This is a genomic window from Pseudomonas sp. GW822-FHT03F04 (assembly GCF_058801405.1).
Map to the genome: position 1 here is coordinate 227,153 of NZ_JBXANF010000010.1, position 57,069 is coordinate 284,221.

At 62.0% G+C, this 57,069-nt stretch carries 49 protein-coding genes (1 of these 49 running past the window's edge); 20 read left to right on the forward strand and 29 right to left on the reverse strand.

Features of this window, described 5'->3' with window-relative positions; all coding sequences use genetic code 11:
* The first annotated feature begins 139 nt into the window (after positions 1 to 139).
* Together AC1RMX_RS23520 and AC1RMX_RS23525 are read left to right on the forward strand one after the other, a co-directional pair.
* The gene (locus AC1RMX_RS23520; RefSeq protein WP_085730606.1) at positions 140 to 457 is read left to right on the forward strand and encodes a transcriptional regulator; all 318 of its coding nucleotides are present in this window, start codon (positions 140 to 142) and stop codon (positions 455 to 457) included.
* Positions 458 to 526: 69 nt separating this feature from the next.
* Complete coding sequence (locus AC1RMX_RS23525) at positions 527 to 1,420, forward strand: pseudouridine synthase (RefSeq protein ID WP_096821092.1); 894 nt, start codon at positions 527 to 529, stop codon at positions 1,418 to 1,420.
* A gap of 74 nt (positions 1,421 to 1,494) precedes the next feature.
* Here AC1RMX_RS23525 and AC1RMX_RS23530 read toward each other — a convergent pair whose 3' ends face one another.
* Together AC1RMX_RS23530 and mobA are read right to left on the reverse strand one after the other, a co-directional pair.
* Positions 1,495 to 1,716: a YgdI/YgdR family lipoprotein gene (locus AC1RMX_RS23530; protein WP_085710733.1), complete on the reverse strand. Its 222-nt coding sequence runs from the start codon at positions 1,714 to 1,716 to the stop codon at positions 1,495 to 1,497.
* A gap of 78 nt (positions 1,717 to 1,794) precedes the next feature.
* Positions 1,795 to 2,397, reverse strand: coding sequence for a molybdenum cofactor guanylyltransferase MobA (gene mobA / locus AC1RMX_RS23535; protein ID WP_102620434.1), 603 nt, complete (start codon positions 2,395 to 2,397; stop codon positions 1,795 to 1,797).
* Positions 2,398 to 2,478: 81 nt separating this feature from the next.
* Here mobA and moaB point away from each other — a divergent pair, with 81 nt between their 5' ends.
* Complete coding sequence (gene moaB / locus AC1RMX_RS23540) at positions 2,479 to 3,018, forward strand: molybdenum cofactor biosynthesis protein B (RefSeq protein WP_096821094.1); 540 nt, start codon at positions 2,479 to 2,481, stop codon at positions 3,016 to 3,018.
* On the forward strand, positions 3,002 to 4,228 hold the full coding sequence (locus tag AC1RMX_RS23545; protein WP_493073135.1) for a molybdopterin molybdotransferase MoeA: 1,227 nt from the start codon (positions 3,002 to 3,004) through the stop codon (positions 4,226 to 4,228). The genes moaB and AC1RMX_RS23545 overlap by 17 nt, the downstream gene beginning before the upstream one ends.
* Positions 4,229 to 4,269: 41 nt before the next feature.
* Here the strand turns inward: AC1RMX_RS23545 and AC1RMX_RS23550 are convergent, their stop codons facing one another.
* Positions 4,270 to 4,578, reverse strand: a complete 309-nt coding sequence (locus tag AC1RMX_RS23550; protein ID WP_176504857.1) for a hypothetical protein — start codon at positions 4,576 to 4,578, stop codon at positions 4,270 to 4,272.
* Between the two features lie 315 nt (positions 4,579 to 4,893).
* On the opposite strand from AC1RMX_RS23550, the gene yegS reads away from it, so the two are divergent.
* On the forward strand, positions 4,894 to 5,811 hold the full coding sequence (gene yegS / locus AC1RMX_RS23555; RefSeq protein ID WP_096821097.1) for a lipid kinase YegS: 918 nt from the start codon (positions 4,894 to 4,896) through the stop codon (positions 5,809 to 5,811).
* Here the strand turns inward: yegS and AC1RMX_RS23560 are convergent.
* The 3 genes from AC1RMX_RS23560 to AC1RMX_RS23570 form a co-directional block, all read right to left on the reverse strand.
* A complete protein-coding gene (locus AC1RMX_RS23560; protein WP_096821098.1) occupies positions 5,795 to 6,454 on the reverse strand; it encodes a response regulator in 660 nt (219 codons plus the stop codon). The genes yegS and AC1RMX_RS23560 overlap by 17 nt on opposite strands.
* A complete protein-coding gene (locus AC1RMX_RS23565; protein WP_096821099.1) occupies positions 6,451 to 7,344 on the reverse strand; it encodes a sensor histidine kinase in 894 nt (297 codons plus the stop codon). Before AC1RMX_RS23565 ends, AC1RMX_RS23560 begins: the two co-directional genes overlap by 4 nt.
* A 490-nt stretch (positions 7,345 to 7,834) precedes the next feature.
* Complete coding sequence (locus AC1RMX_RS23570; protein WP_096821100.1) at positions 7,835 to 8,305, reverse strand: hypothetical protein; 471 nt, start codon at positions 8,303 to 8,305, stop codon at positions 7,835 to 7,837.
* A gap of 455 nt (positions 8,306 to 8,760) precedes the next feature.
* On the opposite strand from AC1RMX_RS23570, the gene AC1RMX_RS23575 reads away from it, so the two are divergent.
* Both AC1RMX_RS23575 and AC1RMX_RS23580 read left to right on the forward strand, forming a co-directional pair.
* Complete coding sequence (locus AC1RMX_RS23575) at positions 8,761 to 9,696, forward strand: chemotaxis protein CheV (protein ID WP_034155209.1); 936 nt, start codon at positions 8,761 to 8,763, stop codon at positions 9,694 to 9,696.
* 112 nt (positions 9,697 to 9,808) lie between these two features.
* Entirely contained in the window at positions 9,809 to 10,615 is an 807-nt protein-coding gene (locus AC1RMX_RS23580; RefSeq protein WP_096821101.1) for an MOSC domain-containing protein, read from the forward strand.
* 71 nt (positions 10,616 to 10,686) lie between these two features.
* Here AC1RMX_RS23580 and ppnP read toward each other — a convergent pair whose 3' ends face one another.
* The 8 genes from ppnP to AC1RMX_RS23620 all read right to left on the reverse strand — a co-directional run bounded on the left by ppnP (position 10,687) and on the right by AC1RMX_RS23620 (position 19,962).
* A complete protein-coding gene (gene ppnP / locus AC1RMX_RS23585; protein ID WP_007940055.1) occupies positions 10,687 to 10,971 on the reverse strand; it encodes a pyrimidine/purine nucleoside phosphorylase in 285 nt (94 codons plus the stop codon).
* A gap of 81 nt (positions 10,972 to 11,052) precedes the next feature.
* Positions 11,053 to 11,595 carry a 3'-5' exonuclease gene (locus tag AC1RMX_RS23590; RefSeq protein ID WP_096821102.1) on the reverse strand — a complete coding sequence of 181 codons (543 nt, stop codon included), beginning with the start codon at positions 11,593 to 11,595 and terminating at the stop codon, positions 11,053 to 11,055.
* A gap of 69 nt (positions 11,596 to 11,664) precedes the next feature.
* On the reverse strand, positions 11,665 to 13,626 hold the full coding sequence (locus AC1RMX_RS23595; protein ID WP_493073136.1) for an acetyl/propionyl/methylcrotonyl-CoA carboxylase subunit alpha: 1,962 nt from the start codon (positions 13,624 to 13,626) through the stop codon (positions 11,665 to 11,667).
* A gap of 64 nt (positions 13,627 to 13,690) precedes the next feature.
* Complete coding sequence (locus AC1RMX_RS23600) at positions 13,691 to 14,488, reverse strand: enoyl-CoA hydratase/isomerase family protein (RefSeq protein WP_493073137.1); 798 nt, start codon at positions 14,486 to 14,488, stop codon at positions 13,691 to 13,693.
* Complete coding sequence (gene atuD / locus AC1RMX_RS23605; protein WP_493073139.1) at positions 14,485 to 15,642, reverse strand: citronellyl-CoA dehydrogenase; 1,158 nt, start codon at positions 15,640 to 15,642, stop codon at positions 14,485 to 14,487. Before atuD ends, AC1RMX_RS23600 begins: the two co-directional genes overlap by 4 nt.
* 29 nt (positions 15,643 to 15,671) lie before the next feature.
* Positions 15,672 to 17,288, reverse strand: coding sequence for a geranyl-CoA carboxylase subunit beta (gene atuC, locus AC1RMX_RS23610; RefSeq protein ID WP_096821106.1), 1,617 nt, complete (start codon positions 17,286 to 17,288; stop codon positions 15,672 to 15,674).
* Between the two features lie 3 nt (positions 17,289 to 17,291).
* Positions 17,292 to 18,161, reverse strand: a complete 870-nt coding sequence (locus tag AC1RMX_RS23615; RefSeq protein ID WP_493073140.1) for an SDR family oxidoreductase — start codon at positions 18,159 to 18,161, stop codon at positions 17,292 to 17,294.
* A 10-nt stretch (positions 18,162 to 18,171) separates the two neighbouring features.
* On the reverse strand, positions 18,172 to 19,962 hold the full coding sequence (locus tag AC1RMX_RS23620; protein WP_493073141.1) for an acyclic terpene utilization AtuA family protein: 1,791 nt from the start codon (positions 19,960 to 19,962) through the stop codon (positions 18,172 to 18,174).
* A 187-nt stretch (positions 19,963 to 20,149) separates the two neighbouring features.
* Here AC1RMX_RS23620 and AC1RMX_RS23625 point away from each other — a divergent pair, with 187 nt between their 5' ends.
* The 3 genes from AC1RMX_RS23625 (at position 20,150) to AC1RMX_RS23635 (ending at position 22,763) form a co-directional block, all read left to right on the forward strand.
* Positions 20,150 to 20,773 carry a TetR/AcrR family transcriptional regulator gene (locus AC1RMX_RS23625; RefSeq protein ID WP_096821109.1) on the forward strand — a complete coding sequence of 208 codons (624 nt, stop codon included), beginning with the start codon at positions 20,150 to 20,152 and terminating at the stop codon, positions 20,771 to 20,773.
* A gap of 91 nt (positions 20,774 to 20,864) precedes the next feature.
* Positions 20,865 to 21,662, forward strand: a complete 798-nt coding sequence (locus AC1RMX_RS23630) for a substrate-binding periplasmic protein (protein WP_096821110.1) — start codon at positions 20,865 to 20,867, stop codon at positions 21,660 to 21,662.
* 87 nt (positions 21,663 to 21,749) lie between these two features.
* A complete protein-coding gene (locus AC1RMX_RS23635; protein WP_493073142.1) occupies positions 21,750 to 22,763 on the forward strand; it encodes a GNAT family N-acetyltransferase in 1,014 nt (337 codons plus the stop codon).
* A 71-nt stretch (positions 22,764 to 22,834) separates the two neighbouring features.
* On the opposite strand, the gene AC1RMX_RS23640 is transcribed toward AC1RMX_RS23635, so the two are convergent.
* Positions 22,835 to 23,389 (reverse strand): RNA polymerase factor sigma-70, encoded by a 555-nt coding sequence (locus AC1RMX_RS23640; RefSeq protein ID WP_096821112.1) that lies wholly within the window; start codon positions 23,387 to 23,389, stop codon positions 22,835 to 22,837.
* Between the two features lie 380 nt (positions 23,390 to 23,769).
* Here AC1RMX_RS23640 and AC1RMX_RS23645 point away from each other — a divergent pair, with 380 nt between their 5' ends.
* Both AC1RMX_RS23645 and AC1RMX_RS23650 read left to right on the forward strand, forming a co-directional pair.
* Positions 23,770 to 36,768, forward strand: coding sequence for a non-ribosomal peptide synthetase (locus AC1RMX_RS23645; protein ID WP_493073144.1), 12,999 nt, complete (start codon positions 23,770 to 23,772; stop codon positions 36,766 to 36,768).
* A 122-nt stretch (positions 36,769 to 36,890) separates the two neighbouring features.
* Positions 36,891 to 37,703: an alpha/beta fold hydrolase gene (locus AC1RMX_RS23650; RefSeq protein ID WP_096821114.1), complete on the forward strand. Its 813-nt coding sequence runs from the start codon at positions 36,891 to 36,893 to the stop codon at positions 37,701 to 37,703.
* Positions 37,704 to 37,783: 80 nt separating this feature from the next.
* Here AC1RMX_RS23650 and dsbG read toward each other — a convergent pair whose 3' ends face one another.
* From dsbG to dsbD, 3 genes are read right to left on the reverse strand one after another with little or no spacing between them, the layout of a single operon-like run.
* Positions 37,784 to 38,554, reverse strand: coding sequence for a thiol:disulfide interchange protein DsbG (gene dsbG / locus AC1RMX_RS23655; RefSeq protein ID WP_096821115.1), 771 nt, complete (start codon positions 38,552 to 38,554; stop codon positions 37,784 to 37,786).
* Positions 38,530 to 39,405, reverse strand: a complete 876-nt coding sequence (locus AC1RMX_RS23660) for a TlpA family protein disulfide reductase (RefSeq protein ID WP_493073145.1) — start codon at positions 39,403 to 39,405, stop codon at positions 38,530 to 38,532. Before AC1RMX_RS23660 ends, dsbG begins: the two co-directional genes overlap by 25 nt.
* Positions 39,405 to 41,138, reverse strand: coding sequence for a protein-disulfide reductase DsbD (gene dsbD / locus AC1RMX_RS23665; protein ID WP_493073146.1), 1,734 nt, complete (start codon positions 41,136 to 41,138; stop codon positions 39,405 to 39,407). The genes AC1RMX_RS23660 and dsbD overlap by 1 nt, the downstream gene beginning before the upstream one ends.
* Positions 41,139 to 41,291: 153 nt before the next feature.
* Between dsbD and AC1RMX_RS23670 the strand changes: the two genes are divergently transcribed.
* The 5 genes from AC1RMX_RS23670 (at position 41,292) to AC1RMX_RS23690 (ending at position 45,745) form a co-directional block, all read left to right on the forward strand.
* Complete coding sequence (locus tag AC1RMX_RS23670) at positions 41,292 to 41,972, forward strand: response regulator (RefSeq protein ID WP_085607085.1); 681 nt, start codon at positions 41,292 to 41,294, stop codon at positions 41,970 to 41,972.
* The gene (locus AC1RMX_RS23675) at positions 41,972 to 43,294 is read left to right on the forward strand and encodes an ATP-binding protein (RefSeq protein ID WP_096821118.1); all 1,323 of its coding nucleotides are present in this window, start codon (positions 41,972 to 41,974) and stop codon (positions 43,292 to 43,294) included. The genes AC1RMX_RS23670 and AC1RMX_RS23675 overlap by 1 nt, the downstream gene beginning before the upstream one ends.
* 101 nt (positions 43,295 to 43,395) lie before the next feature.
* A complete protein-coding gene (locus AC1RMX_RS23680; RefSeq protein ID WP_096821119.1) occupies positions 43,396 to 43,881 on the forward strand; it encodes a GNAT family N-acetyltransferase in 486 nt (161 codons plus the stop codon).
* 143 nt (positions 43,882 to 44,024) lie between these two features.
* The gene (locus AC1RMX_RS23685; protein ID WP_192552118.1) at positions 44,025 to 45,437 is read left to right on the forward strand and encodes an aspartate aminotransferase family protein; all 1,413 of its coding nucleotides are present in this window, start codon (positions 44,025 to 44,027) and stop codon (positions 45,435 to 45,437) included.
* An 83-nt stretch (positions 45,438 to 45,520) separates the two neighbouring features.
* A complete protein-coding gene (locus AC1RMX_RS23690; RefSeq protein ID WP_096821121.1) occupies positions 45,521 to 45,745 on the forward strand; it encodes an MbtH family protein in 225 nt (74 codons plus the stop codon).
* Positions 45,746 to 45,816: 71 nt separating this feature from the next.
* Here AC1RMX_RS23690 and AC1RMX_RS23695 read toward each other — a convergent pair whose 3' ends face one another.
* The 10 genes from AC1RMX_RS23695 to AC1RMX_RS23740 form a co-directional block, all read right to left on the reverse strand.
* Positions 45,817 to 46,716, reverse strand: a complete 900-nt coding sequence (locus AC1RMX_RS23695) for a metal ABC transporter substrate-binding protein (protein ID WP_096821122.1) — start codon at positions 46,714 to 46,716, stop codon at positions 45,817 to 45,819.
* The gene (locus AC1RMX_RS23700) at positions 46,717 to 47,616 is read right to left on the reverse strand and encodes a metal ABC transporter permease (RefSeq protein WP_096821123.1); all 900 of its coding nucleotides are present in this window, start codon (positions 47,614 to 47,616) and stop codon (positions 46,717 to 46,719) included.
* Positions 47,616 to 48,359 carry a metal ABC transporter ATP-binding protein gene (locus AC1RMX_RS23705; RefSeq protein WP_192558605.1) on the reverse strand — a complete coding sequence of 248 codons (744 nt, stop codon included), beginning with the start codon at positions 48,357 to 48,359 and terminating at the stop codon, positions 47,616 to 47,618. Before AC1RMX_RS23705 ends, AC1RMX_RS23700 begins: the two co-directional genes overlap by 1 nt.
* Positions 48,356 to 49,285 (reverse strand): metal ABC transporter substrate-binding protein, encoded by a 930-nt coding sequence (locus AC1RMX_RS23710; RefSeq protein ID WP_102620413.1) that lies wholly within the window; start codon positions 49,283 to 49,285, stop codon positions 48,356 to 48,358. The genes AC1RMX_RS23705 and AC1RMX_RS23710 overlap by 4 nt, the downstream gene beginning before the upstream one ends.
* Positions 49,286 to 49,320: 35 nt before the next feature.
* Complete coding sequence (locus AC1RMX_RS23715; protein WP_493073148.1) at positions 49,321 to 49,887, reverse strand: DUF6162 family protein; 567 nt, start codon at positions 49,885 to 49,887, stop codon at positions 49,321 to 49,323.
* Positions 49,884 to 50,216, reverse strand: a complete 333-nt coding sequence (locus tag AC1RMX_RS23720) for a hypothetical protein (RefSeq protein ID WP_096821127.1) — start codon at positions 50,214 to 50,216, stop codon at positions 49,884 to 49,886. Before AC1RMX_RS23720 ends, AC1RMX_RS23715 begins: the two co-directional genes overlap by 4 nt.
* Positions 50,213 to 50,737 (reverse strand): PA2404 family protein, encoded by a 525-nt coding sequence (locus AC1RMX_RS23725; RefSeq protein WP_493073162.1) that lies wholly within the window; start codon positions 50,735 to 50,737, stop codon positions 50,213 to 50,215. The genes AC1RMX_RS23720 and AC1RMX_RS23725 overlap by 4 nt, the downstream gene beginning before the upstream one ends.
* 14 nt (positions 50,738 to 50,751) lie before the next feature.
* The gene (locus AC1RMX_RS23730; RefSeq protein WP_493073149.1) at positions 50,752 to 51,951 is read right to left on the reverse strand and encodes a PepSY-associated TM helix domain-containing protein; all 1,200 of its coding nucleotides are present in this window, start codon (positions 51,949 to 51,951) and stop codon (positions 50,752 to 50,754) included.
* Between the two features lie 224 nt (positions 51,952 to 52,175).
* Positions 52,176 to 53,051, reverse strand: coding sequence for an alpha/beta fold hydrolase (locus AC1RMX_RS23735; RefSeq protein ID WP_493073150.1), 876 nt, complete (start codon positions 53,049 to 53,051; stop codon positions 52,176 to 52,178).
* A 143-nt stretch (positions 53,052 to 53,194) separates the two neighbouring features.
* Positions 53,195 to 53,653, reverse strand: coding sequence for a VOC family protein (locus AC1RMX_RS23740; protein WP_096821131.1), 459 nt, complete (start codon positions 53,651 to 53,653; stop codon positions 53,195 to 53,197).
* Positions 53,654 to 53,925: 272 nt separating this feature from the next.
* On the opposite strand from AC1RMX_RS23740, the gene AC1RMX_RS23745 reads away from it, so the two are divergent.
* From AC1RMX_RS23745 to AC1RMX_RS23755, 3 genes are all read left to right on the forward strand, one after another.
* Positions 53,926 to 55,140, forward strand: a complete 1,215-nt coding sequence (locus AC1RMX_RS23745) for an SfnB family sulfur acquisition oxidoreductase (protein WP_192558601.1) — start codon at positions 53,926 to 53,928, stop codon at positions 55,138 to 55,140.
* 2 nt (positions 55,141 to 55,142) lie between these two features.
* Positions 55,143 to 55,808 carry a methionine ABC transporter permease gene (locus tag AC1RMX_RS23750; protein WP_102620407.1) on the forward strand — a complete coding sequence of 222 codons (666 nt, stop codon included), beginning with the start codon at positions 55,143 to 55,145 and terminating at the stop codon, positions 55,806 to 55,808.
* 75 nt (positions 55,809 to 55,883) lie between these two features.
* Positions 55,884 to 56,654, forward strand: coding sequence for a MetQ/NlpA family ABC transporter substrate-binding protein (locus AC1RMX_RS23755; RefSeq protein ID WP_085710692.1), 771 nt, complete (start codon positions 55,884 to 55,886; stop codon positions 56,652 to 56,654).
* 36 nt (positions 56,655 to 56,690) lie between these two features.
* Here AC1RMX_RS23755 and soxR read toward each other — a convergent pair whose 3' ends face one another.
* Positions 56,691 to 57,069, reverse strand: the 3' portion of a protein-coding gene (gene soxR, locus AC1RMX_RS23760) for a redox-sensitive transcriptional activator SoxR (protein ID WP_493073152.1). 80 nt of this gene lie beyond the right edge of the window; only the last 379 of its 459 coding nucleotides appear in the window; its start codon lies off the right edge, out of view; it ends in the stop codon at positions 56,691 to 56,693.

The following is a 57,069-nucleotide window of genomic DNA, read 5'->3' on the forward strand; positions in this document are numbered from 1 at the left end:
TCATCGCGACGGTCATCGATCCTTGGCACTCTCGGGTTTATTCGGTTACTGTATGTTCATACAGTAATTGAGTGGGCTCGTCGTGCTGTGTCCTTTTGGGGCATCAGGCAGGGCAGCCAGGACGTCAGAGGGATGAACCGTGGTCAATGTCGAACAGTTGAAAAGCAGCGTGAACCGGATGTCGGTTGACGTGGTGCGCGAAGCCGTCCACGAATTGCGCCTGGACGGTCTGGTCACGGAAGGCAAGACGCCGTTCAACAAGCTGCATTTCAATACCTGTTTTGCCGAGATCGAGGCGTTGTTCCAGCGCGCCGGATATCACAAGCAACTGGATGTGGTGGGTTATCAGGGCTTGTTGTACGCCTTGTACGATCCGGGCCGCTGGGAGGCCGTCGATGTATTGCGCTGGCTGAAGGAATTCACTGAGGCGGCGGCCCTCAAATCGATTCCCGCCTGATTCTGCGCTAGGTCTGCTGCGTCCCGTGTTGGATAATGCCGCTCTGCCTTGAGGGTTCGAGTTCTCCGTATGTCCAGCACATCTACATTTTCCGCCGCACAGAATCAGGCCAGCACGCTTTATCTGCCTCCCGGCGACTGGCGGACAGTGTTCGACTGTCTGTGTGATCACTTCAGTGCCATCGGACGCGATCAATGGCTGGACCGGATTGCCCGAGGCCGGGTGCTGGATGGTGAAGGCCAGCCGATTGCGCTGGACTTGCCGTATAAGGAAGGCCTGCGCATCCATTACTTTCGCGAAGTGCCGGATGAAAAGCCGATTCCGGTGTTCGAGTCGATTCTCTATGCGGACGAGCACCTGGTTGTCGCGGACAAACCCCATTTCCTGCCGGTGACGCCAGCGGGGGAGTACGTGGAGCAAACGCTGCTGCGCCGGTTGATTCGCCGACTGGACAACCCGCACCTGGTGCCGCTGCACCGGATTGACCGGCACACCGCCGGGTTGGTGATTTTTTCGGCCAATCCGCAGACGCGCTCGGCGTATCAGTCATTGTTCCCGACACGGCAAATCGAAAAACGCTACGAAGCCATCGCTGCTGCATTGCCGGGGCTGGATTTCCCATTGGTGCACAAGAGCCGCATGGTCGATGGCGAGCCGTTTTTCCGTATGCAGGAAGGCCCAGGTGTCAGCAACACCGAAACGGCAGTGGAAGTGCGGGAAAAGAACGGTGACCTCTGGCGCTACGGCCTGTATCCGGTGACCGGCAAGAAACACCAGTTGCGGGTGCATATGACGTCGCTGGGCGCCAGCATCTGCAACGATCCGTTCTATCCCGAGGTGCTGAAGGACGTTGAGGATGATTACGCCAAACCGCTCAAGCTTCTGGCGCAGGGTTTGCGGTTCATCGATCCGGTCACGGGTCAGGCGCGTGAATTTGAAAGCCGGATCACGCTGGACTGGTGATCCATAGCGCAATCCACTTTCTACCGCCCACGAAAAAGCCCGCATCATGCGGGCTTTTTTGTATCTGGCGTCGCTTACAGCTCTTTAACGGTGCGAACCTGATCTTTGTTGATGCGAGTCTGCTTGCCGTCCAGTTGTTCGAATTCGTAGAAGCCCGAATCCTTGTCGTATTTAGGCGAGTCGACGGCCTGGATTTCGCGACCGTCATTCAAGGTGATCACAGTTGGCGAAGCGCAACCGGCGAGGGTGGCCAGGCCCAGTGCGAGCATGAAAGTGGCGAGAGTCCGTTGAGTCATGTGTTTGTCTCCGAAGGGAATTCTTTTGGTTACTGAGCTTGTAGACGTATACAAGGCGTGAGAGTTCCTTGAACGCGGTCAGTCTGACACAGTGTTATGAGAGCTTAACAGTTCCGGGGTATTGAGATTGGCCAGCCGTGGGTCGTTGTCCGGGCAAATCAGGGCCTGGGCGCCAAGGCTGCGCATGAGCCGGCCAGGGCTGCGCTCCCCCTCGTGCCAAGCCTCTTCGAATGCGGGCAGAAGCGCCACGGGAATCACGCAAAGCAGCGGTTCCCAGTGCTCGTCGTGACGCAGCATCAGAGGATTTTCAGGGTGCAGGCTGGCGGCCTCGCGCATGCTCTGCAACAAGGGAAGGTCGATTCGCGGTACGTCGCATGGCAACACCAGCAGATGCGTATGGCGGGCAGCTCGCAAACCTGCACGAATACCGGCCAATGGTCCGGGAAAATCTTCCTCGTCATCCGAGACCAATTGATCGGCAAAGGGTGCATAGCGTTCGCGATTGCGGTTGCAGGAAATGATCAGGTCGTCGGTCAGTGGACGAACCTTGCGCTGCAAATGAGCGATCAGTGGTTCCCCGTGCCATTCGATCAGCCCCTTGTCCTGACCGCCCATGCGCTGGCCTCGTCCACCGGCCAGCAACAGGACGGAACAGGGCGGCAATCGGGTATTGGAAGTCATGGCAACTCTCCGCAGGTTCGGCGAAAAAATGAGGCGCTGTGATATAACACCGGGCTGTTTCTCCTACAACTGGATGAGCCTATGAAAGCCAAGGCTGATGTACCTTTCGCACCGCTCAATATCGCGGTACTGACGGTCAGCGACACCCGCACTCTGGAAACCGATACCTCCGGCCAGGTCTTCGTCGACCGTTTGACCGCAGCCGGTCACAACCTGGCGGAGCGGGTATTGCTCAAAGATGACCTGTACAAAATCCGTGCGCAAGTCGCCCACTGGATTGCCGAAGACGTCGTGCAAGTGGTGCTGATCACCGGGGGCACTGGCTTCACCGGGCGCGACAGCACGCCGGAAGCCGTTGGGTGCCTGCTGGACAAACAAGTCGATGGTTTTGGTGAGCTGTTCCGCCAGATTTCGGTTGCCGACATCGGCACCTCCACTGTGCAGTCCCGTGCCCTGGCAGGGTTGGCCAACGGTACGCTGGTCTGCTGTCTGCCGGGTTCGACCAACGCGGTACGTACCGGTTGGGATGGCATCCTGGCTGAACAACTGGATTCGCGGCACCGCCCGTGCAATTTCGTCCCTCATCTGAAACAGGCGGCTCCCTGTGAATCCCGCGGGTAAGCCTGGCAAGACCGGCAGCCTGATGCCGGTCGAGGTGGCCCTGGCGCGTCTGCTGGAAATGGCTGACGCCTCGCGGATTGTCGAATCCGAATATCTGTCACTGGCGCAGGTCGAGGGGCGCGTGTTGGCGCAGGATCTGGTTTCGACACTGGATCTGCCGCCATGGCCCAACAGTGCCATGGACGGTTATGCCTTGAACCTGGCCGACTGGACAGGTGAGCCAATGCCGGTCAGCCAGAAGATTTTTGCCGGCCAGTCGCCTGAACCGCTGGAGCCGGGCACCTGCGCCCGCATCTTTACGGGCGCACCCGTTCCGCCGGGCGCCGATTGCGTCGAGATGCAGGAAAACGCGGTGATCGAGGCCGACGAACGAGTGCGGTTCATCGAGACCATGGTGTCCGGACAGAACATCCGCCCGCAGGGGCAGGAAACCACCGTGGGCGAGTTGATCCTGTCCGCGGGAACCCGGCTCGGTCCGATCGAGCAAGGGCTGGCCGCGTCTTTGGGCTGTGCCGGCCTTGACGTGGTCCGCAAGATCCGCGTGGCAGTGCTGTCCACTGGCGATGAGTTGGTCGAACCGGGAACGGCACTGGGCCCGGGACAGATTTACAACAGCAACCGGGTGGTGCTGTGCAGCTGGCTGCAGCGTTTGGGCTGTGAAGTGCTAGATGCCGGGATTCTTCCGGATGACTTGCCCACCACCCGCGCACGTCTTGGGGAGCTCAAAGAGGCCGATCTGATACTGTCGACCGGTGGCGTATCGGTTGGTGAAGCGGATTTCCTCGGTGTTGCGCTGAGGGAAGAGGGTGAGCTGACACTGTGGAAGCTGGCGATCAAACCCGGGAAGCCTTTGACTGTTGGTCATTTCCGTGGTGTTCCGGTCATCGGCCTGCCCGGCAACCCGGCGTCGACCCTGGTGACGTTTGCCTTGTTGACCAAGCCCTATCTGCTGCGTCGTCAGGGTGTGCAGGATGTCGAGCCACTCAAGTTTCCAGTCCCGGCTGGCTTCGTCTGGCCCCAGGCCGGCAATCGGCGTGAATTCCTGCGGGGGCGCCTGGAACAGGGACAGGCAACGATCTACCGAAACCAGAGCTCGGGCGTTCTGCGTAGCGCCGCCTGGGCTGATGGATTGGTGGAGGTGCAGGAGGGGCGCACCCTGACCCAGGGAGATATGGTGCCTTTCATTCCCCTGAGTGAACTTCTCGGCTGATCATTGAAATGCAGGCTCGTGTGGGCCTGCATTTCAGTCCGTCAGCGGCTGATCAGTGCAACGAGCTGATCGAAGCGACTATTGGCAACCCAGCCCAACAATCCAAGAATCACCGCTGTGGCACCTGCGGAGTAGGCGAGACGGTGCTTGATGGCTTTGACGTCTCCTCTTACTTCGTCCATGTCACGGCGGATGTATTTGAGGTGGGTTTCCAGCTCGGTGACACGAGGTTCCATAACGGTTTCTCCAGTGTTTTTGGCACAGCTGTTGAGTTCGGCCCTTTGACTGGCACGACTGTCGGAGAGGGGAGCAACCGGGCTCGATGGCATTCTTGCTTCATGGCTGTGCATGCAGATTCCCGCCTGCTGCCATGAGTTTCTGCCGGCAGAAACGGCTACTCGAATGATCGAAAGTCCTGATGATGTATTGACTCATTACCTGCACATCCTTGTGTGATCGGGTTGAAGATTGTTGCCACCGACACACGGTGTACCAATGGCCAGGACGGGTCAATTGAGCCGATTCCTTACATTCCGTACGAAAAAATACCGCCTTGTAGGACGCGTGAAAGGGGGGCGCTGGAAATACTTGGGATTGCGGCGGCTCTTTTGCGTGCCGTGAGGGTCAAGATGTCCCGAACCGATTCAATTCCGGGAGTGACCAAAATGAGTGAACGCAGGGCATTGTTGATTCTGCATGGCAAGCAGGCACTCAACGAAGCGGTTCGCGCCGCGGTTGAACGCAAACGCGGACAGGGCTGGGAATTGGCTGTGCGCCTGACCTGGGAAGCCGGCGATGCCCAGCGTCTGGTCGAAGAAGCGCTGGCTGCCGGATTCGGGCAAATCATTGCTGGCGGTGGCGATGGTACCTTGCGCGATATCGCCGAGGCCCTGGCGGCTCACCCGGGCAAGGCCAGTCTGGTGTTGTTGCCACTGGGAACCGCCAACGACTTTTCTCGCGCGGCCGGTGTTCCTCTGGAACCGGATGAGGCACTCGAATTGCTTGATGCGCCTGCCTGTGACATCGATCTGGGGGAGGTGGGCGGGCAGATATTCCTGAACATGGCCACGGGCGGCTTTGGCAGTCAGGTCACCGCCAATACCTCGGAAGATCTGAAAAAGGTGCTGGGGGGCGCGGCCTATCTGTTTACGGGCCTGTCGCGATTCAGTGAGTTGCACGCCGCCTATGGCGAATTGCAGGGGCCGGATTTCCATTGGCGCGGTGAGCTGCTCGCGCTGGGTATCGGCAATGGCCGCCAGGCGGGTGGAGGGCATGTATTGTGCCCAGAGGCACTGGCCGATGACGGCCTGCTGGATATCAGTATCCTGCCGGCGCCTCAGGAGCTGGTCGGCACGCTGAAAACCCTGCTCAGCGACGGGTTCGGCATCGACAACATGTTTGTGCGCACGCGTTTGCCGTGGGTCGAAATCAAGGTGGCCGAAGGGCTCTGCATCAATCTTGATGGCGAGCCCCTGGAGGGAGACAGTCTGCGGTTTGCGGCGCGTCCGGCGGCACTGCGTGTGCATTTGCCGGAGAACTCGCCGCTGTTGGGCAGGACGCGGTGCTTCAGTCGTCCAGACTGATGATCTGTTCCCGCACGGCAAACAGCACCAGCCCGGCCACATCGTAGATCTGCAGGCGTTTCATGATCTGCGAGCGGTGGGTTTCCACGGTCTTGATGCTCAGGCCCAGACCATTGGCGATCTCGCGGGTGGACTTGCCGCGCACGATCAGGCGCAGGATTTCCAGCTGGCGCGCTGTCAGGTTATGTGAGTCGGCGACTTCCGGTTGCAGCTTCTGATTGCGGGTCAGTGCCTGATTGATCACCGTGTGGGCGATGGCCGGGCTCAGGTAGCGCTCGTTGTTGCGCAGGGCTTCCAGCGCGTGTTCGAGCTCGGTCGCCGTGGTGTCCTTGAGCAAGTAACCGTGAGCGCCGGATTCCAGTGCCTGCATGATCAGTGCAGGATCGGTGTGCATCGAGAGGATCAGCACTTTGCTGTGCGGACGAACCCGTCTGAGCCGTTGCAACGCTTCGAGGCCGCCGGTTTCTTTCATGGAAATATCCAGCAAGACGATATCGGGGTTCAGTTGCTCGACCATCTCAAGCAACTGCGAGCCGTCATTGGCCTCGCCGATTACCGCATAACCGGGAATATCCAGCACCAGAGCGCGCACGCCGGCTCTGATCAGCGAGTGGTCATCCACCAGAAGTAAGTTACAAGTCAACGCATAACCTTATTCGTACTGGCCCGCTCGAGTGCACGGGGCGCCCAGGGGAATAGTGCTTCGATTTGAGTGCCTTTGCCCGGTTCGCTCGTCACGCTCAGGGTGCCGCCCAGTTGCTCGATCCGTTCGGCCATCCCGGCCATGCCTCGTTGTCCTTCACGACCGGGATTGGCGGCCGGGGCAAAGCCCAGACCGTCATCGCTGATCAGCAGGGTCAAGCCTTGGGGAAGACGTTGCACGCGGATCAGCAGGTTCTTGGCCTGCGCATGACGCAGGATGTTGGTCACGGCTTCCTGGGTGATGCGGAAGGCGGCGACTGCCATTTCCTCAGGGATGCCGTTCAAACGCTGCTGACAGTCCAGGCTCCAGTGCACCGAGGTGTTGGTCAGTGTCTTGAGCAGATGAGCGCGCAAACTGGCTTCCAGCCCCAGGCTGGTCAGTTGCCGTGGATTGAGAATGGCCGAAACATCGCGAACTTTGTTGAGGGTTTCCTCAAGGGTGTCGCAGAGTGCCGAACACTGTTCCTGCAAGTCGTCCGGCAGGCGTCGCTTGAGCCATTCGCTTTGCAGTTTGGCGGCGGTCAGCAACTGACCGATATCATCGTGCAGTTCACGACTGAGACGGTGACGTTCGTTTTCCTGGACTTCGAGTAATCGGTCGGCCAGTTCCTGAGGCTGGAACTTGATCGATTTGCGCGACAGGCGATGCTGGGTAAAGACGCAAGCGGCGGCTGCCAGATTGATCAGCAGCAGGCCAAACGACAGCGGCGCGGACAAACCATAAGTCAGCAGACTGCCCACTGCCGCGCCAATGCAAAGCGTAAGCGTGAACCTGCGCGCGTTTTCTCGGGAGGGTGGCCATGTGGCGATTGACTTGAGGCTGGCGTACATAGCGGATGGAGCCAATGGATGTTCGCTGCGGGCAGACCGGTCAGAGTGGCTGGCGGTCTCTGTCTGAAAATCTGTGGTTCAGGTTGTTGGTTTCAATACGGTTCAGTGATCGATAATTGACTGTCAACTTCGGAGCAGACCGATCATTGAAGTCACTGTGCCATTAAGTGAAAGCAACTAACGCGCGGCATAATACCACTTAACATACCGTTGGTCGCGTTCGCCCTATATGTCCAAAGAGTCAGGAAATACACCATGTTGGACGCGAGTTCCATAATGGAAAAAGTTGAATTATTGGAATCGATAATTATCGATGAAACCTGAAGTTTTCATTTTTCATACACAGGTAAACCCTGACTTCAGCGCTGGGCAGTCTGCATGTTGACGCGTAATTATTTATTTGAGGATGTCGCTGGCAGGCATGAGTTATTCAATTGCGACATTCGATGGCTCGAACTAACGGGCTGCAATGGGCCCGGCGTGCACTCGATTACGCTTGCCGCTCCGAATAAGACACGAGAGACAAGGGTTTGGCACTGAGCGGCGGTTGAAACTGGCTCTGACCCACCTGGAAGGCGAACGCTTCGATGAGGGACGTCTGCTCGCTTTCGTCCAGGCTCAACTGGCCGGTGCTCTGGTCGACCAGTTCAAGTTGCCAGGCCATCAAGGTGAAGCAATCTTTCAGGGCGTCGAGCGCCTGGGCATGCAGGTCGACATGATCCTGCGTCTGAGTGAGCAGGCCATGCAGGTGCAGACAGAACTCGGACACGGCCACCAATGCAAGGGCATCGGCCTTGTTCGCCAGTTTGAGCAGGGTGCTGAGCATGCAGTCGATGGCGTCCTTGTCATTGCTGATCAGTTGCAAATGACTCAGGCACTCTTCGGACTTGGCCAGGAGCGTTTCAGCCTCGACAAGAAATTCGGGGAAGCGCTGCGCCCACTCTTTACGGTCGTTCGGCATGCTTATCTCCACAACGTCATGTCTGATGAGCGAATGTCGTGTGTGTCGACGATCATGAACCGTCGTGAGATCGCGCCCTGCAGTGCCGAGGAGGCTTGTGCCGGGGGTTTCGAGAGGATGGGGTTCCACTGACCTGCGATCGCACACAAAAGCCTGACTCCGTTCATGCAATGAGAATGGCGTCACATTAATGGCTATTGGATATTGCGAACATCAGGTTGGGCCTGATTGTTACTAGGGGAATCCCTTAGACACGGGAACCTACCGCGCAAACCGAGGTCGCGCCGCAGAGAATGTAGCAGATGAAATCACGGGGCCAGTAAAGCATGATGTTAATGTGACATCAATGCCTTCTCATGGCATTTTGTAGGTGATTTGTATGGGGATCAAGATTGGCCGGAATCAGCCGATAACCCCCTTTAGTGAATTCACCAGAACAAGCCCAGGAGTCATTGATGGCCGGCATTCTCGATACGGTAGACCAACGCACGCAACTGGTGGGTGAGAATCGCCTGGAAATTCTCATGTTCCGGCTGGCCGGGCGCCAATTGTTCGCGATCAACGTGTTCAAGGTTCAGGAAGTCCTGCAACTGCCGAAGCTGACCCTGATGCCTCAGCGTCACCCGTTTGTCTGCGGTGTGGTCAACCTGCGCGGCCAGACCCTGCCGGTAATCGACCTGTCCCAGGCGATCGGCATGCGTCCGCTGGTGCCGGGCCCCAACAGCACGATCATCGTCACCGAGTACAACCGCTCGGTGCAGGCTTTCCTCGTCGGCGGTGTGGATCGCATCGTCAACATGAACTGGGAAGCCATCCTGCCACCGCCGACCAGCGCCGGCCGCCAGCATTACCTGACCGCCATCAGCAAGGTCGACGATCAATTGGTGGAAATCATCGACGTCGAGAAAGTCCTCGCCGAAATCGTCCCGTACAACGCCAAGGTCTCCCGCGACAAACTCGACGATCCGGTCCTGGAGCGCGCCCGTGGCCGCGAAGTGCTGCTGGTGGACGACTCCAATGTTGCACTGTCGCAGTTGCGCGACACCCTCGGCCAGTTGGGCGTGAAGATGCACATCGCCAGCGACGGTCTGAAAGCCCTGAACATGCTCAAGGCTTGGGCCGACACTGGGGTCAACATGACCGACAAGTTGCTGATGATCTTCACCGACGCGGAAATGCCGGAAATGGACGGCTATCGCCTGACCACCGAAATCCGCAACGACCCGCGTCTGCGTGGCCTGTACGTGGTGCTGCACACCTCGCTGTCCGGCAGCTTCAACGACTCGATGGTGAAGAAGGTCGGCTGCGACAACTTCCTCTCCAAGTTCCAGCCGGACAAACTGGTCGATGTGGTGCGCCAGCGTCTGATGCTCGACGAAGTCCCGGCCTGATCACGACGCGGTTGCAGCGGAAGCGAGCAAGTTCGCTTCCTCATTCTCTGGCCTTTGATTCGGCGACCCAGCTCGTATAGGGTGGCGTTTTTGACCCATCAGGGAGCTGGCCATGCTGCGTCTGAGCGCGCTTTATCGTTACCCGTTGAAATCCGGCAAGGGCGAGGTTCTGCAAGGGATCGGCCTGGACAAACTGGGGCTTGAGGGCGATCGACGCTGGATGCTGGTGGACGAGGCCAGCGGGCGTTTCCTGACTCAGCGTGCCGAAGCGAAGATGAGCCAGTTGTCGGCGCTGTGGAATGCCGACGGTGGCCTGACCCTCGATGCGCCGGGGCATTCGGCAATTGATATCGCGTTGCCCGGCAACGAAGCCGAACTGCGCGGCGTGACCATCTGGCGCGACACCCTGCGCGTGCCGGATGCCGGCGAAGAAGCGGCCCGCTGGGTCAGCGAATTCATCGGCAAGCCGACCCGCCTGGTGCAAGTGCCGCTGGATCGCGCCCGCACGACTGCGGCCGGGTACGGCAACGATGACGACCAGGTGGCGTTCGCCGACGGTTTCCCGCTGCTGCTGATTGGCGAGGCGTCGCTGCAACATCTGTCGCAGGAAGTCGGGCGTCCGTTGGAAATGCTGCGGTTCCGGCCGAATCTGGTGATCGAAGGCAGCGAGGCCTATGCCGAGGATGGCTGGAAGCGCATCCGCATCGGTGATGTCGAGTTCCGCGTGGTCAAGTCGTGTTCACGCTGCATTCTCACTACGATCGATCCGAAAACCGGTGAACGCAGCGCGGATCGCGAGCCGCTGGCGACTCTGCAGAAGACCCGCGCCCAGGCCGACGGTGCGATGTTCGGTCAGAACCTGGTCAATGACAGCAACGGTCGACTCGAAGTCGGCATGCCGGTGGAAATCCTCGAGTAATCTGCCCCGAAACGAAAAATGCCCGTGTCCAAGGACACGGGCATTTTTTATTGCCGCAGGAAACCGGGGTTTCAGCCGCGGTATTCGCACAGGTAAGCGGTGTCGACGGCCACTTTCAGCTGGAACTTGCTGTTGGCTGGCACGTTGAACTGGCTGCCTGCAGCGAAAGTTTCCCAGTCACTGCTGTCCGGCAGTTTGACGGTCAGTGCGCCGGACACCACGTGCATGATTTCACGCTGGCTGGTGCCGAATTCGTATTCGCCCGGGGCCATGACGCCGATGGTCGCAGGACCTTCAGCTGTGCCAAAGGCGATCGACTTGACGGTGCCGTCGAAGTACTCGTTGACTTTAAACATGGGCGATTCCTCTCGAAAAGGGCTTAAAAGGGTCAAAAAGGTCGGCCAGTATGCACAAGGCTCAGGGCGCCGTCACCTGCGCTAGAGCGGCAGCACCAGCGGTAATAATCGGGCGGTATTACGCGCATCTTCCAGCGCGCGATGCTGCTGACCGGTGAACTGCATGCCCGCCAGTTGCAGGGCGCCATTGAGTCCCAGAGGCCGTTCGAGGCGTCGGGCCTTGGCAAAGCGTTGTTTGAGGTTCATGTGCGGCACGCGGCTAAGGGCGCTGTCGAGTTGCAGGCGCTGCCATTCCTGAAGCAATTGCTTGCGGTCGTAATCGCCCCAGCTGGCCCAGCCTTCAAGGCGTGTCTGGTGCTGACCGAGCCAGCGCTCGAACGCCGGCCAGACGTCGGTCAGCGGTTGCGCCGCGTCGATGTTGGCCTGAGTGATATGAGTGAGCTCACGACAGAACGGCGTCAGCAGTGGCCGACGCGTCGGTTTGACGAAGCGTTGAAAGTGATCCTGCTCGCGACCGGCACGATCCACCAGGGTGGCGCCAATCTCGATGATCTCCATTTCCGTAACCGGCCAGCCACCTTCATCGGTGGTGGCTTCCAGATCAATGACCAGCCAATGGGGCATCGCAGGGTTCCTGATTTCCGCGTCCTGATTATTCAGAGCGTAGTCAAACCTTGCGGATGCGCGCGGCGACTACTCGACCTGCAACAGAACCTGACGATTTTTGACCTGATCGCCGACCTTGACCTGCACCCGCTTGAGCACGCCATCGATGCCGGCCTTGAGCGGGTGCTCCATTTTCATCGCTTCCAGCACCACCAGCAGTTGGCCTTTGCTGACCGGACTGCCTTCGCTGACAAGCACGTCGATGATTGCGCCATCCATCGGGGCTTTCAAGGTGCCGGTGCTGACGCTGGTCTGACTGTCGATCACGGCATGAGTTCGATCCACCAGGCGCAGGCTGCCGGGACGGGTGAACAGCCAGAGATGGTCGTCGTGCAGGCGATAGGCGTGGCGCCGGCGCAGGCCTTCGATTTCGAGGGATATCGAGCGTTCGTTGTATTCGATGAGCTTCAGTTCGAAGGCACGTTCAGCCACCTGAACCCGAACGATGCCGTCCGGGGCAGCGAGCAACTGCACGCTCCACGTCTGGTCGTCGAGACCGAGTTGATAGTGCAACGGCGCCCCGGCATTGTTGCGCCAACCGGCCAAGGGTGAACGATGCGCCCCGGCACAGGATTGATAAAACAGCAACGCTGCGACTGCGAGTTCTTCGGCACTCGGTGTATGCGGGTGCAGACAAGGATGGTCGGCGAAGTGTTGCGGGATAAACCCGGTACTGAATTCACCGCTGATGAACTGCGGATGCTGCAACAGACTGGCGAGCAGTCGCTGATTGCTCTGCACGCCGAGCAACACGCTGTCCTGCACCGCGCACAACAGTTTGCGCCGGGCCTCTTCGCGGGTCGCGCCGTGGGCGATCAGTTTGCCGAGCATCGGGTCGTAGAACGGTGAGATCGACTGACCTTCGATCAGCCCATGATCAATCCGCGCACCCCGATTCAGTGCCGGTTCCCAGGCTTCGACACGGCCGGTCTGCGGCAGAAATCCCTGGGCCGGATCCTCGGCGTAGAGGCGCACCTCCATGGCGTGGCCATCGAGTTTGACTTGTGCTTGCGTCAGCGGCAGCGGCTGGCCCTCGGCAACCAAGAGCTGCCACGCCACCAGGTCCAACCCGGTAATCAATTCGGTCACCGGATGCTCGACCTGCAGCCGGGTGTTCATTTCCAGAAAGTAGAACTGGCCTCGGGCGTCGAGGAGAAACTCCACGGTGCCGGCGCCCACGTAGTTCACCGCGCGTCCGGCCTTGAGCGCCGCTTCTCCCATCGCCTGACGCAATTCTTCGGTCATTACCGGGCACGGTGCTTCTTCGATGACTTTCTGATGGCGACGTTGGATCGAACAATCGCGCTCGCCCAGGTAGATCAGGTTGCCGTGGTGATCGCCGAACAACTGCACTTCGACGTGGCGCGGTTCGATCAACGCCTGTTCGAGGATCAGTTCGTCGCTGCCGAAACCGTTCAAGGCTTCGGAGCGGGCGGTGCGCAATTGCGCCGCCAGCTCCTCGACGTGATGCACCAGGCGCATGCCGCGTCCGCCACCGCCGGCGCTGGCCTTGATCATCAGCGGATAACCGATGCGTTCGGCTTCGTGTGTCAGGGTCGCGTCGTCCTGCTCGGCGCCTTGATAGCCGGCGATGCACGGCACCCCGGCAGCGAGCATGGCAATTTTCGACTGGCGTTTGCTGCCCATCAGTTCGATGGCTTCGACGCTGGGACCAATGAAGGTCAGGCCGGCCTGTTCGCAGGCTCGGGCGAACCCTGCGTTTTCCGAAAGGAAGCCATAACCAGGATGGATCGCGTCGGCACCGCTGCGCCGGGCGGCGTCGAGGATGGCCGGGATGTTCAGGTAGGACTGTTGCACCGGCGCCGGGCCGATGTTCACGGCCTCGTCCGCCATTTGGACATGCAGCGCATCGGCGTCGGCGTCGCTGAACACCGCGACGGTGCGATAGCCGAGGGCCTGGGCAGTGCGCTGGATGCGGCAGGCGATTTCACCGCGGTTGGCGATCAGGATTTTGTGGAGGGCGGGCATGGTGGTTTTTCCTGAATGTTGGCGGTGGATTGGAGGGCCTTATCGCGAGCTCGCTCCCACAAGGTCAGGTGCTCCATCCGGGTTTGCGCTTTTGCACGAACGCCATCGTGCCTTCGATACCTTCGGCACCGGTCACGGCTTCGCTGAACCACTGCGCCGCTTCATCCAGCAATGCGCTCGACGGCTGGCCGGCGCTGGCCAGCAGTAATTTCTTGGTAGCGGCATTCGCTTCGGGGGCGCAGCACAGGACATGTTGCAGCACTTCATCCAGCCGCTCGGCCAGTGCCTGGGGATCCTGCTCGACAAAATGCACCAGCCCCAGGCGCCGCGCCTGATGGCCGTCAAAACGCGCGGCGGTCAGGGCCAGGCGGCGGGCTTCAGTGAGGCCGATGCGCTGCACCACAAACGGCGCGATCTGCGCCGGCAACAGGCCGAGGCTGGTTTCCGGCAGACCGAATTGCGCCTGATGATCGGCCATCGCGATATCGCTTACGCACGCCAGTCCGAAACCGCCCCCGAGCACCGCGCCCTGCAACACGGTGATCAGCACTTGCGGCGCGTGCTGCGCTTCTTCCAGCAACGACCCGAAAGTGCGGTTCAACTCGCGATAGGCATCGCTGCCCTGAGCGCGGGCGTTGGTCATGTCCTTGATGTCGCCACCGGCACAGAAATGCCCGCCGGCACCGCTGAGCACCAGCGCGCGAACGCTGCGGTCATCGCGCACGGCGGCCAGCACTGCGCGCAGTTCGGCGACCATTTGCAGGCTCATGGCGTTGCGGCTTTCCGGGCGATTGAGGGTGATGTGCAGCACGCCGTTATGCGGCTCCAGCAACAGCGTCTGGCAATCGGGCAGGGTGCTCATTTCTTTTTCCCCGGCAGGATGCCCATCAGTTTGCAGATGATCCCCAGCATGATTTCGTCGGCGCCGCCGCCAATCGACACCAGTCGCACGTCGCGGTAGGCGCGGGCCACCGGGTTGTCCCACATGAAGCCCATGCCGCCCCAATATTGCAGGCAGCTGTCGCTGACTTCGCGACCGAGACGCCCGGCCTTGAGCTTGGCCATCGAAGCCAGTCGGGTGACGTCCTGGCCTTTCACGTATTGCTCGGTGGCCTGATAGACCAGCGCCCGCAGGCATTCGATTTCGGTCTGCAATTCGGCGAGACGGAAGTGGATCACCTGATTGTCGATCAGCGCATTGCCGAAGGTCTTGCGCTCCTTGCAGTACTCGATGGTGCTGTCGATGCAGTATTCCAGGCCCTTGATCATGTTGGCCGCACCGAACAGGCGTTCCTCCTGGAATTGCAGCATCTGCATCATGAACCCGGCGCCTTCATGGCCGATGCGATTGCGCTGGGGCACCCGCACGTTGTCGAAAAACACCTGGGCGGTTTCCGAGCTGCGCATGCCGAGCTTGTCCAGGTGCGAACTGAGGCTGATGCCCAGTGTGTTCATCGGGACCATGATCAGCGACTTGTTGACGTGCGGCTTGTCGTCCGAGGTGTTGGCCAGCAGGCAGATGAAGTCGGCGCTCGGCGAGTTGGTGATCCACATCTTGCTGCCGTTGATCACGTAGTCGTCGCCATCCTTGCGCGCGGTGGTCTTGAGCCCGGCGACGTCGGAGCCGGCACCGACTTCCGAGACGCCGATGCAGCCGACCTGCTCGCCGGTGATCGCCGGGCGCAGGAATTCGTCGCGCAATTCATCGGAGCCGAAGCGGGCGAGGGCCGGGGTGCACATGTCGGTCTGCACGCCGATCGACATCGGAATGCCGCCGCAATGGATGGTGCCGAACTCTTCGGCGGCGACGATCGAATAGCTGTAATCCAGGCCCATGCCGCCGAATTTTTCCGGCTTGGAAATCCCCAGCAGGCCGAGGTCGCCGGCCTTGCGGAAAATCTCGTGGATCGGAAAGCGCCCGGCCTTTTCCCATTCATCGACGTGCGGGTTGATCTCGTGCTCGACGAATTGGCGGACGGTGCGGCGCAGGGCTTCGTGTTCCGGGGTGAAGATCATTTTTATTGTTCTCCTTGAGTCCGTGGCAATCAGAACCGGCTGACGCCGAAGCTGTTGGGGCCCAGCGTGCGGATGTCGGCTTCGTGGCAGATATCCAGCAGGTAGCCGAGCAGGGTGCGGGTGTCGCGTGGATCGATCAGCCCGTCGTCCCACAGGTTGGCGCTGCCGTAGAGGGCGGTGGACTGGCTGTCGAGTTTCTGCGCGGTGACCTGTTCCAGCATGTCGAGCATCTTCGGGTCGGGCACCAGACCGTCCTTCAGCTGCTTGGCTTCGGTGACGATCCGCAGCACCTTGCCGGCCTGGGCGCCACCCATCACTGCGGTGCGACTGTTGGGCCAGGCGAAGATGAAGCGCGGATCGAGCCCGCGTCCGCACATCGCATAGTTGCCCGCGCCATAGGAGCCGCCGACCACGATGGTCAGTTTCGGTACCCGCGCATTGGCCACGGCCTGGATCAATTTGGAGCCGTGCTTGATCACGCCGTGCTGTTCCGATTCGGTGCCGACCATGAACCCGGTGGTGTTGTGGAAAAACAGCAGGGGTGTCTGACTCTGGTCGCACAGCTGAATGAACTGCGCCGCCTTGCTCGCACCGTTGGGCGTGATCGGGCCGTTGTTGCCGATGAACCCACAGGCGCGGCCCTGAATTTTCAGGTGGCCGCAAACGGTCTGCTGATCGAACTCGCCCTTGAACTCCATGAAACGCGATTCATCGGCGATCCGCGCAATGATTTCACGCACGTCGTAGGGCTTTTTCGGGTCGTCCGGGATCAGGCCCAGCAGTTCGTCGATGGGATACAGCGGATCTTTGAATTGCGGTTCGGGCAGCCACGGAAGCTGCTCGTTCCAGTTCAACAAGCTGATGATTTCCCGCACCTGACGCACGCCGTCGGCATCGTTCTCGGCCAAATATTCGGCGGTTCCGGCGACTTGCGCGTGCATCTCGGCGCCGCCCAGTTCTTCGTCGGTGGCCACTTCACCGGTCGCCGCCTTGAGCAATGGGGGACCTGCGAGAAACAGCTTGGCCTTGCCGCGCACCACCACCACGTAATCCGACAGCCCTGGCTGATATGCACCGCCGGCCGTGGCCGAGCCGTGCACCACGGTGATCTGCGGCAGCCCCATGGCCGACATGCGCGCCTGATTGGCAAAACTGCGCGCGCCTTCGACGAAAATCTCCGCCGCATAATTGAGGTTGGCGCCGCCGCTTTCGGCAAGGGTGATCACCGGCAGTTTGTTTTCCTGGGCGATCTGTTGCAGGCGCAGGGATTTTTTCAGACCCGACGGGGAAATCGTCCCGCCCTTGATCGCGCTGTTGTTCGCCACCACCAGCGCCCGCACGCCGGAAACGTAGCCAATGCCCGCAATCAAACCGCCACCGGCCGAGCTGCCGTCCTTGTCGTCGTGCAGTTTGTAGCCGGCCAGGCTCGCCAGTTCGAGGAATGGCGCGCCAGGGTCGAGCAGCAGGTTCAGGCGTTCGCGGGGCAGCAGTTGCCCGCGCTTGTCGAATTTCGGTTTGGCTTCGGCGGCCTTGTTCAGCAGGTTCTGTTCGAGCTGCTGGACTTGCTCGATGGCCGCGAGCATGGCGGTGCGGTTGCGCGCAAAGGCTTCGCTGTGCGGGTCAAGCTGGGACTGGATCTGCGGCATGGCTTACTCCTTGTCCTTCAAGACGTCCGGCATATAGGCCCGGTGGAAGCCGTTGAAGGATTCGCTGTGGGTCGCCTTGTGCAACGGCCATGCGCGGCTGCCCAGGCTGGCCGCGCCATCGATGCGCAACGTGCTGCCGCTGATAAACGAGGCTGCAGGGCTGAGCAGAAATACAATCGCCGCGCTGACCTCTGATTCGGTGCCGATGCGTTTGAGCGGTACATGTTCGCGCAAGGTCGGGATCACCGCCTTGAACGCGCCTTCGTAAGTGTCCATGCCGCTGGAGGCGATCCAGCCCGGCGCCACTGCGTTAACCCGAACCCCGGCATAACCCCATTCGAATGCCGCGGTCTTGGTGAAGTTGTCCATACCCGAACGGGCGGCGCCGGAGTGGCCCATGCCAGGCATGCCGCCCCACATGTCGGCGAGCATGTTGACGATGCTGCCGCCGTGTTTGCTCATCGATTGATTGAACACTTCCCGAGCCATCAGGAAACCGCCGACCAGATTGGTGCGCAGCACGGTTTCGAAGCCTTTCTGATTGATCGAGGCCAAGGGCGACGGGTACTGGCCGCCGGCATTGTTGACCAGTCCGTGGATCGGCCCGTGTTCGCGGATCAATTCGCCGACCAGCGTCTTCACGGCTTCTTCGTCACGAATGTCGCAAGCCCTCCAGTGCGCCCGGCCACCGTCCTCGGCGATTTCGGCAGCAACGGCTTGCAGCTTTTCCGGTTTGCGTCCGACCAGCACCACGGTGGCCCCGAGCGCGGCCAGTTCATGGGCGGTGCAACGCCCGATGCCGCTGCCGCCACCGGTGACGATCACGGTCTGGCCGCTGAACAGGTCAGCCCGGAAAATCGATTCGTATGCCATGGACAATCCTCTAGTCGAACTGCTCGGCGATGCTCTGTGGCACCGGGATCTGGATTTCCAGCAATTGTTGGGCGAAGGCTTTGCCCTGCGGGTCGATGCGCAGGCTCGCCACGCCACCGCCGCCGAGGGCGTTTTCCAGCAGGAAATTCAGGCTGTGGGTGCCCGGCAGATACCAGCGTTCGACCCGGCCGTGAATCGGGTCGAGGACATGGCTCATCCAGTCGACGACCACGGCCGGGGTCAGCGCTTCGGCGATCCACGGCAGGTACTCCGGGCGACGTGGCATGACGCCGATGTTGCTGTGATTGCCCTTGTCGCCGGAGCGCGCCACCGCCAGTTTCACCAGCGGCACGCTGGCGTCGGCGCGGCCATGGGGTTTGGGCGTTTCGTGGGGCAGGGGCAAATCCTCGCTGTCGAGGGTGGCCGAGGCGGGCAGGGCAAACGGGTGGCGCTCTCCGGCGATATCGATCTGCAAGCTGCAGGCGCTTTTGTCGATCAGGAACGAGAACAGCCGGATCAGCGGATACACCGTCGGCCGCCCGCCGACGATGCCGGTCAGCCCCGGCGCCATGCCGGTGGCGGCCTGGGCGATTTCCCGGGAGAACAGGATCAAGGCCTGTTTGTTCGGGTGGCGCACGGCGAGTTTGATCACCACTTCGCGGCTGTCCCGGCGCTGGCCGTGAGGGCCGTAGGTGGCTTCGCTGCCGAGCAGCTCGATATGGGTTTCGCTGTAGGGGCCCCAGCCGCGTTGCTCGAGCATTTCAGAAGTCTTGTCGATGATCGCCTGACTGACGCGCCGGGCTTTTTCCACCGCATCGATGCCGGCGATCAGACAACTGGCGGTGCAGCGGAAACCGTCCGGGTACGTCGCACTGACCTTGTATTTGTCGCTGGGCGGCAAGCCTCTGGCGCCGTGGACGCGAACCGCGTTTTTGCCTTGTTGCTGAAGTTTGACCTGACTGAAGTCGCAGACCACATCGGGCAACAGATAGGCCTGTGGATCGCCGATTTCGTAAAGCATCTGTTCGCCGACGGTCAGCGGCGTGACCAGTCCGCCGGAGCCTTCGGGTTTGCTGACGATGAACTGGCCGTCGGCGCCGACCTCGGCGATCGGAAAACCGATGTGTTCGTAATCGGGTACGTCGCGCCAATCGGTGAAGTTGCCGCCGGTGCACTGTGCGCCACATTCGATGATGTGCCCGGCCAAGGCTGCTTGCGCGAGTTTGTCGTAGTCGTGCCACGACCAGCCGAATTCATGCACCAGTGCGGCGCTGACCACTGCGCTGTCGACCACGCGGCCGGTGATGACGATGTCGGCGCCCAGACGCAGGGCTTCGACGATGCCCGGTGCGCCGAGGTAGGCGTTGGTCGAAACGCACATCGGTGGCAGCGGGGCGCCGCTGAACATTTCCGTGATGCCCTGGGTGGCGAGCTGTTTGAAGTGTGGTTGCAGGTCATCGCCCGACAACACGGCGATTTTCAGCGCCACGCCGGCCTTGTCGCAGGCCGCTTGCAGGGCGGCGGCACAGGCCTGGGGATTGACCCCACCGGCATTGCTGATGACGCGAATCTTCTGTTTGGCCAGTTGCGGCAGCAGGGGCGCCAGGACTTCGATGAAATCGCCGGCAAACCCTGCCTGCGGGTCCTTCATGCGGGCGCCGGCCATGATCGACATGGTGATCTCGGCCAGGTAGTCGAACACCAGATAATCCAGCTCTCCTGCGGCCACGAGCTGCGCGGCGGCGGTCGAGGTATCTCCCCAGAATGCGCTGGCGCATCCGATGCGGACGGTGGTGGGCATTTTCATCTCCGACTCAGCAACCTGTGACAGAAGTGCATCGAGGCTACCAAGCAAGCGCTTGGTTTGTAAACAGGCTGGATTATCTTCTGCCCAAGCGCTTGCTTGGTCGCGGCCGGCGGCTTAAATTGCCCGCGCAACCCTGCGGTTTCAGGGCGGCAGACGACTGAACGACTGTAGGAGAGAACGGGTGGACGAGCAAAAAGCCCTGAAGGTCATGCGCGAACTGGTCGATGAAGGCCGGTTGACCGACCCGGACAGCGCTCGCGGCAAACTGCTGCAAGTGGCGGCCCACCTGTTTCGCAACAAAGGCTACGAACGCACCACCGTGCGCGACCTGGCCGGCGCTGTGGGCATTCAGTCAGGCAGCATCTTTCATCACTTCAAGAGCAAGGACGAAATCCTGCGCGCGGTGATGGAAGAAACCATCCGCTACAACACGGCGCTGATGCGTGCAGCCCTGGCCGAAGCGGCCGATGTACGCGAGCGGGTTCTGGCGCTGATCCGCTGCGAATTGCAGTCGATCATGGGCGGCAGTGGCGAAGCGATGGCGGTGCTGGTGTATGAATGGCGCTCGCTGTCCGAAGACGGTCAGGCCAAGGTGCTGGCGCTGCGTGACATCTACGAGGACATCTGGCTGCAAGTGCTGGGCGAGGCCAAGGAGGCAGGGTTCATCCGCGGCGATGTGTTCATTACCCGACGTTTTCTCACGGGCGCATTGTCCTGGACCACCACCTGGTTCCGCGCCGGCGGCAGTTTGAGCCTCGATCAACTGGCCGAAGAAGCGCTGATCCTGGTGCTTGAAGAACGCTGATTACTTTCTATCGGCCCGGGAAACTGGCTAACTGGGCGAAACCGCCTAGCTTGAATGCATGGAACGGTACTTTTTCGGGGAGTGGGGTGTTTTGAAGTCTTCGTCAAATCGGACGGCCGCCGGGCTGATGCTCGCAGCGCTGGCTGCATCCTGGGTTTTGCCTGCTGAGGCGGTGCAAGTGGTTCGGGTGGGTGCGGCGCATTTCCCGCCTTACACCATTCGCCCGGAAAACGGTGCCGACACCGGACTGCTGCCGGAGCTCGTCGCTGCATTGAACAGCTCGCAGAGCGACTACCGTTTCGAGCTTGTCCCCACCTCGATTCCGCGACGGTTCGGCGATTTCAAGGAGGGCCGCACGGACATGGCGATCTTCGAGAACCCGGACTGGGGCTGGAAAGACATTCCCCATACCACGGTCGACATGGGACTGGAGGACGCGGAGATTTTCGTCGCGGAAAACGAACCCGGCCGCCAGCAGAATTACTTCGCTGATCTCAAGGGCAAACGCCTGGCGTTGTACAGCGGCTATCACTACGAGTTCGCCAACTTCAATGCCGACCCCAAATACCTCGCGGAAACCTACAACGCCACGCTGACCTATTCCCACGACAGCAACCTGTTGATGGTGCTGCGCGGTCGGGCGGACATTGCCCTGGTCACTCGCTCGTATCTGTTCGATTACCTGCTGCGCAACGACAAGGTGCGTGACGAATTGCTGGTGTCGCAACGCATCGACCAGATCTATCACCATTACGCCATTCTCAGCCCGAAAGCGCCGATTACCGGCGAGGCGTTCGGCAAGTTGCTGCAAGGGCTGCGCGACAGCGGGCAGATGCTGAAGATCTTCGATCCGTACAAGATTGCCGTGGTGCCGGTGCCTCACCCATGACGGGCGGTTTTTCGCGTCCGGCCTAAATTTCCCGCCCCGGCTCACGTCCCATCGTTGAACTGTCGACGATTATCGTGAGCCCGACCCATGTCCAATCTGAATGACTTGACTGCCCTGGCCTTGCCTTCGGGCAGTCAACTGATAGCCGATGCCACTGAAAGCCGTCTGAGCCTCAGCCTGGACGGGCAACCGCTGATTCGCCTGCGCCTCGATCGTGAAGGTCAGGGGCCGATCCAGATCGATGAACGCTATGCGCTGCCGCCAGGCCAGGCGCTGTGGGCGGCCTGCTATTGGCTGTTTGCCCGGGATCCGGCGCGTCAGCAATTGATCTGGCAACTGGATCAGCCGCCGACCGAAGCCTTGCTCAGCGGTTTGCTGGTGAGCACTGAAGTGGCGGGCGAATATCGCTGCGAGCGCACGCTGTTCTGGCAACTGCCGCAACCGTGGCTGGGGGCTTCGCTGACCGGCAGTTATCCGCAGCAGATGGTCATCAGCAACGGCAAGCGTCATCCGCTGCGGCCGGTGAAACCGCGTGGTGAGGTTTATCGGCGTTTCGATGCACGTCTCGGTGCGTGGATTTCCCTGCGAACGGTAGAAATCGAGCAGGATCTTGCGCGTTTCAACCGTTGGCAGAACAGCCCGCGAGTCGCCAGTTTCTGGCAGGAAGAGGGCAGCCTCGAACAGCATCGCGAGTACCTGAGCAAACTCGACGCCGATCCGCACACCCTGACCCTGATCGGTTGTTTCGACGACCAGCCGTTTGCCTATTTCGAAGCCTACTGGGCCAAGGAAGATCGCATCGCGCCGTTCTACGATGCCGATAACTACGATCGCGGGATTCACATGCTGGTCGGGGAAGAAAACCATCGCGGTCCGCACAAGGTGGCGAGTTGGCTGTCGGCGCTGGTGCACTACCTGTTTCTGGATGATCCGCGTACCCAGAGCGTCGTCGCCGAGCCGCGTGCTGACAATGCAAAGATGATCGGCCACATGCAAAACCAGTGCTTCCACTGCGAAAAGGAATTCGACTTCCCGCACAAGCGCGCGGCGTTGATGATCCTGGGGCGTGAGCGGTTTTTTGATCGCTGCAAACTGGCGTGACGCCTCGCTGAAACAAAAAAAGATCGCAGCCCTTCAGCGAAGGCTGCGATCTTTTTTTTGGCGGTGTGCTGTCAGCGACGGTTCGCAGTCACGGCATCTGCACGACTGCCCGACACCTTGCGGCAGTGCACCAGCGCATCACGAATCATGAAGTTGACCAGGGTCGGCGAAACGCCGAGTTCCTTGGCAATGTCCTTTTGCGGCACGCCATGCAGACGGTACATCTCGAAGGCGTAGCGGGTGCGGACCGGCAGCTCGGTCAGCGCATCGGCAATGTGTTCCAGGGTCGAGAAGTTGATGTGTGAGGTTTCCGGCGAAGCGCCCTGAATGACCACGTTCAACCCTTCCTCCTCGGGGCCGGCGTACTTCTGCTCCAGCGCCTGTTTGCGGTAGTGATCGATGGCCAGATTGCGCACGATCTGGAACAGATAACTCAGCTGGGCCTTGATCGACGACGTGATCGGCGGCGCCGATTGCAGTCGGAAGAACGCATCCTGCACCACATCTTCGGCGCGTGAACGGCAGCCGGTAATGCGGGCTGCAATCTTGACCAGAATCAGTCGATTGTCGACGAATGCCTGAAGTAGCGGTGAATCGCACCTGCTTGTGGATACTTGTTCCGTCATGGAAATCACCTTGCTGCCAATAGGTTAGTGGGACGCCTGGGGGACGGGGCCGTCCTACACATCGAGCGACAAATTATGTTGAATGATAATGATTGTCAATTGAGAAAGAGAACTAATGATCCATAACGGTGCGATCCGTGAACTGCGACACGCCGCCGCACTCGTCCAAGCGCCCAGCCCCATTGGCGATCCAGCCTGCCGACTAATTATTTCAAGACGTCATCCGTTCTCATTGGTGAATGGTTCCGGGTACACAGCCCCGGCCATACCGCATTCCAATGCCTTGCACGGTCGGCGAAGACCGTGTCCCGCATGCCTTGCACGGGCATGCCGCAGCCAACCCGATTCCACCAGCAAGCCGAATTCAGGCAGGAAACCTCATGACCGACGCGTTCGAACTCCCCAGCACCCTGGTCCAAGCCCTCCAGCGCCGCGCGGCTCTGACGCCGGATCGGCTGGCCTTGCGTTTTCTCGCTGAAACCGAGGAGCAGGCTGTGGTGCTCAGTTATCGCGAACTCGATCAGCGTGCGCGCACCATCGCGGCAGCGTTGCAGGCCGAGGCCGGATTCGGTGATCGCGCGGTGCTGCTGTTTCCGAGCGGCCCGGATTACGTCGCGGCGTTTTTCGGTTGCCTGTACGCGGGCGTGATCGCGGTGCCGGCTTATCCGCCGGAATCGGCCAAGCGTCACCATCAGGAACGCCTGCTGTCGATCATTGCCGACGCCGAACCGCGTCTGCTGCTGACCAGCGCCGACCTGCGCGACGCCTTGCAGCAAATCGAAGGTGCGCCGCCGCTGTTATGCGTCGACACCCTCGACGCCTCGCTGGCCGAGCGTTGGGTCGAACCGACCTTGCCGCAAGACCACATCGCCTTCCTGCAATACACCTCCGGTTCGACCGCGCTGCCCAAGGGTGTACAGGTCAGCCACGGCAACCTGGTGGCCAACGAACTGTTGATCCGTCACGGTTTCGGTATCGACGTGAACCCGGACGACGTGATCGTCAGCTGGCTGCCGCTGTACCACGACATGGGCCTGATCGGCGGTCTGCTGCAGCCGATCTTCAGCGGCGTGCCGTGCATCCTGATGTCGCCGGCGTACTTCCTCGGCCGGCCGTTGCGCTGGCTCGAAGCGATCAGCCAATACGGCGGCACCATCAGCGGCGGGCCGGACTTTGCCTATCGACTGTGCAGCGAGCGGGTCAGCGAATCGGCGCTGGAGCGTCTCGATCTGAGCCGCTGGCGCGTCGCCTATTCCGGCTCCGAACCGATCCGTCTCGACACCCTCGAGCGTTTCGCCGAGAAGTTCACTGCGTGTGGTTTCAGCGAAAACAGTTTCATGGCGTCCTATGGTCTGGCGGAAGCGACCCTGTTCGTCGCCGGCACACCTCGCGGCACGGGCATTCCGGCCCTGCGCGTCGACGATCAAGCCCTGGCACAGAACCGTGCCGAAGCGGGCGAGGGCAGCCCGATCATGAGTTGCGGCATCAGCCAGCCTGATCATGCGGTGCTGATCGTCGAGCCGACCACGCTGGCAGAGTTGGCCGACAACGCCGTCGGTGAAGTCTGGGCCACCGGCCCGAGCATCGCCCACGGCTACTGGCGCAACCCCGAGGCCAGCGCCAAGACTTTCGTCCGGCACGCCGGCCAGACCTGGCTGCGCACTGGTGACCTGGGCTTCATTCGCGACGGCGAACTGTTCATCACCGGTCGCCTGAAGGACATGCTGATCGTGCGCGGTCACAACCTCTATCCGCAGGACATCGAGAAGACGGTCGAGAGCGAAGTGGAGGTGGTGCGCAAGGGCCGCGTCGCCGCGTTCGCGGTCAATCAGAACGGCGAAGAAGGCATCGGCATCGCGGCGGAAATCAGCCGCAGCGTGCAGAAAATCCTCCCGCCCGAAGCGCTGATCAAAGCCATCCGTCAGGCGGTGGCCGAGACTTATCAGGAAGCACCGAGCGTGGTGGTGCTGCTCAATCCGGGGGCGTTGCCGAAGACCTCCAGCGGCAAGCTGCAACGTTCGGCCTGCCGCAATCGTCTGGCTGACGGCAGCCTCGACAGCTACGCGGTCTTCCCGTCGGCCACCGCTGAAACCAGCGAATCGACCGCGTCCGCCTCCGAACTGGAAGCCCTGATCGGCAAGGTCTGGGCCGAGCAACTCAACGTCAAGCAAGTCAACGCCGACGATCACTTCTTCCTGCTCGGCGGCAACTCGATCGCCGCAACTCAAGTGATCGCCAAGGTACGCGAAGAACTGAGCCTGGAGCTCAATCTGCGTCTGCTGTTCGAAGCCCCAACCCTGTCCGCGTTCGCCGCTGCCGTGGCGCAACAACAACAGGACGGCGGCAGCGCCCAGGGCGAAATCACCGCGTTGTCGCGCCACGAAGCACTGCCGCAATCCCTGGCGCAAAACCGTCTGTGGATCACCTGGCAACTCGATCCGCACAGCAGCGCCTACAACATTCCCGGCGCCCTGCGCCTGCGCGGCGAGCTGGACGAAGACGCACTGCGCGCCAGTTTCCAGCAACTGATCGAGCGCCACGAATCCCTGCGCACACGTTTCTTCGAGCGCGACGGCGTGGCGCTGCAACAGGTCGAAGTGGCGGGCGAGTTCAACCTGCAACTGATCGACATCAGCGACCTGCCGGCCGCCGAGCGTGAGGCACGCGCACAACAGATTCGCGAAGACGAAGCCCGCAGCCAGTTCGACCTGGAGAAAGGCCCGCTGCTGTGGGTGACGCTGGTTCGCCTCGATGACGAAGATCACCAGTTGCTGGTGACGATGCACCACATCATCGCCGACGGCTGGTCGCTGAACGTATTGATCGACGAGTTCTCGCGCCTGTACGCCGCCGCTTCCCAAGGTCAGCGTGCCGAACTCGCGCCGCTGCCCACCCAATACGCCGATTACGGCGGCTGGCAGCGCCAGTGGCTGGCGCAAGGCGAGGGCGAGCGGCAGCTGGCGTACTGGAAATCGCAGTTGGGTGATGAGCATCCGACCCTGGAACTGGCGACCGACCATCCACGTTCTGCCAAACAAATTCACAGCGCCGCACGCCACAGCGTTCGTCTGGGAATCAGCCTCAGCGACGCCATTCGCCAAACCGCCCAGGCCTATCAATCCACGCCGTTCATGCTGTTGCTCTCGGCGCTCCAGAGCCTGTTGCATCGCTACAGCGGTCAACGCGACATTCGCATCGGCGTGCCCAACGCCAACCGTCCGCGCCTGGAAACCCAGGGCCTGATCGGCTTCTTCATCAATACTCAGGTACTGCGTGCTGACGTCGAATCGCGTCTGCCGTTCACCGAACTGCTGACGCAAACCCGTCAGGCTGCGCTCGGTGCTCAGGCGAATCAGGACCTGCCGTTCGAACAACTGCTCGAAGCCTTCCCGCAGGCTCGCGAACAAGGTCTGTTCCAGGTCATGTTCAACCACCAGCAACGCGACCTGAGTGCGCTCAAGCGTCTGCCGGGCGTGCTCGCCGAGGAACTGCCGTGGCACAGTCGCGAGGCCAAGTTCGACCTGCAACTGCACAGCGAAGAAGACCGAAATGGTCGTCTGACGCTGTCCTTCGACTATGCCGATGAGCTGTTCGACGCCGCGACTATCGAGCGTCTCGCCGAGCATTTCAGCAACCTGCTGCGCGCTGTCTGCGAGCGCCCGGATCAGGCAATTGGTGACCTGCCACTGCTGACCGCCGACGAATACACTCAGCAAAACGCGTGGAGCGTCGCCCCATGCACGCCGGCTCAGCAATGGCTGCCGGAACTGCTGAATGAACAGGCCCGTCAGACCCCTGATCGCACCGCCCTGATATGGGACGGCGGCAGCCTCGACTTCGCCGAACTGCACGCCCAGGCCAACCGTCTCGCCCATTACCTGCGCGACAAAGGCGTCGGCCCGGACGTGTGCGTGGCCATCGCCGCCGAGCGTTCGCCGCAACTGCTGATCGGCTTGCTGGCAATCATCAAGGCCGGCGGCGCCTACGTGCCGTTGGACCCGGATTACCCGGCCGATCGTCTGGCCTACATGCTCAGCGACAGCGGCGTCGAACTGCTGCTGACCCAGACTGCATTGCTCGACCGCTTGCCGGCCAGCGAAGGCGTCAGCGTGATCGCCATGGACACCCTGCACCTGGAGAACTGGCCGAGCCAGGCACCGGGTTTGCACCTGCATGGCGAAAACCTCGCCTACGTGATTTACACCTCCGGTTCCACCGGCCAGCCGAAAGGCGTGGGCAACACTCACGCGGCGCTGGCCGAACGTCTGCAATGGATGCAGAACACGTATCGCCTGAACGACACCGACGTGCTGATGCAAAAGGCGCCGATCAGTTTCGACGTGTCGGTGTGGGAATGCTTCTGGCCGCTGATCACCGGCGCGCGCCTGCTGATCGCCGGCCCCGGTGAACACCGCGATCCGCATCGCATCGCGCAGTTGGTTCAGCAGTACGGCGTGACCACGCTGCACTTCGTACCGCCGCTGCTTTCACTGTTCATCGACGAACCGTTGAGCGCCGAATGCACCAGCCTGCGCCGCGTGTTCTCCGGCGGTGAAGCGCTGCCGGCGGAACTGCGCAACCGCGTGCTGGCGCAACTGCCGGCGGTGCAACTGCACAACCGCTACGGCCCGACCGAAACCGCGATCAACGTCACTCACTGGCATTGCAGCGTGGCCGACGGCGAGCGTTCGCCGATTGGCCGTCCGCTGGGCAACGTGGTCTGCCGCGTGCTCGACAACGATCTCAATCCAGTGCCGGCCGGTGTGCCGGGCGAACTGTGCATCAGCGGTATCGGCCTGGCCCGTGGTTACCTCGGCCGCCCGGCGCTGACCGCCGAACGTTTCGTGGTCGATCCGCTGGGCGAGCAGGGCGCGCGTCTGTACCGCACCGGTGACCGCGCATGCTGGACCCACGATGGCGTGATCGAATACCTCGGCCGTCTCGATCAGCAGGTCAAACTGCGCGGCTTCCGCGTCGAGCCGGAAGAAATCGAAGCGCGTCTGCTCGCTCAGGATGGCGTCGCCCAGGCCGCCGTGCTGGTGCGTGAAACCGTCGCCGGCCCGCAACTGATCGGCTACTTCACCGCCACTGATGCCAGTGAAGATCAGGACGCGCAGATCGCTCGCCTGAAAGCCGCACTGGCTGCGGAGCTGCCGGAATACATGGTCCCGGCGCAACTGATGCGTCTGGACGCGATGCCCCTGAGCCCGAGCGGCAAACTCGACCGCCGCGCCTTGCCCGAGCCGCAATGGCAAGTGCGCGAACACGTCGAGCCGGTCACCGAGCTGGAGCAGCAGATCGCTGCGATCTGGCGTGAAGTGCTGGGCCTGAAGCAAGTCGGTCTGCGCGACGACTTCTTCGCCCTCGGCGGTCACTCGCTGCTGGCCACGCAAATCATTTCTCGCACCCGTCAGGCCTGCGACGTCGAGCTGCCGTTGCGTGCCTTGTTCGAACACAGCGAACTGGGTGATTTCGCCGAGCAGATCCGCCAGATCCAGGCCAGCGGCCGTACCAACAAACAGCCGCCGATCGACAAGGTTGATCGCAGCAAACCGGTGCCGCTGTCCTATTCCCAGCAGCGCATGTGGTTCCTCTGGCAGATGGAGCCGGACAGCCCGGCGTACAACGTCGGCGGCATGGCGCGCCTGCGTGGCGTGCTGGATGTCGGGCGTTTCGAGGCGGCGCTGCAAGCGCTGATCCTGCGTCACGAAACCCTGCGCACCACGTTCCCGAGCGTCGACGGTGTGGCCCGTCAGCACGTGCATGCCGAGACCGGCATGCGCATGGACTGGAAGGATTTCTCGAAATTCGCCGCTGATGTGCGCGAGCAGAAGGTCCAGCAACTGGCCGACGATGAAGCGCATTTGCCGTTCGATCTGGAGACCGGCCCGCTGCTGCGCGCCTGTCTGGTCAAGACCGCCGAGCAAGAGCATTACTTCGTCCTGACCCTGCACCACATTGTCACCGAAGGCTGGGCGATGGACATCTTCGCCCGGGAACTCAGCGCGCTGTACGAAGCGTTCGTCGATGACCGCGACTCGCCGCTGGAGCCGCTGCCGGTACAGTACCTCGACTACAGCGTGTGGCAACGCAACTGGCTGGAGTCCGGCGAGCGTCAGCGTCAGCTCGACTACTGGACCGCACAACTGGGTCGCGAACACCCACTGCTGGAATTGCCGGGCGACCGTCCGCGTCCACCGGTGCAAAGTCACCAGGGTGAACTGTTCCGTTTCGACCTCAGCGATGACCTTGCCGCTCGCGTTCGGGCGTTCAACGCGCAGAACGGTCTGACCCTGTTCATGACCATGACCGCAGCACTTGCAACGTTGCTCTATCGCTACAGCGGCCAGACCGATCTGCGCATCGGCGCGCCCGTGGCCAACCGTATCCGTCCGGAAAGCGAAGGGCTGATCGGTGCATTCCTCAATACCCAGGTGCTGCGTTGCCAGCTCGACGGCCAGATGTCGGTCGGCGAATTGTTCGAGCAGGTGCGTCACACCGTGATCGAAGGCCAGTCCCATCAGGACCTGCCGTTCGATCATCTTGTTGAAGCTTTGCAGCCACCGCGCAGCGCGGCGTACAACCCGCTGTTCCAGGTGATGTGCAACGTGCAGCGCTGGGAATTCCAGCAGAGCCGCATGCTCGCCGGGATGACTGTCGAATACCTGGCCAACGATGCGCGGGCGACCAAGTTCGACCTCAACCTGGAAGTCACCGACCTCGACCATCGCCTCGGTTGCTGCCTGACTTACAGCACCGACTTGTTCGATGAGCCGACCATCGCGCGCATGGCCAGACATTGGCGCAACCTGCTGGAAGCGTTGATCGCCAACCCGCAACAACGTCTCAGCGAACTGCCATTGCTCGACGCCCCGGAGCAACAACACTTGCTCGACAGCCTTGGCGTCGAACCGGGCGAGCGTCGTCTCGATCAATGCATCCATCACCTGTTCGCCGAGCAGGCACTGGCGCGCAAAGATGCGCCGGCCCTGACCTTTGCCGGGCAGACCCTGAGCTACGCCGAACTCGACGCCCGCGCCAATCGTCTGGCCTGGGCCCTGCGCGAACGCGGTGTCGGCCCGCAAGTGCGGGTCGGTCTGGCGCTGGAGCGTTCGCTGGAAATGGTCGTCGGCCTGCTGGCGATCCTCAAGGCCGGCGGCGCCTACGTGCCGCTGGACCCGGAGTACCCGCTCGACCGCCTGCATTACATGATCGAAGACAGCCGCGTCGGCCTGCTGCTCAGCGACCGGGCGATGTTCAAAGCCCTCGGCGAACTGCCGCCGAATGTGGCGCGCTGGTGTCTGGAAGACGACAGCGCCGCGCTGGCCGATTACCCGGCCACCGAGCTGCCATTTATCAGCCTGCCGCAGCATCAGGCGTACCTGATTTACACCTCGGGCTCCACCGGCAAGCCGAAAGGCGTGGTGGTGTCCCACGGTGAAATCGCCATGCACTGTCAGGCCGTGATCGAACGCTTCGGCATGCGTGCGGACGATTGTGAACTGCACTTCTATTCGATCAACTTCGACGCCGCCACCGAGCGTCTGCTGGTGCCGCTGCTCAGCGGTGCGCAGGTGGTACTGCGTGCGCAAGGACAGTGGCACGCGGAAGAAATCTGCGGCCTGATTCGCGAACATCGGATCAATATTCTCGGCTTCACCCCGAGCTACGGCAGCCAGTTGGCGCAGTTCCTCGCGACGCAAAACGACATCCTGCCGGTGCGCATGATCATCACCGGCGGCGAAGCGCTGACCGGTGAACACCTGCAACGGATTCGCGCGGCGTTCAAGCCAAGCCTGTTCTTCAACGCTTATGGTCCGACCGAAACCGTGGTCATGCCGTTGGCCGGTCTGGCGCCGGAAGTCTTGGAAGAGGGCGCCGGCAGCGTGCCGATCGGCAGCGTGATCGGAGATCGCGTGGCCTACATACTCGACGCCGATCTGGCACTGGTGCCGCAAGGCGCGACCGGTGAGTTGTTCGTCGGCGGCGCCGGCCTGGCCCAGGGTTATCACGACCGCGCCGGCATCACTGCCGAACGTTTCGTCGCCGACCCGTTTGCCGCCAATGGCGGGCGCATGTACCGCACCGGCGACCTGGTGCGCCAGCGCGCCGATGGTCTGGTGGAATACCTCGGGCGGATCGACCATCAAGTGAAGATCCGTGGTTTCCGGATCGAACTGGGCGAGATCGAAACCCGCCTGCTCGATCACGCTTCGATCCGCGAAGCGGTGGTGCTGGCGCTGGATGCACCGAGCGGCAAGCAACTGGTCGGCTATCTCGTGACCGAGGTCGCTTCGCGAAGCGAAGCCGAGCAAGCAGAACTGCGCGAAGCCCTCAAGGCGCACCTGAAGACGCAATTGCCGGACTACATGGTGCCGACGCATTTGATTCTGCTGGCCAGCATGCCGCTGACCGCCAACGGCAAGCTCGACCGTCGCGCCTTGCCGGCGCCGGACCCGGAGCTGAACCGTCAGGATTACGTGGCACCAAGCAACGAGCTGGAGCAGACCCTCGCGCAGATCTGGTGCGAAGTGCTCAACGTCGAGCAGGTCGGTCTCAACGACAATTTCTTCGAACTGGGCGGCGACTCGATCCTGTCGATTCAAGTGGTCAGCCGCGCGCGTCAGCAGGGCATTCACTTCAGCCCTCGCGATCTGTTCCAGCACCAGACTGTACAGACGCTGGCCGCTGTCGCCAGTCGCAGTGAAACCGTGACGGCCGAACAAGGTCTGGTCTCCGGCGAATCGCGTCTGACGCCGATCCAGCACTGGTTCTTCGACACCGAGATTCCCGAGCGTCAGCACTGGAACCAGGCGTTGTTGCTGGAGCCGACTGTGGCGCTTGAACCGCATCGTCTGGAACAGGCGTTGCTGGCCGTGATCGAGCAGCATGACGCTTTGCGTCTGCGCTTCAGCGAGATCAACAGCGCATGGCAAGCAACCCATCAACCGGTGACCGATGCCGCGGTGTTGTGGCAAATGCGCGTGCCATCGATGGACAAGTGTGCCGCACTGTTCGCCGACGCCCAGCGCAGTCTCGACCTGGAGCGGGGCCCGCTGGTGCGCGCCTTGTTGATTGACGGACCGGAAGGTCAGCAACGACTGTTCATCGCGATCCATCACCTGGTGGTCGACGGTGTGTCGTGGCGCGTTCTGCTCGACGATCTGCAAACCGTGTATCGCCAGCTCGACGCCGATCAGTCGGTGAAACTGCCGGCGAAAACCAGCGCCTTCAAGGACTGGGCGGCACGCTTGCAGGCCTACGCCGGCAGTGAATCCCTGCGTGAAGAACTGAGCTGGTGGCAGGCGCAACTGGCCGGTCCGGCTGCCGATTTGCCGTGCGAACGTCCTGAGGGTGGCCGCGAGAATCGCCATGCGCAAACCGTCAGCGTGCGTCTGGATGCAGAAAAAACCAAACAACTGCTGCAACAGGCACCGAGCGCCTATCGCACGCAGGTCAACGATCTGTTGCTGACCGCGCTGGCCCGCGTGCTGTGCCGCTGGAGCGGTCAAGCGTCGGCGCTGATTCAACTGGAAGGCCACGGCCGCGAAACCCTGTTCGACGAGATCGACCTGACCCGCACCGTCGGCTGGTTCACCAGTGCTTATCCGTTGCGCCTGACTCCGCACAACATCGAAGAAGCTGCCGGGCAGGGCGCTTCGATCAAGGCGATCAAGGAACAACTGCGCGCTGTGCCACACAAAGGCCTGGGTTATGGTGTGCTGCGTTATCTGGCCGATGACGCCAGCCGCCAGAGCATGGCAGCGTTGCCGAACGCGCCGATCACCTTCAACTACCTCGGCCAGTTCGACCAGAGTTTCGGCAGCGATGCGCTGTTCCGTCCGCTGGATGAATCGGTCGGTGCCGCCCACGATCCGCACGCACCACTGCCGAACGAGTTGAGCGTCGACAGTCAGGTGTACGGCGGGGAACTGCTGCTGCGCTGGACCTTCAGCGCCGAACGTTACGACGCCCAGACCATCAACGACTTGGCCGATGCCTACGTCGGTGAGTTGCAGAGCCTGATCGAACATTGCCTGCAGGACGAGGCCGGTGGTCTGACGCCATCGGACTTCCCGCTGGCGAAACTGACCCAGGCGCAACTCGACGCACTGCCGGTGCCGGCGGCGCACATTGAAGATGTGTACCCGCTGACCCCGATGCAGGAAGGCATGCTGCTGCACACCTTGCTGGAGCCGGGCACCGGTCTGTACTACATGCAGGATCGCTATCGCATCAACAGCGAACTCGACCCCGAGCGTTTCGCCCAGTCGTGGCAAGCGGTGATCGCCCGTCATGAAGCGCTGCGTGCGTCGTTCTGCTGGAACGTCGGCGAAGACATGTTGCAAGTGATCCACACACCGGGTCGCACGCCGATCGAGTACCTGGACTGGAGCGCCATCGCTGACGCCGAGCAGGAGCCGAAACTGCAAGCGCTGCTCAAGGCCGAGCGCGAAGCCGGCTTCGATCTGCTCAATCAGGCACCGTTCCACCTGCGCCTGATCAAGGTTGGCGCGGCGCGGTACTGGTTCATGATGAGCAACCACCACATCCTGATCGATGCCTGGTGCCGCTCGCTGCTGATGAACGATTTCTTCGAGATCTACACCGCTCTGGGCGAAGGTCGCGAAGCGCAATTGGCGGTGCCGCCGCGCTACCGCGATTACATCGGCTGGCTGCAACGCCAGAGCCTGGCCGAGGCGCGTCAGTGGTGGCAGCAGAACCTGCAAGGGTTCGAGCGCACCACGCCGATCCCGAGCGACCGTCCGTTCCTGCGTGAACACGCTGGCGAAAGCGGCGGCATGATCGTCGGCGACCGCTACACCCGACTGAATGTCGAGGATGGCGCCCGTCTGCGCGAGTTGGCCCAGGCCCATCAACTGACCATCAACACCTTCGCCCAAGCGGCGTGGGCACTGGTGCTGCGACGCATGAGCGGTGATCGCGACGTGCTGTTCGGCGTGACCGTGGCCGGGCGTCCGGTGGAAATGCCTGAGATGCAACGCACCGTCGGCCTGTTCATCAACAGTATCGCGCTGCGGGTGCAGATCCCGGCGGACGATCAGCGGGCCAGTGTGCGTCAGTGGCTGAGCGGTCTGCTCGACAGCAACATGCAACTGCGCGAGTACGAATACCTGCCGCTGGTGAACATCCAGGAGCAGAGCGAATTGCCGAAGGGCCAGCCGCTGTTCGACAGCCTGTTCGTGTTCGAAAACGCCCCGGTGGAAGTCTCGGTGCTGGACCGGGCGCAGAGCCTCAACGCGACGTCGGATTCGGGCCGTACTCACACCAACTTTCCGTTGACGGCGGTGTGCTACCCGGGTGATGACCTCGGTCTGCACCTGTCTTACGACCAGCGTTACTTCGACGAGTCGACCATCGAGCGCATGCTCGGCGAGTTCAAGCGTCTGTTGCTGGCGCTGGTCGACGGCTTCCATGGCGACATGGCAGACCTGCCGCTGCTGGGCTTTGATGAACAGGATTTCCTGCTCCACGGCTGCAACCAGAGTGAGCACGACTATCCGCTGGAGCAGAGCTACGTCGAACTGTTCGAAGCACAGGTCGCGCAACATCCGCAACGCATTGCCGCCAGTTGCCTCGATCAGCAATTGAGCTACGAGCAACTGAATCACAACGCCAACCGTCTCGGCCACGCGTTGGTCGCGGCCGGGGTGCAGATCGATCAACCGGTGGCGTTGCTGGGTGAGCGCAATCTGGATCTGCTGGGCATGATCATCGGCAGCTTCAAGGCCGGTGCCGGTTACCTGCCGCTGGACCCGGGGCTGCCGAGTCAGCGTCTGCAACGCATCATTGAGCTCAGTCGCACGCCGGTGCTGGTGTGCACCGAGGCTTGCCGTGAACAGGCGACGACCTTGCTGGATGAATTCAGCTGCGCCAACCGTCCACGCCTGCTGGTGTGGGAAGAGGTTCAGGCGGGCGCGGTGTCGTCGGCGAATCCGGGCCTCTTCAGCGGCCCGGACAACCTGGCCTACGTGATCTACACCTCGGGCTCCACCGGTTTGCCGAAGGGCGTGATGGTCGAGCAGCGCGGCATGCTCAACAACCAGTTGAGCAAGGTGCCGTACCTGAATCTGAGCGACGCCGATGTGATCGCCCAGACCGCGTCGCAAAGCTTCGACATTTCGGTCTGGCAGTTCCTCGCCGCGCCGCTGTTCGGGGCGCGGGTGGACATCGTGCCGAACACCATCGCCCACGATCCGCAAGGTTTGCTGGTGCATGTGCAGCAGCAGGGCATCACCGTGCTGGAAAGCGTGCCGTCGCTGATCCAGGGCATGCTCGCCTCGGATCGTTTGAGCCTGGATGGCCTGCGCTGGATGCTGCCGACGGGTGAAGCAATGCCGCCGGAACTGGCGCACCAATGGCTGCTGCGTTATCCGGACATCGGTCTGGTCAACGCTTACGGCCCGGCGGAGTGCTCGGACGACGTGGCGTTCTTCCGTGTCGATCTGGCTTCGACTCGCGGCAGTTACCTGCCGATCGGTACGCCGACCGACAACAACTTGCTGTACCTGCTCGATGGCGCGCTGGATCTGGTGCCGCTGGGTGCGGTGGGCGAATTGTGCGTGGCCGGCACCGGTGTCGGTCGTGGTTATGTCAGCGATCCGCTGCGCACCGCGCCGGTGTTCGTGCCGAATCCGTTCGGCGGGCCGGGCGAGCGTCTGTATCGCACCGGTGACCTAGCGCGCCGTCGCAGCGACGGGGTGCTGGAATACGTCGGCCGGGTAGACCATCAGGTGAAGATCCGTGGCTACCGGATCGAGCTGGGTGAAATCGAAGCGCGACTGCACGAACAACCGGAAGTCCGCGATGGTGCGGTGGGTGTGCAGGAAGGTGTCAACGGCAAGCATCTGGTCGGCTACCTTGTGGCCGCAGATTCCGCACTGAATCAGAGCGAACGGCTGGAGCGGATCAAGCAGCGCCTGCGCGCCGAACTGCCGGAATACATGGTGCCGCTGCACTGGTTGTGGCTCGATCGGTTGCCGCTCAACGCCAACGGCAAACTCGACCGCAAGGCCTTGCCGGCGCTGGAGATCGGCCAGTTGCAGAGTCAGGATTACCTGGCACCGCGCAGCGAACTGGAGCAGACCCTGGCCGATATCTGGGCCGAGGTGCTGAAGGTCGAGAAGGTCGGGGTCCGCGACAACTTCTTCGAACTCGGTGGCCACTCGCTGCTCGCCACACAAATCGCCTCGCGAGTGCAGAAAACCCTGCAACGGGATGTGCCGCTGCGAGCGATGTTCGAGTGCAGCACGGTGGAGGAACTGGCCGAGTACATCGAAGGGCTGGCGGCCAGTGACATTACCGAAGAGAAGGTGGATCGGTTGAATGATCTGATGGCGGCGCTGGAAGGTTTGTAGTCTTCAGCGCCTGTGCGTTCAACACATTTCAACCGGTACATTCACGTACATTTCCAAGGTTGACGATCGAGAACCGGCAGCTCAGGCTGCCGGTTCTCTTTTTTTTGTCGCGGGGGTAGTCGATGCCTTTCTTCACGGTGGACGGACAAGCGCTTCATTACATTGATCAAGGCACAGGCCCGGCGGTGCTGCTGGCTGGCAGCTACCTGTGGGATCAGGCCATGTGGGCACCGCAGATCGCTGCGTTGTCGCCTCACTATCGGGTGATTGCTCTGGATCTGTGGGGCCATGGTGAATCGGGGCGTTTGCCTGAAGGCACCACATCACTGGATGACATCGCACGCCAGGCGCTGGCCTTGCTCGATCATCTGGACATCGACCGGGTGACGCTGGTCGGGTTGTCGGTCGGCGGCATGTGGGGTGTGCGCCTTGCTCTGTCGGCACCGCAGCGGCTCAACGGTCTGGTACTGATGGACACCTACGTCGGCGTCGAGCCGGAACCGACCCGTCAGTATTACTTTTCCCTGTTCAAGCAGATCGAAGAAAGCGGCGAGATCTCCGAGCAGTTGCTCGATATTGTGGTGCCGATCTTCTTCCGTCCGGGCATCGATCCGCAGTCGGCGTTGTATCAGGATTTCCGCGCAAAACTCGCGGGTTATTCCGCTGATCGCCTGCGTCAAAGCATCGTGCCGATGGGGCGCATCACCTTTGGCCGTGATGACCTGTTGCCGCGTCTGGGCGAGCTGAATGCGGCGACCACACTGGTGGTCTGTGGCGATCAGGACAAACCCCGTCCACCGTCGGAAGCCAAGGAGATGGCCGAGCTGATCGGCTGCCCGAGTGTGCTGGTGCCCGAGGCCGGGCATATCTCCAATCTGGAGAATCCGGAGTTTGTGACGGAGGTGTTGTTCAGCTTCCTGGCGGAGCGCCATTAACAAGATCGCCGCGCGTCGCAGCTTCTACAGGTGTGTGTTTCCTGTAGGCGCTGCGACGCGCGGCGATCTTTTGGTCCTGCTTATTTCGGCCCGAGAATCTTCGCCAGCTTGTCCGGCGTCGGCGCGCCTTGCTGTTGTTGCAGCTCACCCTTGTCGTCCATATAGAAGATCGCCGGGGTGGCCTGTAATTCCAGGTCCTCCATCAACTGCATGTTCGCTGCGAGTTTGGTCTGCACGGCGGCCGGAATGTTCTTCAAGGCCTTGAGCGTGCTGGCTGTGCCGGCCTTTTCGTGTTCTTCCAGGGCCTTGGCCGGGTCTTTGGCGGCCAGCAGCGCGGCGGATTTGGCCGGGCTGTCTTCGCGGATGATGCCGACCATGATGTGGCGCAACTGCACCTTGCCGGCCTTGACCCATGGGCGGGCCTGTTCCCAGAACATGTTGCAGTACGGGCAGTTCGGGTCGCTGAACAGGTACACCGTGCGCGGTGCATCCTTGTTGCCGTCCTGAATCCAGTTGCTGGCTTCGAACTTGGCCCAGACTTCCTTGGCCATCGGCGCGTAGACCAGTTTTTGCAGCGGTGCGCTGCTCAGGTCGTTGCCGTCGGCGTCGTACAGGTTGCCCAACAACACGTGCTTGCCGTCCGGCGTCAGGTACAGCGCCATGCCCCGGTTCTGGTATTGCGCGGCGTAGCCACGCAGGCCGTCGGGCGCGTCGAACTGGCCGACGATTTTTGCGCCCTTGGCTTCGATCTTCTTGATCGCGTCAGGCAATTCTTCAGCGGCCTGCACCGACGGCAAGTGCAGCAGGGCAGCGCCCAGAGTCAGCGTCAGCAGGTGGCGGAGGCGGGGCATGGCAGTTTCCTTGCAGAGGTGGCCGGTGCGGCGTTCGTATTCGGATTGGGGATGTCGAAGTTTTCCAAGGCTCGAGCCAGACTGGCGTTCGACAACTCGCCCAGATGACTGGCCAGCAATTGACCTTCGGGGCTGTAGAACAGCGTAGTCGGCAATGCCATGGAACCCACGGCCTGGCCCAGATGACCGCTGCGGTCGAACAGCACGTTGTTCAGGCTCAGACCCTGGGTTTCGAGGAAGGTCGCGACGCTTTGCATGCTTTCGGCCTGATTGACGAACAGGAACGTCAGGTCCGGGCGTTGCTGCTGGGCGTTTTCCAGCACCGGCATTTCGCGTCGGCATGGCGGGCACCAGGTGGCCCACAGGTTGATCACCAGCGGGCCGCCCTGATAGTCGGCGAGTTTCACGGTTTCCCCGGCGGCGTTGCGCAGGGTGATGTCCGGCAGACGTGTGCCTTGCTCGTAGAGGCTCAGCGACAGGGTGGCCAGCAACCAGAATGCCACGCCACTGACCACGCCGAACCCCAACGGTCGACGCAAACCCGGCCGCCGCCAGCCGCGATACAGCGCTGCCAGCAGCAATACGATCACCCCCGGCCAGGCGAGAAAACCACCGTCACGCAGGTCGATGATCTGCCACGGATCGTTGCGGTAATGTCCCCAGTACACGGCAACAAACGCGACGCGCGCTGCGAGCATCCCGAGCAGGAACAGACTGAACAGCGCCGACTCGGGGTTATCGCCACCGCGCTTGGCCACCCGCCAGCCGACGAAGGTCGCCAGCGCCAGGGCGCTGATCAGCAACAGGTGGTTAAGCGCAATGGCAAAGGTGCCGAGGGTGAAAGTCAGCATTAACGGGCGTCTCGGGTGGTGGTCCAGTGTTGCAGGAAGGTGTCGGCATCGACCTCGCCAGTGATGCGCTGGCTGCGACGCTCTTCACCGTCGCCGCCGATCCACACAAAAGTGGGTGGTCCCGGCACTTTGTAGCGGCCAAGCAGTTCGCTGCTGGCGGCGTTGTCATCGGTGACGTCGACGCGCAGCAAGCGCACATCGCTCAGGGCCTGCATCACCCGTGCCTGGCCGAATACCTTCTTTTCCATGATCTTGCACGACTTGCACCAGTCGGCGTAGTAATCGAGCAGTACCCACTGGCCCTGAGCCTTGGCCGCGTCGAGTTCGCGTTGCAGGGCTGCGGGAGTGTTGATCGTAGTGAACGCTTCATGGCCGTTTGTTGCCGCCGCCCCGGTGCGCCCGGCGCTGTACACCTGCAACGGTTGAAACGGATCATCGCTGCCGCCCGCTGCACCCACCACCAACAATCCGCCCCACAGTCCCAGCAACAGCGAGCTGGCACCGAACAACTGGGCGACCCGGCCGAAGCCTTCGGACTGTTTCCAGGCGCTGTAGGCCGCGATCAGCAGCAATGCACCGCACAGCGCAAGCCACAGCGACGAGTCCAGTACCGGACGCAGCATCAGCACCGCCGTGCCGAGGAACAGGAAACCGAATATGCCTTTGAGCAGGTTCATCCACGCGCCGGGTTTCGGCAGGAAACGATTGCCGACCGTCACCAGCACCAACAGCGGGATGCCGATGCCGATACCGAGGGCAAACAGGATCAAGCCACCGTGCAGCGCATTGCCGCTTTGCGCGATGTAGAGCAGAGCACCGGCCAGCGGCGCGGTCATGCACGGCCCGACCAGCAGGCCGGACAGCGCACCGAGTACACCGGCGCCAACCAGGCTGCCGCCGCTGCGACTGCGCGAGGCGTGCTCCAGTCGATCACGCAGTGCGACCGGCAATTGCAGTTCAAAGAAGCCGAACATCGGCAGTGCCAGAATCACAAACACCACTGCGAACGTCCCGAGCAGCCACGGGTTTTGCAACCACGCCTGAAGGTTCGCTCCCAACAGGGACGCGATGACGCCCATTGCCGCATACACCAGCGCCATGCAAACCACATAGCTGCTGGCCAGCGCAAAACCACGACGTGGCGTGGCACCGCTGCCAACCACCATACCGGCCAGAATCGGCAACATCGGTAACGAGCACGGCGCAAAGGCCAGCAACAGGCCGAGACCGAAGAACACCAGCAGGCTCCAGCCCAGCGAGTGCTGTTGCAGGCCGCTGGCCAGCGCTTGATCCTGTGCCTCATCCGTCGCCGCAGCGGCCGCTTTGCCACCGAGGTCGATCACGCGAGTCTGTGGTGGATAGCACAGGCCGGCATCGGCGCAGCCCTGATAACTGACCTTGATCTGGCCTTTGGCTGCTGCAGGAATTTTCAGTTCGAGGCCCTGGCGATAGACCGGTTGCTCGCCGAAATACTCGTCACTGTGGGATTCGCCTTCGGGCAGCGCTGGGGCGTTTTCCGCCGCCAGCCCATCGAATTTCAGGCGTTTCTGATACAGGTAGTAACCGTCGGCGATTTGCCAGAACAGTTGGGTTTCGCCGGAATCCAGACGTTCGGACGTCAGCACGAAGGCCTTGTCGACCGGGAGAAATTCCGGTTTTGTCGCAAAAGGATCGTTCCCTGCCTGGGCCAGACCCGAAATCAACAGTGCAAACAATAAAAAAATATGACGCATGGAGGAGCCTTGTCCCTGTGCAAGTGATGAGCACAATGGGCGGCGGCGATTAACCGATGATTAACCGCGGCGCCCTTGTCGCTGTGGCGTTCGGGGCATAATGTCAGCTTAATCGGCCAACCGCCTAATCGGCATTTTTCTACGGGACTCACCATGCACGTACTGGTTTGCGAAGACGATGAGTTGATCGCCAGTGGCATCGTCGCCGGGCTGACGGCCCAGGGCTTGACGGTCGAACACGTCAACACCGCCTCCAAGGCGCGGGCGATCCTCAAGGTTGCCGAATTCGACGTGATGGTGCTCGACCTCGGTTTGCCGGACGAAGATGGCCTCAAACTGCTGCAGCAACTGCGCCAGCAGGGCCTGGAGATTCCGGTGCTGATCCTCACTGCGCGGGATTCGGTCACCGACCGGGTCGACGGTTTGCAGTCCGGCGCCGACGATTACCTGCTCAAGCCGTTCGATTTGCGCGAACTGTTCGCTCGTCTGCAAACCCTGCTGCGCCGCGTGGCCGGGCGTAGCGTCAACCTGATCGAGCACGGCGCGCTGACTTACGACCCGAGCAGCCGCGAAACCACCCTGGCGGGCCGTTCGGTGGACCTGTCCCGTCGCGAACAATCCCTGCTGCAAGCCTTGCTGCATAACCGTGGCCGGGTGCTGTCCACCGAGCAATTGAAGGACAGCGTCTACGGTTTCAACGATGAACTGGAGAGCAACGCACTGAACGTGCACATCCACCACCTGCGCAGCAAACTCGGCAAGGGCATCGTCGAAACCGTACGTGGTCTGGGCTATCGCCTGGGCCCGGCCGATGGTGGAGAACCTGACAAGTGATGAGTCTGCGCCTGCGCCTGAGCCTGACCCTCGGCGCCGCATTCGCGCTGATCTGGGCCTTGGCGGCGGCCTGGATGCTCAGCGACCTGCGCAACCAGATGATGTTTTCCCTCGACCAGCGGCTGGTGGCTTCGGCGCGGATGGTCGCTGGGTTGCTGGAGCAATTGCCGGCGATACCGAGCAAAGGCGAGGGCACTCACTTCAGCGCCGAACAACTGAATATTCCCGGCGGCATGGCCTGTCAGGTCAGCTCGTTGCGCGGCGAAATCCTCGCCCGCAGCCACAACAATCCGGAACAGGCACTGGAAGCCCAGAAAATGGGCTTCCATGACCAGATGATCGACGGCGCACCCTGGCGCACCTTCACCCTGGCCCGGGGCGATGTGCGCATCACCACCGCTGACCGGGTGATCGAGCGTGAAGCCTTGAACATGTCGATCCTGCTGGCGGCTTCGGTGCCGGTGGGTGTGGCGCTGCTTGGCTGCCTGTGCCTGCTGTGGCTGGGGATCGGTCAGGGGCTGGCGCCGCTCAATCGCTTGCGCGAAGCCTTGATGCGCCGCAATGCCGACTCGCTCGAACCGTTGCAGTTGCAATCATTCCCCAGCGAACTGAAACCCCTGCTCGAGACCCAGAATCAGCTGTTCCAGCGCATCGGCAAGACCATCGAGCGCGAACGTCGCCTGACCGGTGACGCCGCCCATGAACTGCGCAGCCCGCTGACGGCGATCAAGACCCACCTGCAAGTGGCGCGCATGACCGAAGGCAGTGCCCGCGATCAGTCCCTGGCCCGGGCCGAGGAGGGCGCCGATCGCTTGCATCGAACCCTGGAGCAATTGCTGTTGCTGGCCCGGGTCGAGGGCAGTCTGTCGTTCGACGACGGCGTGCAGTGCAGCGCCGAGCAAGTGGCGAAACTGGCGATTCAGGACTCCGCCAGCGGCGAGCGTCAACGGATCAAACTGCATCTGCCCGAAAAGTTGTCCGGCGCGCCTCTGCAAATGCCGGCAGTGTTGTCGATCGCGGCCTTGCGCAATCTGCTCGATAACGCCCTGCGCCATACCCCGACGGAAGGCGCCGTGGAGCTGAGCCTGGAAACCACCGGCAACCGCGTGCGCTTCGTGGTTCGCGATCATGGGCCGGGGATTGCGCCGGACGATCTGCAACACCTGACCCAACGGTTCTGGCGTAACGGCCAGAGCACCGGCTGCGGGCTCGGGCTGGCGATTGTCCAGGCAATTGTCCAACGCTGTGCCTGCACCCTGCATTTCGACAGTCGCCCGGATGGCTTGCGGGTCGAGCTGACCATGCCGCTGCAACCGGCCTGAGCCCGGCACATCAAATGTAACCTCTCTCCATTGGTCATCGGCCGGCCACGACGCTATTGTCGCCCCAGCCTTTGACTCAATGGATTGAGGGAAACAGCGCCATGGATGCATCCATCTACATTTGCCCGGCCACCCCGGCCGATGCCGGCATCATCAGCCGCATCATCGAGCGTTCGATCCGCGTCGGTTGTGCGCTCGACCATCGTAACGACCCCCACCTTGTCGATGCCTGGATCCGCCAGCAATCGCCGGAACACATCAGTGCCTGGCTCACCGATCCACAGCGTTATCTGAACATCGCCCTGATGCAGGGCCGACCGGTGGGCGTCGGCATGGCGCTGGCCGACGGCGATGTCACTCTTTGTCATGTGCAGCCGGAATGGTTTCGCCGGGGCGTCGGCCGGGCCCTGATGGCTGACCTTGAAGGCTGGTTGCTGACTCGCGGCAGCGCCCGTTCCGTGCTCACCAGCACCCGCACCGGTGAAGCCTTTTATCGGCGTCTGGGGTATCGCGAATCGGCGCCGCCGCTCATTCGCCACGGCATGCGCAGCCTGCCGATGCACAAGTCGCTGCCGCTGTCGGCATGACAACTCGCTCAAGGGTGTAAATCCTTGAGGGGCTGGTGCGTTTCCAGAACAGGAAAACCTGCATGTGCGCCCCGCGACCGGAACGCGCACCTGTGCGGTGTGCAGTTTTGGTCACTATCCATAGCGAATTGAGGGGTCGAGAGATGTCAGTCGCCACCAGCCTTATCGAAGAGTCGTCGGCCCGGATCGCCTCCGCGCCGGCGGAAACGCTGTATCAGTTCAATGAATCGCCGCTGCTGGCCCGCCAGAGCCAGCAGGAATCCAATGCCCGCAGCTACCCGCGGCGCATTCCCCTGGCGCTGAAGCGTGCCAAGGGCCTGTATGTCGAAGACGTTGAAGGCCGCACGTTCATCGATTGCCTGGCCGGTGCCGGCACCCTGGCGCTGGGGCACAACCACCCGGTGGTAATCGAGGCCATCCAGCAGGTGCTGGCCGATGAGCTGCCGCTGCACACCCTCGACCTGACCACGCCGGTGAAGGATCAATTCGTTCAGGACCTGTTCGGGTTGCTGCCTCCAGCATTGGCCAAGGAAGCGAAAATCCAGTTCTGCGGCCCGACCGGCACCGACGCCGTGGAAGCCGCGCTGAAACTGGTACGTACCGCCACCGGACGCAGCACCGTGCTGTCGTTCTCCGGCGGTTACCACGGCATGAGTCAGGGCGCGTTGAGCCTGATGGGCAGCCTGGGGCCGAAAAAGCCGCTGGGCGCGCTGCTCAGCAATGGCGTGCAATTCATGCCGTTCCCGTATGACTACCGTTGCCCGTTCGGCCTCGGTGGCGCGGCGGGTGTGAAGGCCAACCTGAGTTACCTGGAAAACCTGCTCAACGACCCGGAGGCCGGTGTGCAATTGCCGGCGGCGGTGATCGTCGAGGCGGTGCAGGGCGAGGGCGGTGTGATTCCGGCGGACATCGAGTGGCTGCGCGGTCTGCGTCGCATCACCGAAAAGGCGGGTGTTGCACTGATCGTCGACGAGATCCAGAGCGGTTTCGCCCGCACCGGCAAGATGTTCGCCTTCGAGCACGCCGGCATCACCCCGGACGTGGTCGTGCTGTCCAAAGCCATCGGCGGCAGCCTGCCGCTGGCGGTGGTGGTTTACCGCGACTGGCTCGACACCTGGCAGCCGGGCGCCCACGCCGGCACCTTCCGTGGCAACCAGATGGCGATGGCCGCCGGTTCCGCGGTGATGCGTTACCTGGTCGAGCACAAGGTCTGCGAACACGCCGCCGCCATGGGCGAACGCTTGAGCGAGCACCTGCACATCCTGCAGCGTGACTTCCCGCAACTGGGCGACATTCGTGGTCGTGGCCTGATGCTCGGCGTCGAGCTGGTCGATCCGAACGGTGCGCCGGACGCGCTGGGCCATCCACCGGCCTTCGCCCGTCTGGCGCCGCTGGTGCAGCGCGAGTGCCTCAAGCGTGGCCTGATTCTGGAATTGGGCGGGCGGCATGGCGCGGTGGTGCGGTTCCTGCCGCCGCTGGTGATCACCGCCGCTGAAATCGACCGCGTCGCCGAGATCTTCGGTCGTGCACTGAGCGCCGCGACCGCTGCCCTGTAAATTTTTCGCCGCGCCGAACGTTCCTTCTACATACCCGGCTGCACCCACCGTGCAGCCCACCCCTACAACGATGGAGACACAGCATGACGTCAGTATTCGACCGCGAGGACATCCTCTTTCAGGTCGTGGTCAACCACGAAGAGCAGTACTCGATCTGGCCGGATTACAAGGCCATTCCGGAAGGCTGGCGCACCGTGGGCAAGAGCGGCCTGAAAAAGGAATGCCTGGCCTACATCGAAGAAACCTGGACCGACATGCGTCCGCTGAGCCTGCGCCAGAAGATGGACGCGCAAGCGGCTGCACAGTAAGTCACCGGCCAAAAAGAAACCCGCTGGACTGGAAACAGTCAGCGGGTTTTTTCATGTCCGGAGGAGCGGTTTTACGCGCCGCTCAAACCCTTGAGCAGTGCATCCACATTCCCTTCCAGTTCTGCCACAGGATCCGCCGCATCGGTGCTCAGCACCAGCAAATGACTGCCCGACTCGGCAATTGCCGCTTTCACGGCGTCCGACGGTTGCCGATGGTGCAGCACCACCGCCACGTCGTTGTCCTTGAGCGTGGCGGTCAACTTCTTCAGATCTTCCGGTGTCCATTCGGCGTCCGGTCGCGGGTCCTGTCCGATCAACTCCAGGTTCAGGCTGCCGATCAGATAGCCGAAGTGATCGCTCAGGCTCATCACGCTCAGATTGTCGGCACTGGCCAGACGCGCCTCGCTATCGGCACTGAGTTTCAGCAGGCGCTGTTTCAATGCGGCCAGATTGGCCTCGATCTTCGGTTTGTCCTTCGGCGCCAGACGCACCAGGTCTGCCGCCATCACGTCAGCCATGCGTCCCATATTGTTGCTGGCCAGCCACGGTTGGCTGTTCAGGCCATCGACTTTCAGTCCCGGCTGCACGGCGATGCCGGGCAGGGCGCCGTCCACCGGGCGGGCGGCATCGACTTCGACGATGCGGATGTTGCTGCGTCGGGCAATCGGGTACAGCGGATCATCGGCCCACAGCGAGCGCACGCCGATCACCGCATCGGCGCCGGTGGCCAGTTTGCTCAGCTCTGGAGCACCGCGTCCGGTGAAGTACGCGGTCTGGCGGCTGCCCGGCAGATTCGCCGGCGCTGCGCGTTCGAGGCTGATGTCGGTGCCCTTGAGCAGCACTTCACCCAGACCGTAGGTGATTGGCAACGAGGCCAGCACGCGCAAGGTTTTTTCGGCGGCCAGCAAAGGGCTGGAGACAGCGCCGCTCAGGGCGATGGCCAGGGCAAGTTGTCGCAGTGAGAAAGACATTTATCCAAGGTTCCCTTTCAGACTGGGGACGACGCCCCGGGCAATGGCGGCGAGGGCGAAGCCGATACCGGCGACCAAGATGATCGCGGCGCCGGACGGAATCGGCAGGTCGAACACGATGGGCGCGAGAATCCCGCACAGCGTACTGACCGTGGCGATCAGCACCGAGCACCAGAAAAAGCCCTTGAGCGACTGGCTGAGCAAACGAGCCGCCGCTGCCGGAATCACCAGCAGCGCGCCGACCAGAATCGCGCCAATGACTTTTACCGCCGCGACGGTGATCAGGGTCACCAGAATCACGAACAGGTAATCCAGAGTCTTCACGGCAACACCGCGCACCGCTGCCAGTTGTGGGTTGAAACTGGCGAGCATGATGCGGTTGTACAGCGGCAAGGCCAGGGCCATCACCAGCGAACCGACGATGGCCAGCACCGCCAGATCATTGCCGTTGACCGTCAGCACCGAGCCGAACAGCACGTTTTCCAGAATGTGCACGTTGATCTTGCCCGCCAGGATCAGCAGCAGGCTGGCACCCAGCGCCAGGGACACCGACAGGAACACGCCGATCAGCGTGTCCGGGGCCAGGCCGGTACGGTTGCGCAGGTAGTTGAGCAGAATGCCGAACAACAGGCAGTAGCCGAACAGGCTGCCGTACGGCCCGGTGTAGGGCTCGCCGAGCAGGATGCCGATGGCCACGCCGGTCAGTGCCGCGTGGCCGACTGCCTCGGAGAAAAACGCGAAGCGCTTGACCACCACCAGTGTGCCGAGGCCGCCGAGCACCGGGCCGATCAACAGGCCGGCGAGCAGCGCGTTGACCACAAAACCGTAGGCCAGGGCTTCCGGCAGGTAACCGGAGGTGGCCCAGCCCTGCACCATCAAACGAAAGGCTTCGTAACTCATCAGGCAGCGCTCCGTGGATGGGTTGAAAACAGGGTCAGCAGACGTTCCGGGGTCAGGGCCTGTTGCGGGGTGGCGTCGAACAGCACCCGGCGGTTGAGGCCGGTGACGCGATTGGCCAGACGCCCGACGGCTTCCAGATCGTGTTCGATCCACAGCACGGTGATGCCCGCCGCGCGCCAGTCGCCAAGCAGGCGTTCGAACACCTGGATCCCGGCTTCGTCCAGGGCCGACATCGGTTCATCGAGCACCAGCAATTGCGGGGCGGGGATCAGGCCTTGAGCGAGCAGCACTCGCTGGCGCTCACCGCCGGACAACGCGCCCATCCGGCGCTTGCGTTTGTCCTGCATGCCGACCCGCTCCAGCGCCTCACCGATGGCGCCGGCGTAGCGTTTGCTCAGGCCGAGAAACGCCGGGCGACGCTGACACATGGCGGCCATGAAATCATCGACGGTCATCGGCAGACCTCGATCGAATTCCAGCGCCTGCGGCACGTAGCCGATAGTGCCGGGCTCGCCGGGCCATTGCAGGCTGAGCCGACCCTGATGCGGCATCTGCCCGAGCAGGGTCTTGATCAGCGAACTCTTGCCGCCGCCGTTGGGGCCCACCAGTGCGTGCACGCTGCCGGGCTGCACCTGGAAGGTCACCTTGTCCAGAATCGTCGTGCGACCCAGCGTCAGGCTGACTTCCGAAAAATCCAGAGTCGGGCCACTGCTGATGATTGAGAGGTTTTCCTGAGCCGTCATGCGCCGGACTCCTGAATTGCCCGAACGACGGTGTTGAGGTTGCCGGTCATTTCCTTTTCGTACTTGTCGGCGGTGTATTCGCCGTAGGAAATGTGCGACAGCGGGTACAGCTTCACACCGGATTCGCGTTGAATGGTCTCGACGTAAGTGGACGGGAAATCCATCTCGGAGAAGATCACCTTCACATCCAGTTCGCGCAGTTGATCGATGGTTTTCTTCAACTGGCTCGGGCTTGGTTCGATGCCGTGGGCCGGCTCGACCACCGCCGTCACTTCCAGGCCGAACTCGCGCAGCAGGTAGTCGTAAGCGGCGTGCACCGTGGCGACCCGCAGTTCGGCGTTTGGCGCCTGGGTCAGTTTGGCCAAGGCATCGGCGCGCATCTGCCGCAGGCGTTTGCCGTAGGCGCGGGCGTTCTGGGTGTAGGTTTTGGCGTTATCCGGGTCGAGCTTGCCGAGTTCCCGGGCGATGTTGTTGACCTGGGCAATCGAGGCGCTGATCGACAGGAACGTGTGCGGGTTCACCACTTTGCCGGCACCGCGCGCTGCGACTCCGGTGGCGGCCAGCAGCGGCACGTTCTCGTTGGCTTCGATGGTCTTGATGTTCGGTGTTTCGCTGGCGGCGATCATGCGGTCGGCGAAGTCGTCATGGCCGACGCCGTTGAGCACGATCACGTCCAGCCCGCTGATGCGCTTGATGTCTTCGGCACGGGGTTCGTAGGCGTGCGGGTTGAAGCCGGCGGGAATCAGCGGCACGACGTCGGCCTTGTCGCCGACGATGTTCGCCACATAGCTGTAATAAGGGTGCAGGGTGATGCCGATGCGCAGGCGTTTGGCCGGATCGGCGCTGGCCAGCGGGCTCAGCAGGCAGGCGCACAGGCCGATCAGCAGCAGGCGCAGGAAAGGACGGCGTTGAGATGAACTAGGCATGGGCAAGCGGTCTTCTCTCGAATGAAGGCGAGGGTTCAATGACGATGTTCGCGGGTCACCCCGGCATCGAATTGCGCGACGATCTGTTTCCATCCGGCAGCGGTCAGTGCTGCGTCGGACAGGTCTGTCGGCGCTTGCAGATCGGCGGCGCGGTTGAGCCAGATGTCCGGCGCAGCGTCGTTCAGGCGCATCAGAAACGAGCCGGCCACGGCCGGTGCCTGGCTGTGGCCGAAGTAGGCGGCGTCGGCCAGCAATTGCCAGGCATGGCCGCCACGGCTCATGGAGCTGGCGTCCTGGGCGAACGGCGCGAAACCTTCATCCGCCAGATTCTGCGGGGTCGGCAGCGCTTGCTGTTCTTCACGCAACAGGTGGATCTCGTCGAGGGTTACTCGCAGGTCGGCGTAGATGCCTTGCTCGCTGGCGCCGAGGTCGCGGCGGGCGTCGAGCTGATGGCTGGAAACCGGTTCGGGTTCATGGGACACCCCGCGCCACGCCACCACGGAGCCGGCGACCGCGAGGATCAGCAGGCACATCAGCAGCACATTGAGGGTTTCATGGCCGGCACCGGCGGGGCGAACAACTTGAGTGGTCGGCGTGGTCATGGGGCTTCGATATCCGCTTGGTCGATTTCGACGACATGGCCGGGGCCAGCGTCGAACAGCACGTAGAACTCGGCGCCGGGTTTCTTGAAGGTCAGGGTCGAATCGGCGCCGAGCTTGCCCGGCACCAGAATGGTTTCGTCGTAGCCGATCACGTCGAGGGTCACCCCCGGCGCGCCGCTGCCGTCGGAGAAACCGCCGGTGCATTTGATCTGCTCGGCATCGATGGCCTTGCACTCGCACATCGGGTTGTGGGCCAGGGCACTGGCGCTGAAACCGGCACACAGCACCAGCAATGCGGTGCTCATGCTCAGACGGGAGGGGCGGCTCATGGTTTGGCTCCTTGTTTGTTCAGCCAGGCAATAGTGGCGGGGGAGGCCTGGCTCAGCGGAATCGAGGCTTGGTGCATGCTGCCGTCCCAGCCTTCCATGGTGATCCACAGTTCGGCGTCGGCTCTGGTTTTGTCCGGGACGGGCATCTGCGTGCCCATGCTGTAAGGCGTGCCGAAGAAGATCGAACCGGCGGCGCGCAGGCTGCGTGGCTTGCCGATGCGCAGGTAGGTGGCCTTGACCTGTTCGACACAGGCCTCGCACAGCGCGGCGCTAAAACCCTTCAGATAGCCGGCTGCGCCATCGGGAAGCGGCGCTTCGTTGCGAAACTCGGCCAGACGCAGGCTCCACGGACCCACCTGGACTTCGCCGATCTCGCGCTCACCCAGCCCGCTGTCACCGCGAAACAACGCCTGATCGGCGAAGTACCTGGGCATGAATCCCAGCGGAATCAGCAACAGCAGCACGTTGATGTGGAAGCGCCATTTATGCCAGATCGCGCTCAGCCGCGAAGGCTGAACCATGGGGGTGGACTTGCTCACAGGTTGGCCTCCGACGGTTCACGGTGCAGGGCCGGTTGTGCCTGAACGCGCTGTTTCTTGTTCTCGCGCTTGAGGGCGTTGGCGGTCGCCAGCGCGGTGCGCTTGGTCCAGATCAACAGCCCGCTGAGGACCATCATGCTCAGCACCAGCCCGAAGAAGAACCAGATCAGCTTGATCCACAGTCCGCCGAAGTCGCCGGTGTGCAGCGGACGCATGGATTCAGTGACGAACTCCAGGGAGGTCCGATCGGAGAGCAGGCGCGAGGCGGCCACTTCACCGCTGTAGGGATTGAGCGTGGCTGACTGGAACATCAGCGGATACCAGCCGCGTCCACGGATATCGAGGTGGCTGTAGGCGTTGCCGGGCAGATTGATGGTGCTGGCTTCGAACCCGGGAATCCGTTGCTGGGCGATTTCGACGGCGTGGTCCAGGCTGACCCGTGGCGGAGGCGAACCATCGGCGGACAACGGCACGCCTTCACGGGACATGGCCGCGATGATTGGCTCGCTGGAGATGGAAATATGGTTGTCGGAAAGAATGGCTTCGATCAGGAACCACACGGCGGTGACGGAGATCACCGCGATGAACCAGATCGACCAGATGCCACTGAGGCGGTGGAAATCGCCCCAGAAAATCCGCGCACCGTGACGCAGGCGCAGGGTCGGGCTGAAAAAGCCCTTCCAGAAACGCTTGTAGACCACCAGCCCGGTTACCAGCGAAGCCAGCATCGGCAGTGCCAGAAACGACACCAGATACCAGCCCCAGCTGTAACCGTTGGTGAACGGCACCAGCCACCAGCCGTGCAAGGCTCGGGTGAAGGCACGGAAATTGAAGTCTGGTGCGGTGCCCTGAATCACACCGGTGTAAGGGTTGACGTAGACGGTCACCGAGCGCCCGTCAGGCTGACTGACGTTCACCTCCAGCGCGAAATGCGATTCGTCGGGGCGACTGATGCGTTCGACCAGCAACTGCGGCTCGGCAGTCTTGATCGCGGCGATGACCTGATCGTAGCCCAGCAGCGGGGCATCGTCAGAGGGTTGGGTGGCGCGCATTTGCGGGTTCACCAGCCAGACGATTTCCTGGCTGACCACCGCCAGGGTGCCGGTGACGCAGACAATCAGGACAAAAAACCAGATCGGCAACGCTAGCCAGCTGTGTACCAGGAACCACAGTTTCGAGCGGGATTTCTTCGACATGATGACGGGTCTTGATTCGGTGAGAGGACTCGGCCACTACGGGCTTCGCAGCGCGGGAGTCCCTGATGGGCCGGTCGTGGCTTTTGCCTACGCGACTGGCCCGCATCTCTATAAGACGGATGACCGAAGCAAATCCCGATGAAGGATGTGAAAGTAAATGTTTCGCGACCGCAATCTCACCACGACGCCGGTCGGCGTTGTGGTGAGCGGGAGGAAAGGATGGCTCAGCGCAGGAACGTCAGTGCTTCGGCGAGCAACAGTTCCGGCACTTCTTCAGCGAGGTAATGACCAGCGGGCAGAGACTTGCCGCGCACATCGGTGGCCACTTGTTGCCATTCCCTGAGCGGGTCGAAGCAACGACCGACCGTGCCTTCGGCGCCCCACAGCACCAGCAGCGGCAAGCTCAGATGATGGCCGGCCTCGAGGTCGGCGCGGTCATGTTCCAGATCGATGTCGGCACTGGCCCGGTAGTCCTCGCAGATCCCACGGGCGCTGCCGGGCAGGCTCAGGCAACGCAGGTATTCAGCGAACGCTTCGTCAGTGAACGGCTTGAGCCCGGCACTGCGGCTGCCCATGACGCTGCGCAGATAGGCTTCGGGATCGGCTTCGATCAGGGTTTCCGGCAGCGGCGCCGGGCGGATCAGGAAAAACCAGTGCCAGTAGGCCCGGGCGAAGGCTTCGTTGGTCTGGCTGTACATCGCCAGGGTCGGCGCAATGTCCAGCAACACCATGCGTTGCACGGTGGCGGGATGATCGAGGGCCAGGCGATGGGCGACTCGGGCCCCACGGTCGTGGGCGAGGATCGAGAACTGCTTAAAGCCCAGCGCTTGCATCAGTTCCACGCCGTCGCGGGCCATTTCGCGTTTGGAATAGCTGGTGTGCCGCTCATCGGCTGGCGGTCGGCTGCTGTCGCCGTAACCGCGCAGGTCGGCGGCAACCACGGTGAAGTGCTCCGCCAGTTGCTCGGCGACCTTGTGCCAGATGACGTGGGTCTGCGGGTGCCCGTGCAACAACAGCAGGCCCGGCCCGCTGCCTCCGAGGCGGTAGGTGATGTCCACGCCGTTGACGTGGCGCTGGTCTTTGACGAATCCGGCAAACATCGGGGGTGATCCTTTATTCAGGCGGTTGGCCTGCATCCTGAAATCGCCGGGCGTTCATGACAAGGCGTGAAGCGTGGTTCGACGGTTCATGAATCGTGTTCGCCCATCCCCGCGCGTTGCGCGGGAATGGACATTCGTTGTTGCTAACCCTGCTGGAACAGCTCTTTCGCCCGCTGCTCGATCTGCTCCTGGGTCAGGTCCTCCTTGCGCGTTGCCAGAAACCACAGATGCCCGTACGGATCTTTCAATGTACCGCTGCGGTCGCCGTAGAACTGATCCTTGACCTCGGACACGGCTGTCGCCCCGGCATCCAGTGCGCGCTGGAACGACTTGTCGACATCGGTCACGTACAGATGCAAGCCGACGGACACGGCTTTGTCCGGATTGCTCAACGGACCTTGATCGCACGGCGAGCCGAGCATGATCGCGCTGTCACCGATGCGCAGTTCGGCGTGGCCGATACCGCCGTCGGGCATGGCCAGGCGCATGACTTCGGTGGCACCGAACGCCTTTTTATAGAAATCGATGGCCTCGGCGGCCTTATGGATGCCGAGATACGGGGTAATGCTGTGATACCCCTCGGGAATAGGTTGAACGCTCATGGCGTACTCCTTGTTTTTGTCGCCCTGATTTTATGGGGGGTTGAAGGTGTGCCTTCGCCGGGGTTACCGGTCGCTCAACTATAGGCGTGTGTCGCCGGCCCGACCGAGTACCCGACGAGCAGTGTTCAGCCATCGACAGTGAAGCAACAGAATGCGCGGGTTTTCATCGTTCTTTCCTGCGAAAGTCCGCTGAAAGCCCCGAAAAACAAGGCCTGTCAGTCAGGCACAGAAGCTGCAATGACCCGGTACAACACCGATACCGAGAGTCATCCATGTCTGAATCTGCCGTTTATCCGATCAACCCGCCGGCCGCCCACCGTATCGCCGACGCCGCCGAAGCCTTGCGCGTGGCCGAACAGGTCGCCGCCGTTTTGCAGGAGCACGCCGCCGAGCGCGACCGCAGCCGTGAAGTGCCTGCCGAGATCGTCGACCTGTATTCCAACAGTGGTCTGTGGGGCATCAGCGTGCCGAAGGAGTACGGCGGCGCCCAGGTGTCCTACGCGGTGCTGGCCCAAGTGATCGCGATCATTTCCGCCGCCGATCCGTCCCTCGGACAGATCCCGCAAAACCATTACTGCCTGCTCGAAGACATCCGCCTGCAAGGCACGCCGGCGCAGCAGGCGCATTTCTTCGAACTGGCGCTGCAAGGTCATCGTTTCGCCAATGCGCTGTCGGAAACCGGCGGCAAGAACGTGCAGGACATTCAGGCAACCATCCGCCGTTATGGCGACGGATTCGTGATCAACGGCCGCAAGGGTTACTGCACCGGTTCTCTCTACGCCCACTGGCTGGCGGTGCTGGCGCTGGATGAAGAACAGAAGGGCCAGTTGGCCTTTGTCGAGCGCGGCACGAAAGGGCTGGTGATCGTTGATGATTGGGACAGCATCGGCCAGCGCACCACGTCCAGCGGTACGGTGCTGGCAGAAGATCTGCAGGTGGCGCCGTTCAATCTGTTCCCGACTTATCGCTCCTACGAAAACCCGACCCTGGCCGGGCCGTTCGCCCAGTTGACCACCGCTGCCATCGACGCCGGCATCGCCCGGGCGGCGCTGCGCGACACCGTTGACTTCGTTCGTCAGTTTGCCCGGCCATGGATCGACGCGGGGGTGGACAAGGCCAGCGAAGATCCGCTGACGATCATTCAGATCGGTGCACTGGAAATCCGTCTGGAAGCCGCCGAAGCCCTGCTCGAACGCGCCGGTTGGGCGCTCGACGCCGCACGCCCGGCGCCCGATGAAGACAACGTCGCGCTGGCCTCCCTGGCCGTGGCCAAGGCCAAAGTGCTGACCACCGAAATCGCCATCGAGGCCAGCAACAAGTTGTTCGAACTCGGTGGCACCCGCTCGACCCTGAAGAAGCACAACTTCGACCGTCACTGGCGCAACGCCCGGGTCCACACCCTGCATGACCCGGTGCGCTGGAAATACCACGTGGTCGGCAACTGGTTGCTCAATGGCATCAAACCTCCGCGCCACGACTGGTCCTGATCATGGCCGAGTGGTTCAAACACCTTTACTGGGCCGACATTGCCCAGGCCTGTCTCGACACCCTGAGCATGCTCGGCGCGGCGCTGCTGTTCACGGTGTTGCTGGGCCTGCCGCTGGGGCTGCTGCTGTTTCTCACCGGCAAGCGCCAGTTGCATGAAACGGTCGGCGTGTATCGGGTGCTGTCAGTGATCGTGAACATGCTGCGTTCGCTGCCGTTCATCATTTTGCTGATCGTGCTGATTCCGCTGACCACGCTGCTGGTGGGCACTTCGCTGGGCGTGCCGGGCACCATTCCGCCATTGGTGGTCGGCTGCACACCGTTCTTTGCGCGACTGGTGGAAACCGCGTTGCGCGAAGTCGATCGCGGCGTGGTCGAGGCGACCCAGGCCATGGGTGCCAACACCTGGCAGATCATTCGCCACACGCTGTTGCCGGAAGCCCGGGGCGGGTTGCTGGCGGCGGTGACGGTCACCGCCATCGTGCTGGTGGATTACACGGCGATGGCCGGCGTGATCGGTGGCGGCGGGCTCGGCGATCTGGCGATCCGCTACGGCTATCAGCGCTTTCAGACCGACGTGATGGTGGTCACCGTGGTGTTGCTGCTGATTCTGGTGCAGGCCCTGCAAATGACCGGCGACCGTCTGGTGGCGCACTTCAGCCGACGCTGACAAAAACAAGTTCAACCCATAAAAGGCCCCACGTTCACCCCACGACGGCCACTCAAATCTGCCTTGGAGCACAACATGAAAAAGACCCTGGCCGTTCTGGCTGCCGTGCTGTCGTTCGGCGCCCACGCCAACGAAAAACTGATCGTCGGTGCCACCCCGGTGCCGCACGCGGAAATTCTCGAGTTCGTCAAACCGACCCTGGCCAAGGAAGGCGTGGATCTGGACATCAAGGTCTTCACCGACTTCATCCAGCCCAACCAGCAACTGGCGCTGAAAAACCTCGATGCCAACTACTATCAGTACCGGCCGTTTCTCGATGATTTCAACAAGACCCGCCATACCAATCTGGTGCCGGTCGTCGGCGTGCACATCGAACCGTTCGGCGCCTACTCGACCAAGATCAAGAACATTTCGGAGCTGAAGGACGGCGCGAGCGTGTCGATCCCCAACGACCCGGTGAACACCGGCCGCGCCCTGGTGCTGTTGCACGAGGCGGGGCTGATCAAGCTCAAGGATCCGAGCAACACCCTGGCCACCCAACGCGACATCGTCGAAAACCCCAAGCACCTGAAAATCCGTGAACTGGAAGGTGCGTTGCTGGCCCGTTCCGTGAGTCAGGTGGACCTGGCCTTCGTGTTCGCCAACTACGCGCTGGAAGCCGGGATCGACACCAACAGCGCGCTAATCGTCGAGAAGGGCAAAAGCCTGTACATCGAGTTTCTGGTCGCACGTCCCGACAACATCAACGATCCGGGCCTGCAGAAACTGGCCAAGGCGTTGAATTCCGATGAAGTGCGTCAGTTCATTCTGACCCGCTACAAAGGGCAGATTGCGCCGGGCTTCTGATGGAGTGATCTGAGGGTTCCCACGAAAAGGGGGCCCTCAGGTGGGGATATCGAGAAAGTGCGCTCCTGGCCCCTGTTCGCCCAGCACATCCCCCTGATTGCGCAGCGGACACGCCTCCATCGACAGGCATCCGCAACCGATGCAGCCGGTCAGTCGATCCCGCAGCAGCATCAACTGATTGATCCGCTCGTCCAGCTCCCGCCGCCACTGCTCCGACAACTCTTTCCAGTCCGCCGCCGTCGGTGCGCGGTTGTCCGGCAACTGTTTCAACGCCTCGCCGATTTCCGCCAGTGGAATGCCCAGCCGTTGCGCCACCTTGATCAACGCCACCCGCCGCAACACTTCCCGTGGGTAACGCCGCTGGTTGCCGGCATTGCGCTGGCTTTTGATCAAGCCTTTGGATTCATAAAAATGC

Excerpts from the sequence above, each read along its gene's own strand:
- AC1RMX_RS23525 (WP_096821092.1), top strand. The coding sequence starts at position 527 with ATGTCCAGCACATCTACATTTTCCGCCGCACAGAATCAGGCCAGCACG.
- AC1RMX_RS23530 (WP_085710733.1), bottom strand. The coding sequence starts at position 1,716 with ATGACTCAACGGACTCTCGCCACTTTCATGCTCGCACTGGGCCTGGCC.
- mobA (WP_102620434.1), bottom strand. The coding sequence starts at position 2,397 with ATGACTTCCAATACCCGATTGCCGCCCTGTTCCGTCCTGTTGCTGGCC.
- moaB (WP_096821094.1), top strand. The coding sequence starts at position 2,479 with ATGAAAGCCAAGGCTGATGTACCTTTCGCACCGCTCAATATCGCGGTA.
- AC1RMX_RS23550 (WP_176504857.1), bottom strand. The coding sequence starts at position 4,578 with ATGCACAGCCATGAAGCAAGAATGCCATCGAGCCCGGTTGCTCCCCTC.
- yegS (WP_096821097.1), top strand. The coding sequence starts at position 4,894 with ATGAGTGAACGCAGGGCATTGTTGATTCTGCATGGCAAGCAGGCACTC.
- AC1RMX_RS23565 (WP_096821099.1), bottom strand. The coding sequence starts at position 7,344 with ATGTACGCCAGCCTCAAGTCAATCGCCACATGGCCACCCTCCCGAGAA.
- AC1RMX_RS23570 (WP_096821100.1), bottom strand. The coding sequence starts at position 8,305 with ATGCCGAACGACCGTAAAGAGTGGGCGCAGCGCTTCCCCGAATTTCTT.
- AC1RMX_RS23575 (WP_034155209.1), top strand. The coding sequence starts at position 8,761 with ATGGCCGGCATTCTCGATACGGTAGACCAACGCACGCAACTGGTGGGT.
- AC1RMX_RS23580 (WP_096821101.1), top strand. The coding sequence starts at position 9,809 with ATGCTGCGTCTGAGCGCGCTTTATCGTTACCCGTTGAAATCCGGCAAG.
- ppnP (WP_007940055.1), bottom strand. The coding sequence starts at position 10,971 with ATGTTTAAAGTCAACGAGTACTTCGACGGCACCGTCAAGTCGATCGCC.
- AC1RMX_RS23590 (WP_096821102.1), bottom strand. The coding sequence starts at position 11,595 with ATGCCCCATTGGCTGGTCATTGATCTGGAAGCCACCACCGATGAAGGT.
- AC1RMX_RS23595 (WP_493073136.1), bottom strand. The coding sequence starts at position 13,626 with ATGCCCGCCCTCCACAAAATCCTGATCGCCAACCGCGGTGAAATCGCC.
- AC1RMX_RS23600 (WP_493073137.1), bottom strand. The coding sequence starts at position 14,488 with ATGAGCACCCTGCCCGATTGCCAGACGCTGTTGCTGGAGCCGCATAAC.
- atuD (WP_493073139.1), bottom strand. The coding sequence starts at position 15,642 with ATGATCTTCACCCCGGAACACGAAGCCCTGCGCCGCACCGTCCGCCAA.
- atuC (WP_096821106.1), bottom strand. The coding sequence starts at position 17,288 with ATGCCGCAGATCCAGTCCCAGCTTGACCCGCACAGCGAAGCCTTTGCG.
- AC1RMX_RS23615 (WP_493073140.1), bottom strand. The coding sequence starts at position 18,161 with ATGGCATACGAATCGATTTTCCGGGCTGACCTGTTCAGCGGCCAGACC.
- AC1RMX_RS23620 (WP_493073141.1), bottom strand. The coding sequence starts at position 19,962 with ATGCCCACCACCGTCCGCATCGGATGCGCCAGCGCATTCTGGGGAGAT.
- AC1RMX_RS23635 (WP_493073142.1), top strand. The coding sequence starts at position 21,750 with ATGTCCAATCTGAATGACTTGACTGCCCTGGCCTTGCCTTCGGGCAGT.
- AC1RMX_RS23640 (WP_096821112.1), bottom strand. The coding sequence starts at position 23,389 with ATGACGGAACAAGTATCCACAAGCAGGTGCGATTCACCGCTACTTCAG.
- AC1RMX_RS23645 (WP_493073144.1), top strand. The coding sequence starts at position 23,770 with ATGACCGACGCGTTCGAACTCCCCAGCACCCTGGTCCAAGCCCTCCAG.
- AC1RMX_RS23650 (WP_096821114.1), top strand. The coding sequence starts at position 36,891 with ATGCCTTTCTTCACGGTGGACGGACAAGCGCTTCATTACATTGATCAA.
- dsbG (WP_096821115.1), bottom strand. The coding sequence starts at position 38,554 with ATGCCCCGCCTCCGCCACCTGCTGACGCTGACTCTGGGCGCTGCCCTG.
- AC1RMX_RS23660 (WP_493073145.1), bottom strand. The coding sequence starts at position 39,405 with ATGCTGACTTTCACCCTCGGCACCTTTGCCATTGCGCTTAACCACCTG.
- dsbD (WP_493073146.1), bottom strand. The coding sequence starts at position 41,138 with ATGCGTCATATTTTTTTATTGTTTGCACTGTTGATTTCGGGTCTGGCC.
- AC1RMX_RS23670 (WP_085607085.1), top strand. The coding sequence starts at position 41,292 with ATGCACGTACTGGTTTGCGAAGACGATGAGTTGATCGCCAGTGGCATC.
- AC1RMX_RS23675 (WP_096821118.1), top strand. The coding sequence starts at position 41,972 with ATGAGTCTGCGCCTGCGCCTGAGCCTGACCCTCGGCGCCGCATTCGCG.
- AC1RMX_RS23680 (WP_096821119.1), top strand. The coding sequence starts at position 43,396 with ATGGATGCATCCATCTACATTTGCCCGGCCACCCCGGCCGATGCCGGC.
- AC1RMX_RS23685 (WP_192552118.1), top strand. The coding sequence starts at position 44,025 with ATGTCAGTCGCCACCAGCCTTATCGAAGAGTCGTCGGCCCGGATCGCC.
- AC1RMX_RS23690 (WP_096821121.1), top strand. The coding sequence starts at position 45,521 with ATGACGTCAGTATTCGACCGCGAGGACATCCTCTTTCAGGTCGTGGTC.
- AC1RMX_RS23695 (WP_096821122.1), bottom strand. The coding sequence starts at position 46,716 with ATGTCTTTCTCACTGCGACAACTTGCCCTGGCCATCGCCCTGAGCGGC.
- AC1RMX_RS23700 (WP_096821123.1), bottom strand. The coding sequence starts at position 47,616 with ATGAGTTACGAAGCCTTTCGTTTGATGGTGCAGGGCTGGGCCACCTCC.
- AC1RMX_RS23705 (WP_192558605.1), bottom strand. The coding sequence starts at position 48,359 with ATGACGGCTCAGGAAAACCTCTCAATCATCAGCAGTGGCCCGACTCTG.
- AC1RMX_RS23710 (WP_102620413.1), bottom strand. The coding sequence starts at position 49,285 with ATGCCTAGTTCATCTCAACGCCGTCCTTTCCTGCGCCTGCTGCTGATC.
- AC1RMX_RS23715 (WP_493073148.1), bottom strand. The coding sequence starts at position 49,887 with ATGACCACGCCGACCACTCAAGTTGTTCGCCCCGCCGGTGCCGGCCAT.
- AC1RMX_RS23720 (WP_096821127.1), bottom strand. The coding sequence starts at position 50,216 with ATGAGCCGCCCCTCCCGTCTGAGCATGAGCACCGCATTGCTGGTGCTG.
- AC1RMX_RS23725 (WP_493073162.1), bottom strand. The coding sequence starts at position 50,737 with ATGGTTCAGCCTTCGCGGCTGAGCGCGATCTGGCATAAATGGCGCTTC.
- AC1RMX_RS23730 (WP_493073149.1), bottom strand. The coding sequence starts at position 51,951 with ATGTCGAAGAAATCCCGCTCGAAACTGTGGTTCCTGGTACACAGCTGG.
- AC1RMX_RS23735 (WP_493073150.1), bottom strand. The coding sequence starts at position 53,051 with ATGTTTGCCGGATTCGTCAAAGACCAGCGCCACGTCAACGGCGTGGAC.
- AC1RMX_RS23740 (WP_096821131.1), bottom strand. The coding sequence starts at position 53,653 with ATGAGCGTTCAACCTATTCCCGAGGGGTATCACAGCATTACCCCGTAT.
- AC1RMX_RS23745 (WP_192558601.1), top strand. The coding sequence starts at position 53,926 with ATGTCTGAATCTGCCGTTTATCCGATCAACCCGCCGGCCGCCCACCGT.
- AC1RMX_RS23750 (WP_102620407.1), top strand. The coding sequence starts at position 55,143 with ATGGCCGAGTGGTTCAAACACCTTTACTGGGCCGACATTGCCCAGGCC.
- AC1RMX_RS23755 (WP_085710692.1), top strand. The coding sequence starts at position 55,884 with ATGAAAAAGACCCTGGCCGTTCTGGCTGCCGTGCTGTCGTTCGGCGCC.